Here is a 57,671-nt window from a genome sequence, read left to right on the forward strand (position 1 = left end):
ATCGGCGTGGAAACCGGCGGCTCTAACGTGCAGTTCTCGGTTAACCCGAAAACCGGCCGCCTGATCGTCATCGAAATGAACCCGCGTGTGTCCCGTTCTTCGGCGCTGGCATCGAAAGCCACCGGCTTCCCGATTGCCAAAATCGCCGCCAAACTGGCGGTGGGCTATACCCTCGACGAACTGATGAACGACATCACCGGTGGCCGTACCCCGGCCTCGTTTGAACCGTCCATCGACTACGTGGTAACCAAAATTCCTCGTTTCAACTTCGAGAAATTTGCCGGTGCCAACGACCGTCTGACTACCCAAATGAAATCCGTCGGCGAAGTGATGGCGATTGGCCGCACCCAGCAAGAGTCGCTGCAAAAAGCGCTGCGCGGCCTGGAAGTGGGCGCGACCGGCTTTGACCCTAAAGTGAGCCTGGACGACCCGGAAGCGCTGACCAAAATCCGCCGTGAACTGAAAGATGCCGGCTCTGACCGCATCTGGTACATCGCCGACGCCTTCCGCGCCGGTCTGTCGGTGGACGGCGTATTCAACCTGACCAACGTCGACCGCTGGTTCCTGGTGCAGATTGAAGAGCTGGTGCGTCTGGAAGAGCAGGTCGCCGAAACCGGCATCAACGGTCTGACGCAAGAGTTCCTGCGTACCCTGAAGCGTAAAGGCTTCGCCGATGCGCGTCTGGCCACCCTGGCCGGCGTTGCCGAAAGCGAAATCCGCAAACTGCGCCACGGTTATGGCCTGCACCCGGTTTACAAGCGTGTGGATACTTGCGCGGCGGAATTCGCCACCGACACCGCTTACATGTACTCCACCTATGAAGAAGAGTGCGAGTCCAATCCGACCAATGACCGTCCAAAAATCATGGTACTGGGCGGCGGTCCGAACCGTATCGGCCAGGGCATTGAGTTCGACTACTGCTGCGTACACGCCTCGCTGGCGCTGCGCGAAGACGGTTACGAGACCATTATGGTCAACTGTAACCCGGAAACCGTGTCTACCGACTACGACACGTCTGACCGTCTGTACTTCGAGCCGGTCACGCTGGAAGACGTGCTGGAAATTGTGCGTATCGAGAAGCCGAAAGGCGTGATTGTACAGTACGGCGGCCAGACCCCGCTGAAGCTGGCGCGTGAGCTGGAAGCCGCAGGCGTGCCGATTATCGGGACCAGCCCGGATGCGATTGACCGCGCCGAAGACCGTGAGCGTTTCCAACAGGCGGTACAGCGTCTGGGCCTGAAACAGCCTGCTAACGCCACCGTTGCCACCATCGAACAGGCGGTAGAAAAGGCAGCCGGTATCGGCTACCCGCTGGTGGTTCGCCCTTCCTACGTACTGGGCGGCCGCGCGATGGAAATCGTCTATGACGATATCGACCTGCGCCGTTACTTCCAGAACGCGGTTAGCGTTTCTAACGACGCGCCAGTGCTGCTGGACCGCTTCCTGGATGACGCGGTAGAAGTCGACGTCGACGCGATTTGCGACGGCGAGCGGGTGCTGATTGGCGGCATCATGGAACACATCGAACAGGCGGGCGTGCACTCTGGTGACTCCGCTTGCTCACTGCCAGCCTACACCCTGAGCAAAGAGATTCAGGACGTGATGCGCCAGCAGGTTGAGAAACTGGCATTCGAGCTGCAGGTTCGTGGTCTGATGAACGTGCAGTTTGCGGTGAAGAACAACGAAGTTTACCTGATTGAAGTCAACCCACGTGCCGCGCGTACTGTGCCATTCGTCTCCAAGGCGACCGGTGTACAGCTGGCCAAGGTGGCGGCACGCGTGATGGCAGGCAAAACGCTGGCCGAGCAGGGCGTAACGGAAGAAGTTATCCCGCCTTACTACTCGGTGAAAGAAGTGGTGTTGCCGTTCAACAAGTTCCCGGGCGTCGACCCGATTTTAGGGCCGGAAATGCGCTCTACCGGGGAAGTGATGGGCGTTGGCCGCACCTTCGCGGAAGCCTTCTCCAAGGCGATGCTCGGCAGCCAGTCAGGTATGAAGAAACAGGGCCGTGCACTGCTGTCGGTGCGTGAAGGCGATAAAGCCCGGGTGGTGGATCTGGCGGCAAGCCTGCTGAAACAGGGCTTTGAACTGGATGCCACCCACGGCACTGCCGTGGTACTGGGCGAAGCGGGGATTAACCCGCGCCTGGTCAACAAGGTGCATGAGGGTCGTCCGCACATTCAGGACCGTATCAAGAATGGCGAGTACACCTACATCGTTAACACCACGGCCGGTCGTCAGGCGATTGAGGACTCCAAACTGATTCGCCGTAGCGCACTGCAGTACAAGGTGCATTACGATACTACCCTGAACGGCGGCTTCGCCACCGCGATGGCGCTGAAGGCTGACCCGACCGAACAGGTGACTTCGGTGCAGGAGATGCACGCACGCATCGCCAAGTAATTTCAGCATCACACAGTCTGAGCCCTGCATGCAGGGCTCTTTTTTTGCCTGGTAAACCCCTCCGATAAATATCGTTCTATTCCTGACTACTATTGTGTCATTGCCCGCACAGTCGATGCCGCTGGCCGGACAGCACTGGCGCAGTATGATCTCATTCCCTGCCACTGAAGCAGATAAGGAGATAAAGATGTTAACTAAAACACCCGTAGACACTCAGGTTTTTACCTGGCTGATTATTGGCTGTTTTTCCGCATGGGGAGGATTGGTGAGATACCTAATGGATACGCAGGGCCAACCGCATAAATGGAGCTGGATGGGGGTGATCAGCCAGGTCATCATCTCCAGCTTTACCGGTTTGCTCGGGGGGCTGCTCAGCTTTGAAAGCAATGCGAGCCGCTATATGACTTTTGCCATTGCCGGGTTGTTCGGCACATTGGGCTCAACGGCGTTGAGCTACCTGTGGCGGCGCTTCTTTGGGCAGAATGCCGGAGGGAATCAATGAGGGGAGGTTGAAGGGGGATCCGCCACTCCTTCAGCCAATTTGTTGTCTCGCGTTAAAAATTTCCGCTATCAATCATTCAGCAAACTGTCACTCTGTGTGATTGGTATATGCTTGATATATTGGCAAGGAACGAAGGAACGACGACAACCATGATCCTGATAATTTACGCCCATCCTTATCCCCGGCATTCCCATGCCAACCATCGTCTGTTACAGGCGGTCAAGGATCTTCCCGAGGTGGAGGTCCGTTCGCTGTATGAGCTGTATCCCGATTTCAATATTGATATCAACGCCGAGCAGCAAGCGCTGGAACGTGCCGACCTGGTGGTGCTGCAACATCCGATGCAGTGGTACAGCCAGCCGCCGTTGCTGAAACTGTGGATCGACAAGGTACTGGAGCACGGCTGGGCTTACGGCCATGAAGGCGAAGCGCTGGTGGGCAAAGATGTCTTGTGGGCGGTAACCAGCGGGGGTGACGAGCACCATTTCGAACTGGGCGATTACCCCAACTTTGCCGCGCTGGGGCAACCGCTGCAGGCCACGGCGCTGTATTGCGGGATGAACTGGCAACCCTATTTTGCCGTGCATAACACCTTTACCTGCAATGAACCGGCGCTGATTGCCGCCGGCGAGGCCTACCGGCGGCGGCTGGTGGACTACCTGATGGAACACAGTGAACCGGCGGAGCAGGGAGTCGAGCATGGATAATCACCATATGATGATTGAGGGGCTGATCTATCTGGGATCGGCCGCGCTGTTCGTGCCGATAGCGGTACGGCTTGGGTTGGGATCGGTACTGGGTTATCTGATCGCCGGCTGTATTATCGGCCCCTGGGGGTTGAAGCTGGTCTCCGATGCCGAGTCAATCCTCACCTTTGCCGAGATTGGCGTGGTGCTGATGCTGTTTATCATCGGGCTGGAGCTGGATCCGAAGCGGCTGTGGACACTGCGTGCTTCGGTATTTGGCGGCGGTATTATCCAGATGGCCGCTTGTGGGCTGGCACTCAGCGCCTTTTGTTATTTCCTTGGGCTGGACTGGAAGGTGGCGTTGCTGATTGGCCTGACGCTGGCATTGTCCTCTACGGCGATAGCCATGCAGGCCATGAGCGAACGTAACCTGACGCCGTCACCGATTGGTCGCAGCGCCTTTGCCGCCCTGTTATTCCAGGATATTGCGGCGATCCCGCTGGTCGCGATGATCCCATTGATGGCCAGCAGCGGTGCTGTCACCACCCTGGCGACCTTTGCCCTGTCGGCGGCGAAGGTGGTGGGTGCCTTGGTCACGGTGGTGTTGCTCGGCCGCTATGTGACCCGGCCGCTGCTGCACTTTGTCGCCCGCTCCGGCATGCGTGAAGTCTTTAGCGCCGTGGCGCTGTTCCTGGTGTTCGGTTTTGGCATCCTGCTGGAAATGGCCGGGCTGTCGATGGCGATGGGGGCCTTCCTTGCCGGGGTGATGTTGGCGAGTTCTGAATACCGTCATGCGTTGGAAAGTGATATTCAGCCGTTCAAGGGCCTGTTGCTCGGGCTGTTCTTTATCGGTGTGGGTATGTCGATCGACTTCGGCACCCTGTTCCACCATCCGTTGTTGATTGCCTCACTGCTGCTGGGCTTTATGCTGATCAAGGCGGCGCTATTGTGGCTGATTGCTCCCTGGCTTGGCGTGCCGAAGCGTCAGCGCGGCATGTTCGCCATTTTGTTAGGTCAGGGCAGTGAGTTTGCCTTTGTGATTTTTGGGGCCGCTCAGCTGGCCGGGGTGTTGCCGCCGGAGTGGGCAAAATCCTTGACGCTGGCGGTAGCCTTGTCGATGGCGGTGACGCCGTTGTTGCTGGTGGTGGCGGCAAGGATTGAGAAAAACGCGCCGAAAGATGAACGACCGGCGGATGAAATTGATGATGAGAATGCCAGCGTCATCATTGCCGGCTTTGGTCGCTTTGGCCAGATCGCCGGCCGTTTGCTGTTGGCCAATGGTGTCCATACCGTGGTGTTGGATCACGACCCGGACCATATTGAAACGCTGCGCAAATTCGATGCCAAGGTGTTTTATGGTGATGCCACCCGCGCCGATCTGCTTGAGGCCGCAGGCGCCCAGCATGCCAAGGTGTTGATCAATGCCATCGATGATGTAGAGGCCAATCTGCAATTGACCGAACTGGCCAAGCGGCACTTCCCGCACCTGAAGGTGGTGGCGCGAGCTCGTGACGTCGATCACTGGTATCAGTTGCGTCAATTAGGGGTGGAAAAACCGGAGCGTGAAACCTTTGAAAGCTCGTTGCGCGTTGGCCGTGAAACGCTGGAACTGTTGGGGCTGGATGCCTACGAGGCGCGCGAAAAAGCCGATACCTTCCGGCGCTACAACCTGAAAATGCTCGAGGAGACGGTGGATAATTACCAGGATACCGAATTCCGTCTGGCCAGTTTGCAACGCACTAAAGAGATGCTCAGTGCGGCTATCGAGCAGGATCAGAATCGGCTGGCACGGGTTCAGCAGAGCGGCTGGCGGGGCAGTATTGACGGCAAGGCCCCAGAGGATGAGGTAGTGGAAGCCAAGGGATAAACCCGGTGGGCGCAGCGCGGTGCTGCGCCCCACAAGGCAGAGTTAGCTCAGTGCGACCTTGATACCCAGGGCAATCAACATCCCGCCCAATAATTTATCAATTATCTTCTGGGTCTTTTCCAGCCCGCGACGTACCGGGCCACTTTGGATCAGGAACACCAGCGCTGGCCACCACAGGACGGACAGACCAAGGATAATCCCCGCGTACCACAGCTTTTCACCCAATCCAGAGTCGATCTGCAATACCTGAGTGAATACCGCCAGGAAGAACAGCGTGGCCTTCGGATTGAGCAGATTACACAGATAGCCCTGCACAAAGGCACTTCTCAGGCTCACCTGCTGCTGCGGTAAATTGCTGACGTTCATTTTGCCGCCGCCGCGTGACAACAGCGCCTGAATACCAATCCAGACCAGATAGGCCGCACCGGCGTATTTCAGCACGTTGAACAGCCATGGCGTGGTGGTGATCACCACCGCCAGCCCGGCAACGCAGTAAGACATATGGGTCGCGACGCCGCAGATCACGCCGAAAGCGGTCATCATGGCAGCCAACCGCGGATAACGGGCGGCATTCTTGATCACCATGAAAAAATCCGGGCCGGGCGACAGCATCCCCAGGGTGGCAATACCGGCAACGAACAGCGAAGTTTCAAGCATGATTTGACTCTCTGCACAAAAGGCCTCATTGCGCTGATAATAACGCCGCTTCTCCTGATGCGCATCAACCAAATGAGGTAATGTTTGGCAATAAGATAAACGTTATTTTGTTGAGCCAGAGGCCCCCATGCAGCAGCCGACCACCACGGACCTGCCGCCGCCGCAGCGGCAACAGCGTGAAATCACCCGCCTGTGTATTCAATGCGCCTTGCTGTTGTTACAGCACGGGGCGGAAAGCATGGTGGTGGAGCAGTTGTCGACCCGGCTGGGGCTGGCGTTAGGCATGGACAGCGTGGAAAGTTCGATATCGGCCAACGCGGTGGTGTTGACTACCCTCAGTCACGGTGAATGCCTGACCACCACGCGCAAGAACGTCGATCGCGGCATCAATATGCAGATGGTGACCGAGGTGCAGCATATCGTTATTTTGGCGGAACACCGGTTGGCGGACGCACACGACGTGGCCCGTCGCCTGCAGAAAATCCGGCCGTTACGCTATCCACGCTGGCTGGTGGTGCTGATGGTCGCGCTGTCCTGCGGCTGTTTCAGCGTGCTCAACGGTGGCGATCAAAAAGCGTTCGCCGTAACCTTTATCGCCAGCGGCCTGGCCATGTCGGTGCGTCAAATGCTGACCGCCCGTCACATGAATCCGCTGATCAATTTTTGCCTGACGGCGTTTGTCGCCACCTCGGTTTCCGGTCTGTTGCTACGGCTGCCGGTGTTCAGCCAAACCTCCACGGTGGCGATGGCGGCCAGCGTGTTGCTGCTGGTGCCGGGGTTCCCGCTGATTAACGCAGTGGCGGACATGTTCAAAGGTCACATTAATACCGGGCTGGCGCGTTGGGCGATGGCCAGTCTGCTGACGCTGGCGACCTGCATTGGCGTGGTGATGGCAATGTCGCTGTGGGATCTGCGGGGCTGGTCATGAATCTGCTTTGGACTTTGCTACAGGACATGCTGCTGGCGGCGGTACCGGCGCTGGGTTTTGCCATGGTATTCAACGTGCCGGTGCGCGCACTGCGCTATTGTGCGCTGCTTGGCGCAATAGGCCACGGTTCACGCATGCTGCTGATGCACGCAGGAATGAACATCGAATGGGCCACGTTCTTGGCGGCGATTTTGATCGGCATGATCGGCATTTACTGGTCGCGCTGGCTGCTGGCACACCCGAAGGTGTTTACCGTGGCGGCGGTGATCCCGATGTTCCCAGGGATCCCGGCCTATACTGCGATGATCTCGGTGGTGGAAATCTCGCATTTGGGGTACAGCGAGGCGCTGATGGCCACCCTGATGAGCAACTTCCTCAAGGCCTGTTTTATCGTCGGCGCGTTATCGATCGGGTTGTCGTTACCCGGGCTGTGGCTGTACCGGAAACGCCCTGGCGTTTAAGCGTGACCCGCCGGCAAAATTGAGTATTAGATATACTGATAAGAGCTATCTTATATATTCATATTGCTTGATTAGCCTATCGACGGCAGTTGGGGCTTTACGTATAGTGTGAGCAATTTTGCTGCCTACACAGGGTTTAACAATGATTATCAGCCTGATCGCTGCCTTGGCGGCGGATCGCGTTATTGGCATGGAAAACGCCATGCCGTGGCACCTGCCGGCGGACTTAGCGTGGTTTAAACGTAACACGCTGAATAAACCGGTGATTATGGGCCGTAAAACTTTCGAGTCCATTGGTCGTCCGTTGCCGGGCCGTCATAACATCGTTTTAAGCAGCCGCGCCGGCACCGATGCCGGGGTGACCTGGGCCACGTCAATCGACGAAGCGCTGGCCGCTGCTGGTGATGTGGAAGAAGTGATGGTGATTGGTGGTGGGCGTATCTACAGCCAGTTCCTGGCGCGCGCCAATCGCATGTATCTGACGCATATCGATGCCGAAGTTGGTGGCGACGCCCATTTCCCGGACTATGAACCGGATGAATGGGAAACTTCGTTCAGCGAGTTCCACGATGCTGACGAAGTGAATTCTCACAGCTATTGCTTCGAGATTTTAGAACACCGCTGATTGCCGGGTGTTAGTTGTATCTTACTGAGGGCGCAAGAGATTGCGCCCTTTGTTGTTTCTGCGGTAAACCTCCGTCCGCTTCTAATTGTAACATTTTCGTCACACTTCCTGATTAGTATGAAGCCCAACTCTGAGCGCCCGGCAACTCTGGTGAATCTTGACTGCGGCGCCATTTAAAAAAGGAAGCAAAGCAATGACGAGCAAAATTGAGCAATTAGATGCCGACCGCCTGACCGATCCCACCCGTCGTAAACTGCTGCTGGGCAGTGCCGGAGCCGTAGGCCTGGCCGGTTTCCTCGGCGGTGGCATCTGGACGGTTTCCGCTGAAGCACTGGCTGAGGATTTACCGCCGAACAAGCTGCTGGGTTTCAAAGGCATTGTGGCCTCAACGGCCGATGAGGTGGTGATTGCACCGGGGTACCGCGCCGAGGTGTTGATCTCCTGGGGCGAGCCGCTGGTAGAGGGCGCAGCCGCTTTTGACCCGCAGGGCAACAACAGTGCCGCCGACCAGGAAAAGCAGTTCGGCGACAATAACGATGGCATGAGCTTCTTCCCGATTGATGATAATCACGGTGTGATGGCCATCAACAATGAATATGTTAACGAGCAGTATCTGTTTGCCCATGGCGGCAGCAAAGCCACCAGTCTGGAAGATGTGCGTAAATCGCAGGCCGCGCACGGTGTTTCTATCGTGGCAGTGAAGCGCGCCGGTGACAGCCAGCGATGGGAAGTAGAGCGTCCTTCGCGCTATAACCGCCGTATCACGGCCAACACCGAGATGCAGTTTAGCGGCCCGGCCGCCGGTCATGCATTGCTGCAAACGGCTGCCGACCCTACCGGGCGCAAGGTGTTGGGCACCTTCGGCAACTGTGCCAACGGTAAAACCCCCTGGGGCACTTACCTGACCTGCGAAGAGAACTTCGATACCTACTTCGGCACCCATCAGGCCGACTATAAGACCACGGCGGAGCAAAAGCGCTATACGCTGAAAGTCAGCGAGCCGGAGCGTAACTGGCCGGATTACGACGAGCGTTTTGACGTAGCGAAGAACCCGAATGAATTTAACCGCCACGGCTGGATTGTTGAAATTGACCCAATGAATCCGACCTCGACGCCAATCAAACACACGGCGCTGGGTCGTTTCAAACATGAAAATGCCGCGGTAACCGTTGCCAAGGATGGTCGCCTGGTGGTTTACATGGGTGACGATGAGCGCGGTGAACACATCTACAAGTACGTTTCCAAAGGCGTGGTGGACGTGGCGAACCCGGCCAATAACCGCAGTCTGCTGGACGAAGGCACGCTGTATGTGGCGCAGTTTGACGGTGATGCCGCCGGTACGCCACTGAAGGGCACCGGGCGCTGGATTGCCCTGGAGTTTGGCAAAAATGGCCTGACGCCGGAAAACGGTTTCCGTGACGAGGCCGAAGTGCTGATCTTTGCTCGCAAAGCAGCAGCACAGGTGGGCGCCACTAAAATGGACCGTCCGGAATGGATCGCGGTCAACCCGCATGATGGCCGCGCCTACTGCACACTGACCAACAACAGCAAGCGTGGCGAAGAAGGCATGCCATTGAATGCAGCTAACCCACGCCCGAACAATGTCTACGGTCAGATTATCCGTTGGGATGAGGGCGGCGATGCTACGGCAGCGTCATTCACCTGGGATATCTATGCGCTGTGCGGCAACCCGATTGCGCATCCGGAAGGGGTGAACCGCGGTACGCCAAATATCACGGCAGACAATACCTTTAACAGCCCGGACGGGTTGGGCTTTGATAAGTCCGGTCGCCTGTGGATCCTCACCGACGGCAAATACAGCAACAAGGGCGACTACGCCGGGCAGGGGAATAACCAGATGTTGGTGGGCGATCCGCTGAGCGGGGAGATCCGTCGCTTTATGGTGGGGCCAAAGTCGTGTGAACTGACCGGTATTACTTTCACTCCGGATTACAAGACGATGTTCGTCAACGTGCAGCACCCGGGGGAAGAAGGGGATTCCCATTTCCCGAACAATAGTCCTCGTCCGCGCTCGTCAGTATTGATGATTACGCGTGAAGACGGTGGCGTTATCGGGGCTTAAAACGAAAACAGCGGGGCGGTGTTAACCGCCCCGGCTTGATTATGACGCCACCTGTTGGTGCACGCCATCCGGCAGATCTTGGCGATTGGCCGGTTGGGTAAAGTACTGCTTGTCTTCCCAGCGCAACATGGTCAGGTCACCTCCCCAGCAACAACCGGTATCAAGGCCAATAACGCCTGCCGGTGTGCCTTTGCCTTCCAGCGATGCCCAGTGACCAAAGATAATGGTGTAATCGGCATCGACCAATCGTGGCAACTCAAACCAGGGTTTCAGCGGGGCAGGCGCCGTGCCTGGCGCATCTTTGCAGATCATGTCGAGCTGGCCGTTCGGGAAGCAGTAACGCATGCGCGTCAGAGCATTGGTGCTGAAGCGCAACCGCGACAGGCCGCTCAATTCCGGGCTCCAGTTGTTCGGCATATCGCCGTACATGGCGTCCAGGAACAGCGGGTAGCTGTCACTGCTCAGAACCGCTTCCACCTCACGGGCGCAAATTTTTGCGGTTTCAATGTCCCACTGCGGCGTGATACCGGCATGTGCCATCACCAGTTTGAGTTGTTCATCGACCTGCAGTACCGGTTGACGACGCAGCCAGTTGATCAGCTCGTCAGCATCCGGGGCTTCCAGCAGTGGGGTAATGCGGTCTTTGGGTTTGTTGCGGCTGATGCCGGCATACACCGCCAGCAGGTGCAGATCGTGGTTGCCCAGCACCATGCGTACCGCCGGCCCGAGTGAACGAACGTAGCGCAGTACATCCAGCGAGCCGGGGCCGCGGGCGACCAGATCGCCGGTCAGCCACAACTGGTCATGCTGAGGATCGAAAGCGACCTGAGCCAATAGCGATTTGAGTTCATCAAAACAGCCATGAACGTCGCCGATAAGATATGTCGACATAATTAGTGAATCAGCGTTGGGATAGCTAAGCGGAACACCGGAATAGCGGTCTGGAACGGCTGACCCTGATGATCAACCATTTCGTAATGGCCTTCCATGGTACCCAAGGGGGTTTCAAGAATGGCACCGCTGGTGTATTGGAATTCCCCACCGGGCGGAATGAGCGGCTGTTCGCCGACGACACCTTCGCCCTGAACTTCGGTCTGACGGCCATTGCTGTTGGTGATCAGCCAGTAGCGGCCCAGCAGTTGCACGTTGAAACGCCCCAAATTGCGGATGGTGATGGTATAAGCGAAGACGTAACGTTCTTCCTCAGGTATCGACTGTGATTCCACATAGACACTTTGTACCTGAATACATACGCGGGGCGAATCAATCATGACCTCTACTCCTTATTGCTGCGGCGCGGGATTGGCTGAAAGCCAGTTGGCCAGCTTACAGTATTGCGCCACAGAAATGTTCTCAGCTCTCAGTATCGGATCGATACCCAACTCCGTCAGTTGCTCTGGGGTGAACAGGTCGCCCAGGCTGTTACGAACGGTTTTCCGGCGTTGGTTGAACGCCTGAGTGGTAATACGGCTCAGCATGCGCACGTCGCCCACCGGATTCGGGTTCACCAGGTGTGGCACCAGACGCACCACGGCGGAATCCACTTTCGGTGCCGGGGTGAACGAAGTCGGTGGCACTTCCAGCACCGGAATAACGTTGCAGTAGTACTGCGCCATTACGGTCAAACGCCCGTAGGCCTTGCTGTTCGGGCCGGCAACCAGGCGGTTAACCACTTCTTTCTGCAACATAAAGTGCATGTCGCGAATGGCCTGAGTATAGCTGAAAAGGTGGAACATCAGCGGCGTCGAAATGTTATACGGCAGGTTACCAAACACGCGCAGCGGCTGGCCAGCCTGCTCGGCCATTTCGGCAAAGTTCACCGTCATGGCATCTTGCTGGTGAATGGTCAGTTTGTCTTTCAGCTGCGGGTGGTTTGCCAGGCGGGCCGCCAGATCGCGGTCCAGCTCAATCACCGTCATGCGATCCATGCGTGCGCCGACCGGCTCGGTCAGTGCGCCCAGGCCGGGGCCGATTTCAACCACGGCCTCACCCGGCATCGGGTGAATGGCCGAGACAATGCTATCGATGACAAACTGATCGGTTAAAAAGTTCTGTCCAAAGCGTTTGCGGGCAAAGTGCCCTTGGTGGACTTTATTATTCATTACAATTAATTATCATTTTAATGGCGAGATTCAAGGCCGTTTTGAAGCTGCCTGCATCGGCGGTGCCGGTGCCGGCCAGTTCCAAAGCGGTACCGTGGTCGACCGAGGTACGGATAAAAGGCAAACCGAGGGTAATATTTACCGCCCGGCCGAACCCTTGGTATTTTAGCACTGGCAGACCTTGATCGTGATACATCGCCAGCACCGCATCGGCATGTTGCAGATACTTGGGCTGGAACAGGGTGTCTGCCGGCAGTGGGCCGATCAGATTGATGCCTTCAGCACGCAGCGCGTCGAGCGCCGGGATGATGGTATCTATCTCTTCACGCCCCATATGGCCGCCTTCCCCGGCATGCGGGTTCAAGCCGCAGACATAGATCTGCGGTTGGGCGAGGCCAAATTTGGTTTTCAGGTCGTGGTCGAGAATACGGATGACTTCATGCAGGCTTTGCTGAGTGATAGCGCCAGGCACCGCCAATAAAGGCAGGTGGGTGGTTGCCAGTGCCACGCGCAGCTCTTCGGTCGCCAACATCATCACCACGCGATCGCAACCGCTGCGATCGGCAAAGAATTCGGTATGGCCAATGAACGGCACACCGGCGTCGTTGATCACGCCCTTGTTCACCGGGCCGGTGATCAGCGCGGCAAACTCGCCATTCAGGCAACCGTCGCAGGCGCGTGCCAGCGTTTCCACCACGTAGGCGCTGTTACCCACGTTCAACTCACCCGCCACCACCGCATGGGCGGTAGCGACCGGTAATACCGTCAAGGTACCCGCACGCTGCGGCTGAGCCGGCTGCTGTGGCTGATAGGTGCGCAGTTGCAGCGGCAGGTTCAACTGCCGGGCGCGTTCAAGCAACAAGGCCGGATCCGCGCACACCACCAGTTCAACAGGCCAATCCTGTTGCGCCAGCGCTGCCACCAAATCCGGCCCAACCCCGGCAGGCTCGCCGGGGGTGATTACGATACGATTATTGTTGTGCATTACCGTCAAGGATCTTCACGTAAGCCTGAGCACGTTGTTCCTGCATCCAGGTCTGCGCTTCTTCAGCAAACTTGCGGTTGAACAGCATGCGGTAAGCGCGATCTTTCTGCGCCGCATCGGTTTTATCTACCTGACGCGTATCCAGCAACTGAATCAGGTGCCAGCCGAAGGAAGAGTGCACTGGTTGGCTGACTTCGCCTTTGCTCAGTTTCATCAACGCGTCGCGGAAGGCCGGATCGTAGATGTCTGGAGAAGCCCAGCCCAGATCGCCGCCCTGCAATGCAGAACCCGGATCTTGAGAAAGCTGTTTGGCTTCGTCAGCAAACTTGGCGCGGCCGCTCTTGATGGCCTCGGCCACCTCTTGCAACTTGGTACGTGCCTGATCGTCGGTCAGCACCACAGAAGGTTTCAGCAGAATGTGACGAGCGTGAACCTCGGTAACGGACACCGACTGGTTGGCACCACGGATGTCATTCACTTTCAGGATGTGGAAGCCGACGCCGGAGCGGATTGGCCCAACCACGTCGCCTTTTTTGGCGTTAACCAGTCTTTCGGCGAACAGGGTCGGGATTTCCTGCAGCTTGCCCCAGCCCATGTTGCCGCCTTTCAGCGCCTGAGAGTCGGCAGAGTAGGAGATCGCCAGCTTGCCGAAGTCGGCGCCGCCGTTGATTTCACCCATCAGTTTTTTAGCCAGCGCTTCCGCGTCGTCTACCTGTGCCTGCGACGGGTTTTCCGGCAGCGGGATCAGGATGTGGCTGATGTTCATTTCGGTATCGCTGCCGTTCTGAGCGCCAACCTGAGCGGCCAGTGAGTCCACTTCCTGAGGCAGGATAGTGACGCGGCGGCGCACTTCGTTGTTACGCACTTCAGTAATCAGCATTTCCTTGCGGATCTGCGAACGGTAGGTGTTGTAGTTCAGGCCTTCATACGCCAGACGGCTGCGCATCTGATCGATGCTCATTTTGTTCTGTGCGGCGATGTTGCCGATGGCTTTGTCCAGATCGGCGTCAGAAACGTTGATCCCCATTTTCTTGGCCATCTGTAGCTGGATGTTATCCATAATCAGACGCTCAAGGATCTGGTGACGAAGCGTTTTGTCATCCGGCAATTGCTGGCCGGCCTGCTGGGCATTGAGTTTCACCGACTGCAACAGGGTGCTTACGTCGCTCTCAAGGACCACGCCGTTATCCACGACGGCGGCGACTTTATCCACTTCTTGGGGTGCTGCGAACGCGGTATTGGCACAAACCACCAATCCGAGAATAAGCGTTCTCCAGTTCTTCATACATTTCCCATTATGTAATCCGCAAATGCGGGTTAAAGTTCTCGTTTTCAAAGTGTTACAAAGCATCAAAATGCACGCTGGTAAGGCAGAATGCCGCCACGCAACATTTCTGCGGAGCCCAGACTGTGATCGCTGCTCAGGCCACGCAGTTCGACGTTGAACGAAACTTTGTTGTCATAAACGCTGGTATTGTTGCTGCCATTCCAGTCGGTGATCTTACGCTCATAGCCCAAGGTCACTGCCCAGCAGCAGGTGTTGTACTTCACACCGAGCAACTGATCGGCGGACTGCTTGGCACGGGTGTCGTAGTAATAAGCCCCAACGACGGCCCAACGATCGGCGATTGGCCAACTGCCCGTAACGCCCACCTGCGAAATACCGTCCTGATAGGCCGGGACCTGTTTGGTGTTCAGTGCCGTTTCAATATACTCCGGCGTGGCGTAACGGTAGTTCAACTGCAGGACTCGTTCGGAATCCTGGCGGTATTCCAGTACACCGTTGCCCAATGAAACGCTATTGAGGCGCGTGTCATATTGCAGGCCGCCACGCAGGCCCCAGCGATCGTCAATCTTCCAATAGGTGTCACCGGCCCAGGCCAGGCTGCCAGTATCATCATTGTTATCGTAGCCCGTGGTTTGGTCACCGGTACGGGAACGGCTGAAGTAGTAGATTTGACCCACGGAAGCGTTAAAACGTTCAATCAGCGCGTCATCATAAATTCGCGTGGTCAAACCGGTTGAAACGCGGTTCTGCGAAGCGATGCGATCCAGGCCGCTGTAAGTACGGTCACGGAACAGACCGGAATAGTCGGTCTGCAGCAGCGTGGTGTCGTAGGTGTAGATGTTGCTCTGGTCGCGATACGGCACATACAGGTACTGCATGCGCGGTTCGAGGGTCTGGGTATAACCTTCTGACCAGTCCATTGGACGATCGAACACCATCTTGCCGTCGACCTTGAACTGCGGCAGCACACGGTTCACCGAGTCTTCAAGGTTTGGTGCATCGGCCTCGGTCACTCGATTTCGCGCGGCGTAGTTGGCCTTGAAACCGTCAGGAATATCCTGCTGATAGTGGGTCGCCAGCAGCTTGGCCTCGGTGTTCAGACTGCCCCAGCCGTTGGTCAGCGGCAGGCTCAGCGTCGGTTCCATATGCAGACGGGTTGCGTCCGGGCTGTATGGGTTGACGCTGATAAACTTGGCCGCCTGGCCGTAAATGTGGAAATCGAACGGGCCGAGATCGTCTTTATAGTAGTTCAGGTCCAGCTGTGGCTGAACTTTGTAGGAATCTGACTGGCTGCGATCGGTATCGTCGTAGATCTGGAACTGCTTGGAGCTTAACGTCGCGTCCCAGTTGTCAATGGCGTAGCCGAGGCTGAATTTCTGCGTCGCATAGCCGTCGGTGGTGGAACCGTATTTGGAGTCCAGGTCGGTAAAGTATTTGGAATCGCTGACCTTGGTGTAGTCGACGTTGAAGCGCCACACCTGATCCATCACCCCGTTGTGGTTCCAGTAGAACAACCAACGTTTGCTGTCGTCAGGGTTATCCTTGCTGTATTCCTTGTCGTTCGGCAACCAGTCGAACTCCATCAGGCCCAGGCCAGGCTGCACCAGATAGCGGAATTCGTTCTGCAACTGCAGGCCGCGTCGCGACATGTAGTGCGGCGTGATGGTGGCGTCGAAGTTCGGCGCAATGTTCCAGTAATACGGCAGCATAAATTCAAAGCCATTGCTGCTGCCATATTTTGCGTTCGGGATCAGGAAGCCGGAGCGGCGTTTATCACCGACCGGCAATTGCAGGTACGGGCTGTAAAACACCGGCACGCCGCCAATTTTAAAGCGGGCGTTCCAGATTTCCGCTACCTGCTCTTCGCGGTCGTGGATCACTTCGGTACCGACCACGCTCCAGCTGTCGTCGCCCGGCAGACAGGAGGTAAAGGTGCCGTTTTCCAAAATGGTGTAACGGTTGGCGCCGCGCATCTTCATTTTGTCGGCATCGCCACGCCCCTGACGGCCTACCATCTGGTAGTCACCCTCATAGACGTCGGTATCTTTGTTGTTCAGGTTCGACCAGGCTTTCGGGCCTTTCAGTTTGATCTGATTGTCGCTGTAGTGCACGTCACCGGTAGCGGTCACGGTGCGCACCGGATCGGTCTGCCCCGGATTTTGCGTCTGGTTCAGCTCTACCTGTTTGGCGGTCAGGGTGCTGTTGCCTTGTTCAATATTCACGTTACCGGTGAACAGCGCGCTTTTCGGATAGTCCGCGCGGGAGTCATCGGCGTGAATGGTGACAGGCAGGCTGTTGGGATCGCCGCTGACCAGCGGTTTATCATAAACAGGAACGCCAAGCATGCATTGCTCAGCAAGGTCAGCCAGAGCGTGCTGGCTGTAGAGTGCCGTCCAAATCAGTGTGGCCAGCAGTGTTGGGAAACTTTTTTTCATACGCGGTTTTGGTGTTCCGTCATCAGAGGCGTCATGTCCGGCAAACGGTCAGAGACTATATTACTCATCTGCGTTGCGCTAGTGTTAAATCCGGCCGTTTACTTGCGTCGTCGATAGGCGCAAAGATAAATGACAGGTATGATAATCCAAATCCTGAGAAAAATCGCCTTAACCCTTACCTAAGACGGAAGGGAGCAGTCGGCTTTCGGCATGATAATTGAGGAGTATATGCAGTATTGGGGAAAACTGCTCGGGGTCATCGTGGCCGTTTGGGCTGGCGCGGGATTCTGGGGTGTAGTTTTGGGGCTGATTGTCGGTCATATGATCGATACTGCGCGCAGTAATAAGCGTAGCCGGGGCTTTTTCGCCGGCCAGCAAACGCGGCAAACGCTGTTTTTCCGCACCACTTTTCAGGTGATGGGTCACCTGACCAAATCAAAAGGACGTGTTACCGAGGCGGATATTCAGATCGCCAGCCTGTTTATGGATCGTCTGCAACTGCACGGAGAAGCTCGTACCGCGGCGCAGCAGGCATTTCGTGAAGGCAAGCAGAGCCAGTTTCCGCTGAGAGAAACGCTGCAGCAGTTCCGCAGCATTTGTTTCGGCCGTTTTGACCTGATTCGGATGTTTCTGGAAATTCAAATCCAGGCGGCATTCGCCGACGGTTCGCTGCATCCCAACGAGCGGCAGGTGCTGTATGTGATTGCTGAAGAGCTGGGCATTTCGCGTGCGCAGTTCGATCAATTCCTCAGCATGATGGAAGGCGGGCGCCAGTTTGGTGGCGGTCAGCAGGGCGGTTACTCGCACGGTGGTTTCCAGCAGGCGCAACGTGGGCCGACGCTGGAGGATGCTTGCAAAGTGCTGGGTGTCAGCAGCAGCGACGATGCCACCACCATCAAGCGCGCTTACCGCAAGCTGATGAGCGAGCACCATCCGGATAAGTTGGTGGCAAAAGGCTTGCCGCCGCAAATGATGGAAATGGCCAAGCAGAAAGCACAGGAAATTCAGGCAGCGTACGACCTGATCAAGCGTGAGAAAGGCTTCAAGTAAGTCTGGGTTCTGAATGCCCGATAGGGGCCCAGCATGCTGGGCCCGTTTTCAGAAATCCGGTTCGGCGCGAAAGTGCATAGGCGTCTGGAACGCCGGGTGGGTAATCCGCAGTTCCTGGGCATGCAGCTGTAACCTGGGCGCCATGGCTTTGACTTCCGGCGGGGCGTAGAAACCGTCACCGAGGATCGGGTGGCCCAACGCCAGCATATGCACACGTAACTGATGTGAGCGGCCGGTAATCGGCATGAGTTTTACCCGCGTGCTGCCATCGGTGTCGCGTGACAACACCAGATACTCGGTTTGTGCCGCTTTGCCCGTCTCGAAACACACCTTCTGCAACGGCCGGTTCGGCCAGTCACAAATCAGCGGTAAATCCACCAGGCCTTCATCGTGCTCCAGATGGCCCGATACGCGGGCGATATAAGACTTCTTTGGCTCGCGATCGCGGAACTGGCGCTTAAGCTCACGCTCCGCCGCCTTGTTCAGTGCCACCACAATCACACCGCTGGTCGCCATATCCAGGCGATGCACCGATTCTGCCGCCGGGTGCTCCGCCAGGATGCGCGTCATCAGGCTGTCTTTATTTTCCGGGGCGCGGCCGGGTACCGACAACAGGCCACTCGGTTTGTTGACCACCATAATGTGCTCATCCTGATACAGAATATGCATCGGGCCTTGCGGGGGATTGTAGGGTTCCATCTTGTTGGCTCCGCTGAAAGTGACGATACGGGGAACCGCAGTTCCCCGTCGCACAGATTACTGGTGGGTCACAACGACCAGACGGATCGCATCCAGACGCCATCCTGCTTCATTGAGGTTAACCAGTACCTGCTTGCGGTTGAACTCCAGCGCTTCGACTTCGTCATCACGGATGTTCGGGTTGACCGCCTTCAGGGCTTCCAGACGCGCCAGCTCGGTGCTCAGCTTGTCATCTGCTTCCTGTTTCGCCTGTTCGATCAGCGCGCGGGCCTGCTCTTCAACCAGGCTTTCCGCCTGTTGCAGCATCGTGTGCACATCCTGTTGCACCGCATTGACCAGCTTGCTGGAGGTGTGACGGTTGACCGCATTTAGTTGACGGTTGAAGCTTTCGAATTCAACCGCTGCCGCCAGATTGGTGCCTTTGCGATCCATCAGCATGCGGATTGGCGTCGGTGGCAGGAAGCGGGTCAGTTGCAGGTGCTTCGGTGCCTGCGCCTCAACCACGTAGACCAGTTCGACCAGCAGGGTACCGACCGGCAGCGCTTTGTTTTTCAACAGGGAAACTGCACAGCTACCGGTATCGCCGGACAGGATCAGATCCAGGCCGTTGCGAATAATCGGGTGTTCCCAACTGACGAACTGCGCATCTTCACGCGACAGCGCCTGCTCGCGATCGAAGGTCACGGTACAACCGTCCTGCGGCAGGCCCGGGAAGTCCGGCACCAGCATGTGGTCGGATGGCGTCAGGACTATCAGGTTGTCGCTGCGATCGTCCTGGTTGATGCCGACGATATCGAACAGGTTAAGCGCAAAGCCCACCAGATTGACGTCGTTGTCCTGATTGGCGATGGCCTCTGCCAGCGCCTGCGCTTTCTCGCCGCCGTTGGAGTGCATTTCCAGCAGGCGGTCACGGCCCTGCTCCAGTTGCACTTTCAGGTGGTCGTGCTGCTGACGGCAGTGGTGAATGAATTCATCCAGCCCTTCCTGCTCGGTCGGTGCTGCCAGGAAGCCAATCAGTTGCTCGTAGCCGCTGTCATAAATGGTACGGCCGGTCGGGCAGGTATGCTCGAAGGCATCCAGCCCTTCGTGGAACCAACGGCCCAGCACCGCCTGAGCGGTGTTTTCCAGATAAGGAACCATGATTTGAATGTCATGCATCTGGCCGATACGGTCCAGACGGCCGATACGCTGTTCCAGCAGATCCGGGTTGAACGGCAGATCGAACATCACCAGGTGGCTGGCGAACTGGAAGTTGCGGCCTTCTGAGCCGATCTCCGAGCACAGCAGCACCTGGGCGCCATCTTCTTCAGAGGCGAAGTAGGCGGCGGCACGGTCGCGTTCGATAATCGACAGGCCTTCGTGGAATACGGCGGCGCGGATCGCTTCACGTTCACGCAGCACTTGTTCAAGCTGCAGCGCGGTGGCGGCGTGGGCGCAGATCACCAGTACTTTCTCGTGGCGGTTGGCCACCAGGTAATTCAGCAGCCACTCAACGCGCGGATCGAAGTTCCACCAGGTAGCGTTCTCGCCTTCGAATTCCTGATAGATTTGCTCCGGGTACAGCATATCGCGCGCGCGCGCCTCAACGGTTTTCTTCGCGCCCATGATGCCGGACACTTTAATCGCGGTCTGGTACTGGGTCGGCAACGGCAGTTTGATCTGGTGCAGGAAACGGTGCGGGAAGCCTTTGACGCCGTTACGGGTGTTACGGAACAGCACGCGGCTGGTGCCGTGGCGGTCCATCAGCATGGTGACCAGTTCCTGACGCGCCTGCTCACTGTTGTCGCCGTCGCTGTTGGCGGCTTTCAGCAGCGGTTCGATGTCCTGCTCGTCGATCAACTCGCCCAGCAGGTTCAGCTTGTCATCGGCCAGGCGTTCACCGCTCAGCAGCAGGGTGACGGCATCGGCCACCGGGCGATATTTCTGCTGTTCGGCGACAAAGTCCTGGTAGTCGTGGAAACGGTTCGGATCCAGCAGGCGCAAGCGGGCGAAGTGGCTTTGTTGGCCGAGCTGTTCCGGGGTGGCGGTCAGCAGCAGCACGCCGGGAATGTGCTCAGCCAGTTGCTCGATGACCTGGTACTCGCGGCTGGGTGCCTCTTCGCTCCAGGCCAGGTGGTGGGCTTCATCGACCACCAGCAGGTCCCACTGGGCATCGGCCAGTTCTTCCAGACGCAGCTTGTTGCGACGGACGAAGTCCAGCGAGCAGATCACCAACTGTTCGGTTTCAAACGGGTTGCTGCTGTCGAGTTTGGCCTCGGAGTAACGGCTGTCGTCGAACAGCGAGAAATACAGGTTGAAGCGGCGCATCATTTCGACCAGCCACTGGTGCTGCAGGGTTTCCGGCACCACGATCAGGACGCGCTCGGCGCGGCCTGCCAGCAATTGCTGGTGAATGATCATCCCGGCTTCGATGGTTTTACCCAAACCCACCTCATCTGCCAACAGTACGCGTGGCGCATGGCGCTGGCCGACTTCATAGGCGATGTGTAACTGATGCGGGATCAGGCTGGCGCGCATGCCGCGCAGGCCGGCAAACGGCAGACGATACTGCTCGCTCTGGTATTTACGCGCACGGAAACGCAGGGCGAAACGGTCCATACGGTCGATCTGGCCGGCAAACAGACGGTCCTGCGGCTTGCTGAAGGTCAGTTTGCTGTCCAGCAGCACTTCACGCATGGCCACACCGCTTTCCTGAGTATCCAGGCGGGTGCCGATATAGGTCAGCAGGCCGTTTTCCTCTTTGACCTCTTCCACCTGCAGCTCCCAGCCTTCGTGGTTGCTGATGGTGTCACCCGGGTTGAACATCACGCGGGTGATTGGCGAGTCATTTCTGGCATACAGGCGGTTTTCGCCGGTGGCGGGGAAAAGCAGGGTAATCATGCGCGTATCCAGCGCTACGACGGTTCCCAATCCTAATTCGCTTTCCGTGTCGCTGATCCAGCGTTGACCAAGTGTAAAAGGCATATATTGTCGGCTCGATTCTTTAAGTAAGTCTTGTTACCGGGCGAGAGGGCCGCGGCACCCGTATCAAACGTCTGCTAATCCCGATTTATTTTAATATGGCGGGCAATAGCTATTCATCCCATGCATACATCGTGAGACGGCATGGGTGGAGTGTGGTCCAGAATTTGGGAAGGGCGCTATGGTAATGGAAGGCGGCGCGTTCGTCACCTGCAAAACCCGATGAATTTTCTTAACCCTTCGCCAACGCCCGCAGGGCGGGCTGAATGCTAAAACAGGCCCATCTGCCCGGTCACCAGCGTAGTAAAATCGTCATGCAAAAATGGCAGTATGGCGTCAGCCACCGGTTCCAACTGGCGCTCCAGATAATGGGGATAATCAATCGCCGACTGCTGGGTTTCCAGCGGCTCCGGCCCGGCCACGGTCATCACATAGCTGATCCAGCCGCCGTTCTGGTATTGCAGCGGTCGCCCCTGCTGACGATTATAGTCGTCGGCGATGCGGGCTGCGCGGACATGTGGCGGGACGTTACGTTGATATTCGTCCAGCTTTCTGCGCAGGCGCTTGCGATAGACCAGCCGATCGTCGAAATCGCCGTTAAGCGTTTGGCTAACGTATTCACGCACAAAATCTTGATACGGCTGGCGTTTGAAAATGCGTTGGTAGAGCTGTTGCTGGAACTGCTGCGCCAGCGGTGTCCAGTCGGTACGCACCGTTTCCAGCCCCTTGTACACCATCTCTTCACTGCCGTCCGATCTTGCGATCAGCCCGGCATAACGTTTTTTACTGCCCTGTTCGGCACCGCGAATGGTGGGCATCAGGAAACGTGAGTAATGGGTTTCGAACTCCAGTTCCAGCGCATTTTCAAGCCCGTACTGTTGCTGTAAATGCTGTTGCCACCATTGGTTCACCTGTTCGACCAATTTCCGGCCTATTTGCGCCGCCTGCTGCTCGTTATGCGGCTGTTTGAGCCAGACGAAGGTGGAGTCGGTATCGCCGTAGATCACCTGATAACCCTGAGCCTCAATCAGTTCGCGCGTCTGACGCATGATCTCATGACCACGCAGGGTGATCGACGAGGCCAGCCGGGGATCGAAAAAGCGGCAGCCGCTCGATCCCAATACGCCGTACAGCGCGTTCATGATGATCTTCAAGGCCTGGGATAAGGCTTTGTTTTGCTGTCGTTTAGCCGCTTCGCGGCCCTGCCAGATCTGCTCGACGATCGCCGGCAGGCAGTGTTTGTTGCGTGAGAAACGGGCATTACGGAAACCTGGCACCGAATCGGCATCGCCGGGGTGTTGCATGCCTTCCACCAGCCCGACCGGGTCGATCAGGAAGGTCCGGATGATCGACGGGTACAGGCTCTTGTAATCGAGCACCAGTACCGAGTCATACAGGCCGGGCTGTGAATCCATCACAAAGCCGCCGGGGCTGTGTTCTTCCGGCTGCTCGCCAAGGTTGGGCGCGACAAAACCCAGTCGGTGCATACGCGGCATATACAGATTGCTGAAAGCGGCCACCGAACCGCCGCTGCGATCGGCCGCCAGCCCGGTCACCGTGGCGCGTTCGAGCAGGAAGGTCAGCAGATCGGTCTTGGCAAAGATTCGGGTTACCAGCTCACAGTCCTTCAGGTTGTAACGCGCCAGCGCCGGTTTATCTTCGGCAAAGCGCCGATCGATTTCCGCCATGCGTTGGTAGGGATTGTCGATCGACTTGCCTTCTCCCAACAGCGTCTGCGACACATGCTCGAGGCTGAAAGAAGGGAAGTTCCAGGTGGCGGATTTGAGCGCCTCGATACCGTCGATAATCAACCGCCCGGCAGCGGAGGCGAAAAAGTGATTCTGCTTGAAACCGTGTTCACGCCATTCGAGCAGATTGCCACCGCGACCCAGTTTTAGCGGAATTTGGTAACGTTCAGCGTGTTTTTGCAGTACCCGTAAATCGAACTGCACCAGATTCCAGCCAATGATGGCGTCGGGATCGTGCCGCTCCAGCCACTGATTCAGCCGTTCCAGCATTTGCGGGCGGCTGACGCAGTACTCCAGGTCAAAATCCAGCGGTTCATTGCCACCGTTGGCCGGCCCGAGCATATAGACCTGGCGCTGACCGCAACCTTCCAGTGCAATTGAGTACAGCTCGCCGTGGGCGGTGGTTTCAATGTCCAGCGAGACCAGTTTCAAGGTTGGGCGGTATTCCGGTGCCGGTTTCATCTGGCCGTTGATCAACGGGCCATTGCCGTTGGCCTGGCCGCTGAACCACACCGGTGCGGTGATAAAGCGCTCCATCAGGTAGCGTTCCGGCGGGCGGATATCGGCCTCGTAGAGATTGACGCCACCGTCTTTCAATAGCCTTTCCAGTTTGATCAACTGACGGTGCTGGCGGCAATACAGCCCCAGCACCGGGCGATGATGAAAATCGGTCAGCGGTAGCGGTTTAAGCTCCCATTGCCGCTCTTCCCGCAGCAACAGCTCGGCGCGTTGGCGCTGTTCGGCCGGGATAAAGGCGACCGAAGTCTGCGGTGCCAGGCGAAGTTGCTGCGGGCCGTTCTCGGTCGCCAGCCAAAACTCTACTTCGGTGCCGGCGGGCGTATCACGCCAGTGGCGGGTGAGCAAGAAACCCTGTTGGAGTGACATCACGCAGTTCCTGACAAGCTAAGCTAAAGGGGGGAATAGATAAATTATAGTATGGGTTTTTATACAGTGATTGTCCATTGCCGCACAGTTCTGCCAAAAACGCATACAATTCACCGGTTGACTCGTTCCCGGTCGCACCTGACAATCCCACGCCCACGCGCTTTGGATAACCAACAGAGGTTTAATGGAAGCCTATTTACAGCATTTGATTACCCAGTCTTTGGCTTTCACTCTGATGGTCGTCATGTTCGTCGCGTTTCTGGAATCACTGGCGCTGGTAGGGCTGTTGCTGCCCGGTACGGTGATGATGGCCAGCATCGGCGCGCTGATCGGCAGTGGTCAGGTCGACTTCTATTACGCCTGGGCGGCGGGCATCGTCGGTTGCCTGCTGGGGGACTGGATCTCCTACTTTATCGGTCGCGCATTCAAGGGGCCGTTGCACCGCTGGTCGTTCCTGAAAAAGAACAAGGCGATGCTCGACAAGACCGAGCATGCGCTCCATCAGCACAGTATGGCGACCATTCTGATTGGTCGGTTTATCGGCCCGACGCGCCCGCTGGTGCCAATGGTGGCCGGGATGCTGGACTTACCGCCGTACAAATTCGCATTGCCGAACATTATCGGCTGTATTACCTGGCCACCGGTCTATTTCTTCCCGGGCATTCTAGCCGGCGTGGCCATCGACATTCCTGCCAGCGCCAACAGCGCCTTATTCAAATGGCTGTTGTTTGCGGTGGCGATGCTGATTTGGCTGGCCGCTTGGCTGAGCTGGCGCTGGTGGCGTGAAGGTAAACGCAGCAATGACCGCTTGAGCAACTTGTTGTCGCCGCTGCGGCTGCGGATAGCCTGCGTGCTGAGCTGGTTCCTGGCGATCGGCACCTTTTATTACCTGTCCCAACAGCCGCTGATGCCGGTTTACCGGCATTTACTTTGGAAGGTGCTGGCAGGGCAGTAACAAGGGGGCGTAACGCCCCTCTGTGCATTACTGGAAGAAGGCCTCCAACTGTTCGAACACCCGCACGTCCTCGCTGTGGCGTTTTACCTGCAGTACATCTTCGAGTTTTTCTACCTGGCTAATCATCTGCATCAGCCGTTGATCGTCCGCCACCAATAGCCAGATACGGCTCTGTTTGCCGTCTTTCAGCGGCAGACACAAAATACCCTCTACGTTGAAGGCACGGCGGGCAAACAGACCGCACACGTGCGACATCACGCCGGGATGGTTACGTACCGTCAGTTCCAGGATCACCTGTGGATTATTGTGTTGTTCTGACATGGCTTATTCTCCAATCATGTCGATGTTGGCGGCACCCGGCGGCACCATTGGGAAGACTTTTTCATTGATATCAATCAGCGCGTGGATCAGACAAGGACCAGGCCGTTGGATCGCCTCGGCCAGCGCGGCTTGCGGATCTTCTGCGGCGTTCAAATCACAGGTGTCCAGCCCGAAACCGGCGGCAATCTTGATAAAGTCGGTGCGCTTGGGATAGGCGGCGGCAAAGATGCGCTGCTGGTAGAACAGCGTTTGCTGCTGATGCACCAGCCCCAACGCCTGGTTATTCATCAGGATGATTTTCACGTCCAGATCATGCTCGACGGCGGTGGCCATTTCCTGAATGTTCATCATCAGGCTGCCGTCACCGGAAAAACACAGCACCTTGCGCTGTGGTTCGGCCAGGGCTGCACCTATCGCCGCCGGCAGACCGAAGCCCATGGTGCCCAATCCACCGGAGGTCAGCCATTGACGCGGACGGCTCAGCGGATAGGCCTGCGCCACCCACATCTGATGCTGGCCCACGTCGGTGGTGATGATGGCGTTTTCATCCACGCAGCGCGCAGCAGCCAGCACCAACCCGTAATGACTCAGCGGATCTTCGGCATCCGGCATGTTGAACGGGAACTCGCGCTTCAGGCCGTTGACGGTGTCCAGCCACTCGCTGCGCGGCTGTGCCTCAATCTGTGGTAACAACTGCTGTAATACCTGGCCAACGTCGGCGTGAATGGCAATGTTGGCCTGTTTCACCTTGCCCAGTTCGGCACGGTCGATATCCACGTGGATGATGGCGGCGTTCGGGCAGAACTGTTCGGTTTTGCCAATCGCCCTGTCGTCAAAGCGGGCGCCCAGGACGATCAGCAGATCGGCCTCTTGCAGAATAAAGTTGGTGCTGCGTGCCGCATGCATTCCCAGCATACCCAGTGACAGCGGATGCTGCACCGGCATCGCACCCAACGCCATCAGCGTCATGGTGGTTGGCAGGTTGGCGCGTTCCGCCAGCTCAATCGCCTGTTGGTAAGCATTGGCGCAGATGATGCCGCCACCCAGATACAGCACCGGGCGTTTGGCCTGGTTGATCATCGCGGCGGCCTGGGTTACGGCCGAGGCTTCAAAGGCCGGTGCTGCGTCGGGAATGGCGATCGGCGGCAGCTCATCCAGAGTGATCACCGCGGTTTGCACGTCTTTTGGCACGTCGATCCACACTGGGCCAGGGCGGCCGGATTCGGCGATACGGAAGGCGTCGCAGATCACCTGCGGCAGTTCACGGATGTCGCGTACCAAATGGTTGTGCTTGGTGATGGGAATCGAGATGCCGTAGGTGTCGACTTCCTGGAAGGCGTCGGTACCAATCATTGAAGAGGGCACCTGGCCGGTGATACACACCAGCGGGATGGAATCGAGCTTGGCGTCGGCGATGGCGGTGACCAGGTTGGTGGCACCCGGCCCGCTGGAGGCGATGCACACCGCCGCCTTGCCATTGGCGCGTGCCATACCCTGCGCCATAAAGCCCGCGCCCTGTTCGTGGCGTGCCAGTACGTGATGAATGCGGGTGCTTTGGCTCAGTGCGTCATACAGCGGCAGCGCAGCGCCGCCGGGAATGCCGGCAACGGTGGTGATGCCCTGACGTTCTAACAGGTGGACGATCAACTGTGCGCCGGTGAAGCTGTTGCCTTGCTGTGGCGTGCCCGAAATTGCCATGTTCCTATCCTTTCTCAAGGCCGGTTCGCTTTTCTGGGCAGGGGGCTGAAACTAAAAACCCCGCCCGGTTTGCGCCGGCGGGGTTTGGGAATCGATGCGTTGATTCGGACCCTACGGCGCATTGCCGACGACCACCACCACACGCACGACGACCATCACCGCGGCTGGTAGCGCGGTAACTAGTAGGGTCGAAGTCAGCGAGGATGCGATCACAGGGAACCTTATCATCAGTAAAAAAGTCAGGATTTTATAAAACCACAGGCGCAAAATTCGCACAACAGGTTTATTTGCGCAGCATAAAAAACGCGCTGCAGATCACGCTTTGTGTGAAATGCCGAGCACTCTGGCTTCCGGTGCGCTGCCGTCCAGCAGCGCCTGCGTTGGACCATCGTAAAAGATGCGCCCATCGACCACCAGCAGGGTACGTGGGGCGATACGCGCGGCGTCATCCAGATTGTGCGATACCATCAGCAGCGTCAGGTTACGTTGGTCGCACACCTCCTGCAGCAGTTGCAGCATCTCATTGCGTAATGCCGGATCGAGCGCCGAAAAAGGTTCGTCGAGCAGCAGGATCGGCCGCTGGCGGATCAGACAGCGCGCCAGCGCGGCACGCTGGCGCTGGCCACCAGAGAGCTGAGACGGCAGACGCGGCAGATGCTCTTCCAACCCCACCTGGCGGGCAATCTGCGCCAACTGCAGCTTTTGCTGCTCATTGAGCCGCAGCCCCGGATCCAGACCCAGCCCGATATTCTGTTCTACCGTCAGGTGAGCAAACAGGTTGTTTTCCTGAAACAGCATCGAGACCGGACGTTTGGCCGGTGGCGTGGCGGTGTGGTCACTGCCGTCGAGCCGCAACCTGCCGCTGGCAGCCGGCAGGAACCCGGCAATCAGGCTGAGCAGCGTGCTTTTGCCCGCACCGCTGGGGCCAAGCACCGCGACACGTTCGCCCGGCGCAATGCGCAGGTCAAAGCGCATCGGCAGGTGTTCATACAGGTAGGTCAGTTTTTCAAGCTCTATCATGGCGGCCCGGTAAGCGTTCGATCAGGGTAAACAGCAGGAAACACAACAGTAGCAACAACAGGGCGGTGACCGCGCCATCATTGCTGCGATAGGCACCGATCTGTTGATACAGGTAGTAAGGCAGAGTGCGGAAGTGTTCGTTGCCAAACAGGGCGACGACGCCGAAATCGCCAATCGACAGCACGCAGGCGAAGGCCAGCGCCTGGGCCAGTGGGCGGCGCAATGCTTTCAGTTCGATCAGCCGCAGTCGCTGCCAGCCGTGGATATCCAGCGACAGGCACAGTGGGTTGTAGCGTTCGGCCAGGTCGCGCATCGGGTTTTCCAGCACTTTCAGCGCGTAGGGCACCGCCATCAGTGCATTGGTGAGGATCACCAGCGCATACGGCGACTGCGGCAGCCCGACGGTGTCGCTCAACAGCAGGAAAAAACCGGTCGCCAGCACGATGCCCGGCATCGCCAGGATCACCATGCCGCTCAGCTCAAGTCGCTGGCCCCAGCGCAGCCGCTGTTGCAACTTCAGCTCACGGCTGCTCCACAACAGCATCATGGTCAGTATTACGCACAGAACACCGGCCCCGAGGGCAATACGCAATGAAGTGAATAACGCCTGCCACAGCACCGGCTGTTGCAGCACGCTGACCAGGGCCTGGTTGGCTCCGTCGGCAATCACCGCCAACAGTGGAGGCAGCAGCAGTAACAGGGCGGCAGCGATCAGCAAAAAATCGCTGATGCGGCGCCACAGGCTGTCTTCCGGATTGCGCCAGATGTGGGCGTGGGTGTTGCCGACCGGTAACGCCTGGCTTAACCGCTGGCTTAGCACCACCAGCCCCAGACAGCAGGCCAGTTGGATCAGTGCCAGCAGCGCGGCGCGGCTGAGATCGTAGTCATAGCTGAGCGCCTGGTAGATCGCCAGTTCGATGGTGGTGGCCTGCGGCCCGCCGCCCAGCGACAACACGGTGGCGAAGCTGGCAAAGCACAGCATAAAGATCAGCGCGCCGCTCGGCAGGATCTGGCGGCGTAGTGCCGGCCACTCGACAAAGCGGAACTGCTGCCGCCCGTTCATACCAAGCTGCGCCGCCAGTTGGCGTTGTTCGACCGGGATATTTTCCAGCGCCTGTAACAGCAGGCGGGTCGCCAGCGGCAGGTTGAAGAACATGTGAGCCAGCAGAATGCCCTGCAGGCCATAGGGGGAGAAACTGTAGTTAATGCCGAGCCAACCGCATATTGCGGCCAGCCAGCCCTGTCGGCCATAAACGCTGAGCAGGCCGAACACCGCCACCAGCACCGGCAGCACCAGCGTCATGGCGCACAGCCGCAGCAGTAACTGGCGGCCAGGGAAACGGCGGCGGAACAGCGATCGTGCCAGCAGGATAGCGGGCAGCACCGAGATCAGTGCCGACAGCAACGCCTGCCAGAAGGTGAAACGCACCACATGCCACAGGTAGCTGTCCTGCCACAGACCCTGCCAGTCGCTTTCGGGCGCGTGCCGCCACAGCGAACCCATCGCCAGTACGGCGATGGTCAGGATCAGACCGGAAGCCAGCAGCCCCGGCCATAGCCAGCGTGGGATCAGTGGCTGACGGCGGTTTGCCATGCCCGGATCCAGTTGCCGCGTTGTTTGGCCACGTCTTCAGCGCTGTATTGCAACGCGGTCTGCGGTACGGTCATTTGCTCAAACCCGGCCGGCAGCTGGGTTTTGATCACCGGATACATCCAGTTGCCGGTGGGAATGCTGTTCTGGAACGCCGGGGTCACCATAAATTGCATAAAGCGCTCCGCCAACGCCGGCTGTTTGCTGGCCTTGAGTTTACCGGCTACCTCGACCTGCAGGTAGTGGCCTTCACTGAAGTTGGCGGCGGCGTAGCTGTCTTTCTTTTCTTCAATCAGATGGTAGGCCGGAGAGGTGGTGTAGCTGAGTACCAGATCGCCTTCGCCTTTCAGGAACAGGCCGTAAGCTTCGCTCCAGCCCTTGGTCACGGTGACGGTTTTCTTTGCCAGCTTTTGCCAGGCTTCGGGAGCCTTGTCGCCATAGACTTTCTGCATCCACAACAGCAGGCCGAGGCCCGGCGTGCTGGTACGCGGATCTTCATAAATCACCTTCCAGTTCTGGTCGCTGTCGACCAGTTCCTGCAGGCTTTTGGGCGGGTTCTTCAGCTTTTCTTTGTTGTAAACGAAGGCAAAATAGCCGTAGTCATAAGGCACGAAGGTTTTATCCTGCCAGCCACCGGGGACGCTGAGCTTGGTGCTGTCGACGTCGCTTGGTGCGAATAAACCGGTCTGTTGCGCGGCCTGCAGCAGGTTGTTGTCCAGCCCCAGCACCACGTCAGCGGCGCTGTTTTTCCCTTCCATACGCAGGCGGTTAAGCAGCGAAACGCCGTCTTCCAGCGCGACAAACTTCAGCTCACAGTCGCACTGGGCTTCAAAGGCTTTTTTGACCGCCGGGCCGGGGCCCCAGTCGGCAGCGAAGGAATCATAGGTGTAGACCGTCAGCAGTGGCTTGGCGAACACCGGTGCAGCGCACAACAACAGTAATAAGGGCAGGCTTTTCTTAACCACTTTGCACTCCTGAAAATTTAGGGGGGCAAGGGTATCTGAGGGGGCGAGCGGCGGCTGCCGGTTCGCTGGGCTCAAATCCCTCCGCCGGTATTGACCGGATCAGGTTCGACGGGTTTGTTCTCAGCAAAATCGGCACGCCGCATTTTGCACCCCGTTGAGACGGCGCCATTGTAAAGACTAACGGGCGTCGGTGAAAGGCGCTTATGCTTCCGGCGGCGCAAACCAGGCGGATTTAAAATCAAACCAGCCGAGGGTATTCATCCGCACGCCGCGCATGCTGCGCTGACCATGCAGTTGCAACCAGTGGTGGAACAGCGGGTGTAACTGATGATGGCTGACCAGGCGTTGGCAAAAATCGGCCAGCGGCAGGCTATTGGCACGCCACTGCGCGGCATCTTCAGCGAGATCTTCATTCATGCAGTGCTGCATTAGCGGCAATTCGTACAATGTAGCGAACAGCGAGAATTCCAGCGGCAGATAGAAGTTGGCGCTGCCGAGCCACAAATCACTGCTGGCCTCGCCCTTATGCCAGGTGTCGTAATCTACGACTTGGATCTTCAGCTTGATCCCCTGCTGCGCCAGCAGGGGTTCGATCGCCAACTGAATGGCGTGGAACTCCGAGTGCTCGCTGTAGTAAGTCAACGTCAGTTCGGTCAGCCCGTCCGGTTTGGGTAGTTGCGCCAGGGCGCGGTTGTGATGCCAGCGCGGCAGAAGGCCGTAGGCCGGTGACCAGTAGCGTTGATAAACCGGCCCGGCATTGCTCAGCAGCGCAATGGGGTTGATCAACTCGCACAGCCAACTGCGAATGGCCGGATCGGCCGCCACTGGCGAACGCTGATCGAACAGCAGAAAATAACAGCCTTCTTCCAGTCGGCTTTCCAGTTCGTTTTTACCGGTGTCGTCGGCCTGTAGTTGGACGCCGGAGTGCACCAGTTCTTCGGTCACTTCCGGCAGTACCCAGATATTCACCTCATCGATCAGCGCGCGGTAGCCAAAGTAATCGTCAAAGGCGTGGATTTTCATCTGGCTGCGGTGGTTGCGTACCACGCTATACGGCCCGGTACCCACCGGGTGGCGCGAAAACTCCGGCAGGCTCTGCCATTCGCGCGGCAGGATCATCGCGGGCACGCTGCCCAGCAGCCACGGCAGCCAGTAATCGGGACTGTGCAGATGCACATCGATCACGTAAGGCGTCGGTGAGGTCACGCGTTCAATATGGGAAAACAACGGCTGCGGCATCAAACGGCTAAGCGAACTGATGACATCCTCCATTTCCAGTTCGCGCCCATGGTGAAAATGAATTGCCGGACGTAGATAAAAACGCCAGTGCAGCGGGGTTAAAGCTTGCCAGTGATGTGAAAGGTCGGACTCCAGTTCCCCGTTTTCCTCATTTATGCGCGTCAGGCCGCTGAAAATCTGCCGTGCCAGATGGGTTTCCGAGCGTCGTAGTGCCGAACCGGGCAGCAGGTTATACAACTGGCGATAGTAGAGTACCCGCAGGATGTGTTTCCCCTGACGGAAGCTGCGTCCCAGTTGGGACAGCAACATCTGGCGCACGACGTTTTTATCGCCGACCAGTTGCACCAGTTGATCGATGCGGTCTTGCTCCAGCAACTCCTCCGCTCGTTGCTGTTGCAGTGCCAGACCGGTGTAGTGAAAGGTGAGACGCGAACGCTTGCCGCGCCCGGACTCGGCCTGCCAGGTCAGCCAGCCCTGGTGCTGCATGGCACCAAGTAGCGAACGCACATGGCGGCGCGAACAGCTGAGCACTTCGGCCAGCTCCTGCAGGGTGGTTTCGGTCGGCTCGCCGTGGCAGCGCTGCCACAGGCGAATGAACTGCTGTTGCAATCTGGAGGTGGACATAAAAGAGGAACGCTCCGGCATCAACCCATCAATTTATCTTTCCCTATATTACGCCGATAATTTTCCTCAATGAAAGGGGGAGGGCGACGGATGAAAGTTTTCTTGTCAAAACAGTTCTATCAGCGCTATTTCAGCGCGGTACGTCGCCAGCGGGCCGATTGGTTGGAGCTGGTGCCTGAACAGGCGCGGTTGGAGATGCTGGCCCATCTGACCCAGTGGGACATCCACTCCATGACGGATAAGCAATACCGTGAGCACCTGTGAGGCTCGGGTAGAAAAGGTTTCTGAGTAATGGTGTTGTTCACCAGCCAGTGGGGTCATACCCACTGGTTTTTTTATTCTCGGCCGCGGGGATGTTCTTGCAATTTTGTCACCGTAGCCTAAGGTTCTGTCTTCCGCTTTAGGGTCAGGAACGAACAGATGAAACGTCAGCGCTGGCTGCCACGCCGCTTTAATCCAGTCTTTGCCGCATTCCTGCTGATTGCCTTTCTTTCCGGCATTGCCGGCGCACTTTTGGCGCCGACGCTGAGCCTGTTCCTGACCACCGAGGTTAAGGTGCGGCCGCTGTGGGTTGGCCTGTTTTATACCGTTAACGCCATCGTCGGCATTGCGGTCAGTTTCCTGTTGGCCAAGCGTTCGGATACGCGCGGCGATCGACGTAAATTGATTTTGCTGTGCTGCCTGATGGCGGTCGGTAACTGCCTGCTGTTTGCCTTTAACCGTGACTACCTGACGCTGATCACCGCCGGGGTCTTGTTGTCGGCGATTGCCAATACCGCCATGCCGCAGATTTTTGCGCTGGCGCGGGAATATGCCGACAGCTCGGCGCGCGAAGTGGTGATGTTCAGCTCGGTGATGCGAGCGCAACTGTCGCTGGCCTGGGTGATTGGTCCGCCGCTGTCGTTTACGCTGGCGCTGAACTACGGATTTACCGTGATGTTCGTGATTGCCGCTGTGACCTTCGCGATTTGTGCATTGTTGGTGTGGTTCACCCTGCCTTCTGTGCCCCGTGCGGAGCTGAGTGGTACGGCGCTGAACGCCACGGCTTCGGCCCCGATAGCCCCTGTCAGCGCCTGGCGCAACCGCGATGTACGACGCTTGTTTATTGCCTCGATGCTGATGTGGACCTGCAATACCATGTATATCATCGATATGCCGCTGTATATCACTGCCGATCTGGGCCTGCCGGAAAACCTCGCCGGACTGCTGATGGGCACCGCCGCCGGGCTGGAGATCCCGGCGATGTTGCTGGCGGGTTACTACGTCAAAAGGTTCGGCAAGCGCAATATGATGCTGTTCGCCGTGGTAGCAGGCATCCTGTTTTATGCCGGATTGGTGGTGTTTAAATTCAAATTGGCGCTGATGGTGCTACAGCTGTTCAACGCCATATTTATCGGCATCATCGCCGGTATCGGCATGCTCTATTTCCAGGATCTGATGCCGGGCCGACCGGGCGCGGCGACCACCTTGTTTACCAACAGTATTTCCACCGGGGTGATCCTGGCCGGGGTGCTGCAGGGGGCGCTGGTGGAAAACCTGGGGCACTATGCGGTTTACTGGTTGGCGACTCTGCTGGCGGTAGCGGCGCTGTGGATGAGCGCCCGCGTGCGGGAAGTGTGAGCTTAAACGTCACCATCCTTGACGCATGTCATTGAGAACATTACGCCAACCCCCCAAGCTGAACGGACCCGGAGCGCGATGAGCGCGTTCCCGCCCATCTTGTTGCCAAGATGCCGATCCGTTTAGAAAAGTGGGTATGTTATGGATAAACTAACACCGCTCAAACCTGTCCCTTCTTTGTGTGCCATCGTTGCTGCTCTGCTTATCTGGTTTGTGATCCCCGTGCCTGAAGGCGTGGAACCCAATGCCTGGCATTTGCTGGCGCTGTTTATCGGCACCATCATCGCCATCATCGGCAAAGCCATGCCTATCGGTGCCGTTTCGGTGGTGGCGATTGCGCTGGTGGCGGTCACCGGGGTTACCAACCCTGGCAAACCCGGCGCCGCGCTCAATGATGCGCTCAGCGGATTTTCCAATCAGTTGATCTGGCTGATTGGCTTTTCGATCATGATCTCCCTCAGTCTGAACAAAACCGGGCTGGGGGCGCGTATCGGTTATTACTTTATCTCGCTGTTCGGTAAAAAGACGCTGGGGATCGCCTATGCATTGACGCTGGCGGAAACCACTCTGGCACCGGTGACCCCAAGTAACACCGCCCGTGGCGGCGGGATTATCCATCCGATCATGAAGTCGATTGCCGACAGCTTCGGCTCCAAACCCGAGCTCAATACCTCCGGCAAGATTGGCCGCTATCTGTCGCTGGTCAATTACAATATCAACCCGATCACTTCGGCGATGTTTATCACCGCCACCGCGCCGAACCCGTTAATCGTCAGCCTGATTGCCAAGGGCACCCATGGCAACTTCGAACTGTCCTGGTCAATGTGGGCGGTGGCGGCACTGGTACCGGGATTGTGCTCGCTGATTGTCATGCCATTGGTGATTTATCTGCTCTATCCGCCGGAGGTGAAAAGCACCCCGGACGCGCCGCATTTCGCCCGTGAAAAGCTGCAGGCCCTGGGGCCGGTAACGCTGCCGGAGAAAATCACGCTGGCGGTGTTTGCCCTGCTGTTAGTGCTGTGGGCCGGTATTCCGGCGATGTTCTTCGGCCCGGCGCTGGCGGTTAACCCAACCACGGCGGCGTTGATTGGTCTGGCGGTGCTGCTGGCGACCGGGGTGTTGAGCTGGGAAGATGTGCTCAAGCACAAGGGAGCCTGGGACACGGTGGTGTGGTTCTCCGCGCTGGTGATGATGGCCAGCTTCCTCGGCAAGTTGGGGTTGATCGGCTGGCTGTCACAAACCGTGGGCAGCGGGATTGATCATATGGGGATGAGCTGGGTTGGCGGCACCATCCTGCTGACCCTCATCTATCTGTATTCGCATTACTTCTTTGCCAGTACTACCGCGCACGTCACCGCGATGTTCGCCGCGTTCTTTGCCGCAGGGATTGCACTCGGTGCGCCGCCCGCGCTGCTGGGCTTGATTCTGGCGTTTTCTTCTTCACTGATGATGTCGCTGACTCATTATGGTACCGGCACGGCACCGATTGTCTTTGGCTCCGGTTATGCGACGTTGGGGGAGTGGTGGAAAGCCGGTTTTGTAATGAGCGTAGTCAACCTGTTGATTTGGATATTGATTGGCGGGGCGTGGTGGAAGTGGTTGGGATACTGGTAATAGAAAACACCCGCCAGACGGCGGGTGAGTGAATATCAGTTCAGGAAGGCCGGTTGCTGCGCCTCGTAGCGGGAAATATCCGCTTCGTGCTGCAGCGTCAGGCCGATACTGTCCAGCCCGTTAATCATGCAGTGTCGGCGGAAGCTGTCGATCTCGAACGGATAGCTTTTGCCACCGGCCTTGACCGTTTGGTTTTCCAAATCAACTTCAAATTCAATGCCTTCGCTGGCAGCCACCAGTTGGAACAGCGTTTCCACGTCCTGCTCGCTCAGCTTAACCGGCAGCAGCTGGTTGTTGAGCGAGTTGCCGTAGAAGATATCGGCAAAACTGGGGGCAATCACCACTCTAAAACCATAGTCGGTCAGCGCCCAGGGCGCATGCTCGCGTGATGAGCCGCAGCCGAAGTTTTCACGGGCCAGCAAAATGCTGGCACCTTTGTAGCGCGGTTTGTTCAGTACAAACTCCGGGTTTGGCTGCTGGCCGGCATCGTCCAGAAAACGCCAGTCGTTAAACAGATGCTGACCAAAACCGGTGCGCGTCACTTTCTGCAAAAACTGTTTTGGAATAATGGCATCGGTATCGACGTTCGCCGCATCCAAAGGCACCACTAAACCGGTATGTTGAGTAAATTTAGCCACGGTAGCCTTCCTTAGTGAATATCACGGATATCGGCGAAATGACCGGCAATCGCGGCCGCAGCGGCCATTGCAGGACTGACCAGGTGAGTACGCCCACCGCGGCCCTGACGCCCTTCAAAGTTACGGTTGCTGGTGGAGGCACAGCGTTCGCCGGGGTTCAGGCGGTCGTTGTTCATCGCCAGACACATCGAGCAGCCCGGCAGGCGCCATTCAAAACCGGCATCGATAAAGATTTTATCCAGGCCTTCGGCTTCTGCCTGCGCTTTTACCGGGCCGGAACCCGGCACCACGATGGCCTGAACCCCGCTGGCAACCTTGCGGCCCTTGGCGATGGCCGCCGCTGCACGCAAGTCTTCAATGCGTGAGTTGGTGCAGGAACCGATGAAGACCTTGTCGATCGGCACTTCTGTCAGTTTGATGCCCGGCTTCAGATCCATATAGGCCAGGGCTTTTTCGGCCGAGGCGCGCTCACCCGGATCGCTGAACGACTCAGGGGCCGGGATGGTCTGGTTGACGGCGATAACCTGCCCAGGGTTGGTACCCCAGGTCACCTGTGGCGCGATGTCTTCCGCGCGCAGGGTGACGACGGTATCGAATTTGGCATCGTCATCGGATTTCAGCGTGCGCCAGTAGGCAACGGCCTGTTCCCAGTTGTCGCCGGTTGGCGCAAACTGGCGGCCCTTCAGGTAATCAAAGGTGGTGTCGTCCGGCGCAACCAGCCCGGCTTTGGCACCCATTTCGATCGCCATGTTGCACAGCGTCATGCGGCCTTCCATGCTCAGCGCCTGAATGGCCTTGCCACAGAATTCCACTACGTGGCCGGTGCCGCCGGCGCTGCCGGTTTTGCCAATCACCGCCAGCACGATGTCTTTGGCGGTGATGCCCTCGGCGGCGTCACCGGTGACTTCAATTTTCATGGTCTTGGCGCGGCCCTGTTTCAGGGTTTGGGTCGCCAGCACGTGCTCCACTTCGGAGGTGCCGATACCAAACGCCAGCGAACCGAAAGCGCCGTGAGTCGCGGTGTGGGAGTCGCCACAGACGATGGTCATACCCGGCAGCGTCATGCCCTGCTCTGGGCCGATCACGTGTACGATGCCCTGATACGGGTGGTTCAGGTCATACAGCAATACGCCAAACTCTTCGCAGTTCTTGATCAGTTCCTGCATCTGAATGCGAGCCATCTCGCCGCTGGCGTTGATGTCTTTGGTTTGGGTAGACACGTTGTGGTCCATGGTGGCAAAAGTCTTGCCTGGCTGACGCACTTTTCGGCCCATGGCGCGCAGGCCATCGAATGCCTGCGGTGAAGTCACTTCGTGTACCAGGTGGCGATCGATATACAACAACGGGGTTTCTTCCGGCGCTGAGTAGACCACGTGGGCATCGTATAATTTCTGATATAAAGTTTTAGACATGTTATGCCCCCTGGGCGATAAAGCGGGCGATGATGTCGCCCATTTCATCGGTGCTGATGGCCTGACCCTCACCGGCCAGATCGGCGGTGCGGTAACCTTGTTCCAGTGCCTGATTGATGGCGCGCTCAACGGCGTCGGCCGCCTCCGTGGCGCCCAGGCTGTAACGCAGCAACAGGGTGGCAGACAGGATTTGGGCGATCGGGTTGGCAATGCCAAAACCTGCGATATCCGGCGCCGAGCCACCGGCCGGCTCATACAGACCAAAGCCCTGTTCGTTCAGGCTGGCGGAAGGCAGCATGCCCATCGAACCGGTGATCATCGCGCATTCGTCGGACAGAATGTCGCCGAACAGGTTGGAACACAGCAGCACGTCGAACTGGGACGGGTCTTTGATCAACTGCATGGTGGCGTTGTCGATGTACATGTGCGACAGCGACACGTCCGGGTAATCCTGGGCGACCTGATTAACCACTTCGCGCCACAAAATGGAGCTTTGCAGTACGTTGGCCTTATCAATCGAGGTTACTTTATTGCGACGCTTGCGGGCAGACTCGAAGGCGATGCGGGCAATGCGCTCGATCTCGAAGCGGTGATACACCTCGGTATCGAAGGCGCGTTCCTGCTGGCCCTGGCCTTCGCGGCCTTTCGGCTGGCCAAAGTAGATGCCGCCGGTCAGTTCACGTACGCACAGAATATCGAAACCGCGGGCGGCGATATCGGCGCGCAGTGGGCAGAACTCTTCCAGACCCTGATACAAACGGGCAGGGCGCAGGTTGCTGAACAGTTTGAAGTGTTTACGCAACGGCAGCAAAGCGCCACGCTCAGGCTGCTCCGCCGGCGGCAGGTGTTCCCACTTCGGGCCACCGACCGAGCCGAACAAGATAGCGTCGGCCTGCTCGCAACCGGCGAGGGTGGCTGGTGGCAGCGGGCTGCCATGGCGATCGATGGCGATGCCACCGACGTCATACTCTGCTTCGGTGATGCGGATATCAAAGCGCTGACGCACTGCGTTCAACACTTTACGCGCCTGGGCCATTACTTCCGGGCCGATTCCGTCTCCGGGCAAGACGGCAATGTGGTAAGTCTTCGTCATGTTCACACCGTTTCCTGATTATTTTGATGTTTGCTTTGCTGCAGACGCTGTTTTTCTTTTTCTACCTGCTGGGAGCGCCAAATGTTGTTCAATACGTGCACCATCGCCTTGGCGGAGGATTCCACGATGTCGGTCGCCAGACCCACGCCGTGGAAGCGGCGGCCGTTATAGGACACCACGATATCTACCTGGCCCAGTGCGTCACGGCCCTGGCCTTTGGCGGTTAACTGGTACTTCACCAGTTCGATGGGATAACCGGTAATGCGGTTGATGGCCTGATAAACCGCGTCAACCGGCCCATTACCGGTGGCCGCTTCGGCCTTTTCTTCTTCGCCACAGATCAATTTCACCGATGCGGTGGCCATGATGCTGCTGCCTGATTGCACGCTGAAGTAGTCCAGGCTGAAATGCTCGGGTTCTTCCTGCTGCTTGTTAATGAAGGCCAGAGCTTCCAGATCGTAATCGAATACCTGACCTTTCTTATCGGCCAGCTTCAGGAAGGCGGCATACAGATTGTCCAGGTTGTAGTCCTGCTCTTTGTAGCCCATCTCTTCCATACGGTGTTTCACCGCGGCGCGGCCGGAACGAGAGGTCAGGTTCAACTGCACATCTTTCAGACCTATGGTCTGTGGTGACATGATTTCGTAGTTTTCACGATTTTTCAGCACGCCGTCCTGATGAATGCCAGAAGAGTGGGCGAAGGCATTGGAACCCACGATAGCCTTGTTAGCCGGGATCGGCATGTTGCACAGCTGGCTGACGATTTGGCTGGTGCGGAAAATTTCCTGATGGTTGATGTTGGTATGCACGTTCATGATGTCCTGACGGACTTTGATCGCCATGATCACTTCTTCCAGCGAGGTGTTGCCTGCGCGTTCACCAATGCCGTTCATGGTACCTTCTACCTGGCGGGCACCCGCCTGCACTGCGGCGATGGAGTTGCCGACCGCCATGCCCAGGTCGTCGTGACAGTGCACAGAGATAATGGCCTTATCGATATTCGGTACGCGGTCATACAGGGTGGTGATAATGCCCCCAAACTGGTTCGGCGTGGTGTAGCCCACGGTATCCGGAATGTTAATGGTGGTGGCACCGGCGTTGATGGCGGCTTCTACCACGCGGCACAGGTTATCGATTGGCGTCCGGCCTGCGTCTTCACAGGAGAATTCTACGTCGTCGGTGTAATTACGGGCGCGTTTCACCGAGCGAACTGCCATCTCCAGCACTTCGTCGAACGAGCGCTTCAGTTTTGATTCAATATGCAGGGTCGAGGTGGCCAGGAATACGTGAATACGAAAGGCTTCGGCTACGCGCAATGCTTCGGCGGCGACGTCGATATCTTTATCCACGCAACGGGCCAGACCACATACGCGGCTGTTTTTGATCTGGCGGGCGATGGTTTGCACGGATTCGAAATCACCCGGTGAGGATACCGGGAAGCCGACCTCCATGACATCGACCCCCATTCTTTCCAGCGCCATCGCTATCTGAATCTTCTCTTTCACGCTCAGGCTGGCTTGCAGCGCTTGTTCACCATCACGCAGCGTTGTATCGAAAATAATGACTTGTTGGCTCATCAGGGTGGTTCCTTATCGTGTTTATTTCACGCTAAGCGGGTAAAAAAAAACCCGCGCAGTAGCGCGGGTTTGTTATGAGGTGGGCTGAATCAGCTCTGAACTGCGTCCACCGGCATACCGCGCAAACAAGATGCGTTAAGTAGTAGGCCTAGTAGACGGAAGGTAGAGTTCATGGCGGTTCAGCTCTCTAAAATAGTTTCGTTGCCTAATTTGATACGTTATTGGCTTGGTGATGTCAACACCTGATTGAAAATGAGGGTACTGCTTTACCTCCAGATTAACGGACTTGTGCCAGCAGAGGATAGTTCGGTAAAAAATGGTATTGTCAGATAAAAAGTAAGGAGGGATTTGCGAGCCTGTTAGCATAAATTAAATCAATATATATCGCCGCAATTGCTTCTGATGTTGATTGGGTTAAAATTAAAGATGCAAAACTGCTGAAGGCGTGCTAGCCAAAATTAAAAACGTGGGTTTTGTATTCTTGATGTCAATGTGTTGACAGTCAATTATGTTTTTTATGAATTGTTTATAAGGCAGGCTGGTATTGGAAAACTATGGAACGTTAATGAATAGAGGGCGGTTATGCATACTGTATTTAGCCTTGTGATTAAATATAACCGGTAAGTAATAAATGATAGAGTGGTGATGGGCTATTGCAATGGGGCTGTTTTGATAGTGTGCGAGATTACTCTCTGTTAGAAAAATAAACTCAATGTGTATTAGAACAAAATCTTAACCATGTTTTTATATAGGATGATGCTTGAGCTCGTTTTTAAATGAATGGAGCGAGAGATAACTAATTCTACCGTATGAAATTCAGATGGCGTTGTTTTGTCATTTTTTGTTACGCGCGGGGAATTATCTACACAGGACTTAGTGGAGTGGGATATGTCGGAATGTAATTCAGGAGTTGTCATTGATAAAGAAACCAGCGAACTGCATTTACGCGGCGTCGATCTGAATTTGCTCACCGTGTTTGATGCCGTTATGCAGATGCAGAATATTACCCGGGCAGCGAGCTTTTTGGGGATGTCGCAGCCGGCAGTGAGCAATGCCGTTGCGCGTTTGAAACTGATGTTTAATGACGAGCTGTTTGTCCGCTGTGGGCGTGGGATCCAGCCCACGGCACGGGCCAAGCAATTGTTTGGACCGGTTCGGCAGGCGTTACAGCTGGTGCAAAATGAGTTGCCCGGCGCGGAGTTTGAACCCTTTAACAGTGAACGAGTCTTCTCCATCGCCATTTGCAGTCCACTTGATTTGCGTTTAGGGGCTACTATAATCAATCACATGAGGGAAATAGCGCCTCATACCCATTTGAAAATAAAATCATATATAACCAATAACATCGATAACCAATTGCGCTACCAGGAGGTTGAGTTCGTTGTCGGCTATGCCAGCTTTGAATCTTCAGAGTTTAAAAGTATGGCACTTTTTGATGATGAGTTGGTGTTGGTGGTTTCCAGGAAACATCCGAGGATAGATAAATCCATCACGCCGGAGCAAATTCTGTCGGAGCAACATGCGGTAGTTTCGCTTGAGAGTTTTTATTCTTTCAGCAAGCCCTACTATATAGAAGAAGCCATGCAACGAGTCGTGGCTCAACAGTGTACTGATTTATACAGCGTACTGAATATAGTATCCAGTACTGACATGATTGCCATTGTTCCGGCCTGGTTGGCTCGACAGCAGGCTGAATCCTTGAAGCTGCGTTTTATTCCTTTACCCTGGAATGAAAACAAGGTGACCTGTTATCTGTCATGGCATGAGTCGGCTGAACGGGATAAGGGACATCAATGGATGAAAGTGATGCTTGGCCAGTCTGAGTTGGCTGAATAAATCAACCTATTATTACCCCCGAGGTGGTAGTTTTCCATTGGGGGAATAATTCGTGCCATCTTCTGGTTAAGAATTATCTTGGATTTATCTAAGATATATCTTGGCTTACCTGTGCTAAATTAAGCGCTTCCGAAAGATTTCGATAGTTTCATTAAAAATTATCATTATAAAATTATGTGCTGATATATTTATTCCATATGGTATTTTTATCTGTTTCCCGTGCTGCCTGTCGAACACCCATTTTGTGAGCTAAATAAAACCTTTTCATCACCCTTCTGTCCAACTGGAGGATGCGGTGAAATTAACCTGAGTTTTAGCTCACACTTCTACGCTGAAATCTCTTTTCCCGCTGCCAGAGAGTAGGTAGACTGCGCGAAAAAAAGTAAACACGTGTAAGCTGAGATGCAGGGCCAGATGTCCTGTTCAACGCTAACTGTTTGATCCATTTCAGGCTCAGGGTGCTATGATCAATAATCTGCTGCAATACCATTTAACTCACCGTATACAGCACCAAATTTCCCAGCGTGCCGATTGCACAGCTTTTCGCCAATGGTCTCCCAGTGGCGAGAGCCAACTGACCTGGCGGCAGGTCGATACGCATATCAGCCGCATCGCCAGTGCGCTGCTGGCGCTGGGTACCGAGGTACAGGAACGTATCGCGATCTTTGCCAATAACTGCATGGCCTGGTCGCTGGCGGATTTGGCGATCCTGCGCCTGCGTGGTGTCAGCGTACCGCTGTATGCCACCAATACGCCAGCCCAGGCGGCTTTTATCATTAATGACGCCGATATCCGCATCCTGTTCGTTGGCGAACAGGCCCAGTTTGATGCTGCCATTGCGCTGCGCGGTGTTTGCCCGCAGCTAAGCCACATTATTGTGTTTGATGACGGCGTTGACCTGCGCGGCTGTGAGATTGCTCAGCACCTGAGTGCCTTTGAGCGCGAAGCCGACCCTGCAGCGTTTGAATCGCAATTGCAGCAGCGCATCGCCGATTGCTGCCTGCATGATCTGTTCACACTGATCTATACCTCGGGTACCACCGGTGAACCCAAAGGGGTAATGCTGGATTACCGTAATCTGGCGGCACAGCTTTATCTGCACGATGAGCGGCTGACGGTAAATGAAGAAGATGTCTCTCTCAGTTTCCTACCGATGTCGCATGTGTTTGAACGTGCCTGGAGCTTCTTCATTATGCATTCCGGCGCGCAAAACGTGTTTTTACCGAATACCGACTGGGTGCGCGAAGCCATGACGGCGGTACGTCCGACGCTGATGTGCGCGGTACCGCGTTTCTACGAAAAAATCTTCAGTGCGGTGCACGAGAAAGTTGCGCGTGCCCCCTGGTTGCGTCGTGCTCTGTTCCATTGGGCGATTGTCTGTGGTGAACGCAAGTTTCTGCAGGAACGTGCTGGTAAACCCTTGGGCAAGCTGTTTGATCTTTCCCACCGCTGGGCCGACAAACTGGTGCTGAGCAAACTGCGCGGGATCCTCGGTGGGCGGGTGCGCTTCTTGCCGGCCGCCGGTGCCAAACTGGACGACAACGTCATTCTGTTTTTCCAGGCAATGGGTATTAACATCAAATATGGCTATGGCATGACCGAAACCTGCGCCACCGTTTCCTGCTGGGAAGAGGGCAATTTCCGCTTTGGCTCGATTGGCAAGCCGCTGCCGGGGGTTGAAGTACGTATTGGCGAGGAAAATGAAATTCAGGTGCGTGGCCCGGTAGTAATGCGCGGTTATTTCAATAAGCCGCTGGAAACCGCCGCCTCCTTTACTGCAGATGGCTGGTTGAAGACCGGCGACGCCGGCGCCATAGATGAAGGGGGAAATCTGTTTATCACCGAGCGTCTTAAGGATCTGATGAAAACCTCTGGCGGCAAGTACATTGCCCCGCAGATGCTTGAAGGCACGCTGGCGCAAGATCGCTTTATCGAACAGGTGGCGATCATCGCCGATGCCCGCAAATTTGTCTCAGCCTTGATTGTGCCCAGTTTTGAGTCGCTGGAAGAATATGCCAAGTCCATCAACCTGAAATACCAGGATCGGCTTGAACTGCTGCGTCATAGCCATATTCTGGAAATGTTCGAAAGCCGTCTGCGCGAAATGCAGAAAGAGTTGGCGCGGTTCGAACAGGTGAAGAAGTTTACCCTGCTGCCGGCGGCCTTTTCGATGGAGTTGGGGGAACTGACACCAACGCTAAAGTTGCGTCGTAAGGTGATTTTGCAGCGCTACCAGAGTGAAATTGACTCGATGTATCAGGATAAGACTTAATCCTGTTGCCGGGGCAGATTATCCGGTTAAAAAAACAGCATCATTCTTGCCTGATATAGTTCTGTAATTGTCCACCTGACTGAAACAATGCCTAGCCTGATTTGCCGGCGGCTAGTGCATTGTTTCTGTAAATCCCCGATCCCCAGCCCGTTACCAGTAACCTTGCTGTTGTTGTGCCATTTTGCCGTTTGCCTGCCTTATCTTCTGACGTTATGTTAATGGGTTATAGTCAATCCATAAAAATTTTGGGGTATTGCCCCACAACAGGTGCCACGTTCCGGTGCCAGATAAGAATAAGTTAGCCTGGAGGCAAACCCATGGAGATGTTGTCAGGAGCCGAGATGGTCGTCCGATCGTTGATCGATCAAGGCGTTAAGCATGTATTCGGTTATCCGGGCGGGGCGGTACTCGATATTTACGACGCCCTGCATACGGTCGGAGGTATCGATCACATATTGGTTCGCCATGAGCAAGGCGCGGTGCATATGGCCGATGGCTATGCGCGTGCGACCGGTGAAGTGGGGGTGGTGCTGGTGACCTCTGGCCCTGGCGCGACCAATGCGATCACCGGTATTGCAACCGCCTATATGGACTCCATTCCGATGGTGGTGCTTTCCGGTCAGGTTCCCAGCTCGCTGATTGGCTATGATGCCTTCCAGGAGTGCGACATGGTCGGGATTTCGCGCCCGGTAGTGAAGCACAGCTTCCTGGTCAAACGCACCGAAGATATTCCCGGCATACTGAAAAAGGCTTTTTACCTGGCCTCAACCGGCCGCCCCGGACCGGTGGTGATCGATCTGCCGAAAGACATCGTGGGCCCGGCAGTGAGAATGCCTTACGCCTATCCGCAGGAAGTGAGCATGCGTTCCTATAACCCGACGGTGCAAGGGCATCGCGGGCAGATCAAGCGGGCATTGCACACCATTCTGACGGCTAAAAAACCCGTTATGTACGTCGGTGGCGGGGCGATCAACTCGGCCTGTGACGCAGAGCTGCTGGAACTGGCGGAGAAGCTGAATCTGCCGGTCACCTGTACCCTGATGGGGTTGGGGGCCTTCCCCGGCACGCATCGTCAGAGCGTTGGCATGCTCGGCATGCATGGGACTTATGAAGCCAACAAAACCATGCATAATTCTGACGTGATCTTTGCCGTCGGCGTGCGTTTTGACGATCGTACCACCAACAACCTGGCCAAATACTGTCCGAATGCCACCGTGCTGCATATCGACATTGACCCTACTTCAATTTCCAAGACGGTAGACGCCGATATTCCCATTGTCGGCGACGCCAAACAGGTGTTGAGCCAAATGCTGGAGCTGCTGGCGCAGGAAGATAAAGCGCAGGATCACGACGCATTGCGCGACTGGTGGCAGTCTATTGAGCAGTGGCGTGCGCGCGACTGTCTGGGCTACGACAAAAACAGCGGTACTATCAAGCCACAGGCAGTGATCGAAACTCTGCATCGGCTGACCAAAGGGGACGCTTATGTCACCTCCGATGTTGGCCAGCACCAGATGTTTGCCGCACTCTACTATCCGTTCGACAAACCACGCCGTTGGATCAACTCCGGCGGATTGGGCACCATGGGCTTTGGTCTGCCGGCGGCGCTGGGCGTAAAACTGGCGTTGCCTGATGAAACCGTCGTCTGCGTGACGGGGGATGGCAGCATCCAGATGAACATTCAGGAGCTGTCCACTGCGCTGCAATACAACCTGCCGGTGATCGTGGTGAATCTTAACAACCGTTACCTGGGGATGGTGAAGCAGTGGCAGGACATGATTTATTCCGGCCGTCACTCCCAGTCTTATATGGATTCCCTGCCTGACTTCGTCAAACTGGCGGAGGCTTATGGCCACGTGGGCATTGCCATTCGCACGCCGGATGAGCTGGAAAGCAAGCTGGCGCAGGCGCTGGCCGAGAAAGAGCGCCTGGTATTTGTCGACGTGACCGTCGATGAGACCGAACATGTTTACCCAATGCAGATTCGTGGTGGAAGCATGGACGAAATGTGGTTAAGCAAAACGGAGAGGACCTGATCATGCGCCGTATTTTATCTGTATTGCTGGAAAATGAATCCGGTGCGTTATCGCGTGTGGTGGGTTTGTTCTCTCAGCGCGGTTACAACATTGAAAGCCTGACGGTAGCACCGACCGACGATCCGACTTTGTCACGCATGACGATTCAAACCGTCGGCGATGAGAAAGTGCTGGAGCAGATTGAAAAACAGCTGCATAAGCTGGTAGACGTGCTGCGCGTTAGCGAACTGGTGCAGGGTGCTCACGTTGAGCGTGAAATCATGCTGGTGAAGCTGCAAGCCAGCGGGTATGGCCGGGAAGAGGTGAAACGTTGCGCCGACATTTTCCGCGGTCAAATTGTTGACGTCACGGCGACGCTGTACACCGTTCAGCTGGCGGGTACCAGCGACAAGCTGGATGCGTTCCTGAGTGCGGTGCGTGAAGTGGCCGAAATTGTCGAAGTGGCACGTTCCGGTGTGGTCGGCGTGTCGCGTGGCGATAAAATCATGCGCTAAGGCGCGATGCCGGCATAATCCAAGGGCGTGGCCAGGCTGCGCCCTTTGTTTTTCGGTGTTTTTTGCCCGTTTGCTGGCACCTTTCGGCAAAAGCGGTTGCTCGGCAGTGTTTTCTGCTGTTAGATCGCAGAGGACGGATTGAATAACCGCACAGGATGCGATGGTTAATCCGAGCATGGCTTTCACTTCTATTTTCAGCGTCATTAAGGGGTTTACGTGAAACTGGATGAAATCGCGCGTCTCGCAGGCGTTTCGCGCACCACGGCCAGTTATGTCATCAACGGCAAGGCGAAGCAGTATCGTGTCAGCGATAAAACCGTCGAAAAAGTGATGGCCGTGGTCAGGGAGCACAACTATCACCCGAATGCCGTCGCGGCAGGGCTGCGCGCCGGGCGAACTCGTTCTATCGGCCTGGTGATACCGGATCTGGAAAATACCAGCTATACCCGCATCGCCAATTATCTGGAGCGTCAGGCCCGTCAGCGCGGTTACCAACTGTTGATTGCCTGTTCGGAAGATCAGCCGGATAACGAAATGCGCTGTATTGAGCATCTGCTGCAACGCCAGGTCGACGCGTTGATCGTTTCCACCGCCTTGCCACCAGAGCACCCGTTCTATCAGCGCTGGGCCAATGATCCGCTGCCAATTATCGCTTTGGATCGGGCGCTGGATCGCGAGCATTTCATCAGCGTGGTCGGGGCTGACCAAGAGGACTCCTTCGCACTGGCGCAAGAACTTCGCACCTTCCCGGCAGAATCGGTACTGTATCTGGGAGCATTGCCGGAGCTTTCCGTCAGCTTCCTGCGTGAGCAGGGCTTCCGTGAAGCCTGGCAGGATGACGAACGGCATGTCGATTATCTGTATGCCAACAGTTATGAACGTGAGGCCGCCGGTGTGCTGTTTGCCGAATGGCTGAAAACGCACCCAATGCCACAGGCATTGTTCACCACCTCATTTTCTTTGCTGCAAGGGGTGATGGACGTGACGCTGAAGCAACGTGGCCGTTTGCCGACCGATCTGGCCATCGCCACCTTCGGCGATCACGAGCTGTTGGACTTCCTTGAGTGTCCGGTTCTGGCGGTCGCGCAGCGCCACCGTGATGTGGCTGAACGCGTACTGGAATTGGTGCTGGCCAGCCTGGATGAGCCGCGCAAGCCCAAACCGGGCCTGACGCGTATTCGCCGCAATTTATTCCGCCGCGGCAGCCTGAGCCGGAAATAAACCTAAGCAGGAGCGCTTCGCAGCGCTCCTGTTTCACACGTAGCCCGCCACCCTGAACAACCTTCTGCAGTATTCGAGAAAATAGCCATACACCACGCCCATTGCCATCGATACCACCGCGTTGCTGGTCACCGCCGTCATGATTTGTTGCCCATCGGCGCCGACGCTCCACAAGATTGCGGCATAGACCGGCGATTGGAAACTGACATAGGCCAACAGATCTGCCAGGTTGCGCAGTAAAAAGGGTTGACGGTGACAGCGCTTGGCGACACGGATAAACAGATCGCGATAGCGCCCATAGGGCCAGGCGATCAGGATATTCACCGGGATCGACAGCAAACGGGACGAAAGCGACTGTTGAAAGCTCATGCCGGACACCAGAATTTCTATCGCCATACCGGCGATGAAGCAGTACACCACCAGTGCAAAGGTATCGGCAGCGGCGCTGCGCCAGTGAGGGGCAGGCGAAAGCATGATGCAATCTCCGTTGTTATTGGTTAATGTTCTGTTAAATTATTCTGTTTTGGTTGTTAATTCTGTTATTAAACGACAAGTGTAGTTTACATGCCTGCTTTAAATTGGCTAAGTAGCTGAATATTTTTATTTAACGCTGTTGCGTGTTTTTTGTGCTGAGCTCAGGCAAGGGAATATGGCGCGAAGGGATTAAAAATGGGGTGCGTTTAACTATTCAATAAAAAACAATGGGTTGCATAATTTGTTGTGACGAGCGGATTTTTCACAGTAAAAATTGTGGGAATAAATGATGTAAGGAAATGAAACCATAATTGTAAACAGGTATTTTGAGAATAATCTTACTAAATTGATTTAAATCGAAATTAACTCCCTTCGTAATATCCGAGTCATTTATTTTTTCAGCTGGCTTATCACTGAGGCTTTAATTGAAGTAAAATAGCGGCCGGTTCCAGGCGTAATAAGCGTTGAGCGTTATTAACTCAATGGCTTATGTCTTATTTCGCCTACCGGCACAGTTTGCGCCAAGCCTTGCCCGCTGCGGGCCGGGCAGGGTTACAGCGATGTGATTGCCGAGCTGAAAAATGAGACATCGATTGCAGAAGGAAGTATTGAGTTAATTAATCGCCAATTTGTCAGGTTTTTAATCACGCTCTTTCCGCTTAGAAATTTCTCCCCGTTTATCATGATGTTAATTTTTAATCATCTAATAAATAGCGTTCCTTTCGCGAGCCAGCTCCCAAAATGGCCGAAGAAATATTGCCAAAGCGCTGGCGCTCTGGCTTGACAAGGTTTTCATACCCTCCGTAAACTCCATTATGTGGGAATTTGTGGGGTAAAGTGGTGAAAACGGTCGTGGAGGGGTAGCTCAGGCATGTTCCGTGGAGCAACGATGGTTAATCTCGACAGCAAAGGGCGGCTTGCCGTACCCACCCGTTACCGGGAATTGCTGAACGAGCAATCGCTAGGTCAAATGGTTTGTACCATTGACCTCCATCAGCCCTGCCTACTGCTTTACCCACTGCCCGAATGGGAAATTATTGAGCAGAAGTTATCCCGTCTGTCGAGTATGAATCCCGCCGAGCGCCGCGTTCAGCGTTTGCTGTTGGGACATGCCAGTGAGTGTCAGATGGATAGCGCCGGTCGGTTGTTGTTAGCGACAACGCTACGCCAACACGCCGGGCTTACCAAAGAAGTGATGCTGGTCGGGCAGTTCAACAAGTTTGAACTGTGGGATGAACAGACCTGGTATCAACAAGTCAAGGATGATATTGACGCAGAACAGTCGACTCAGGAACCGTTGTCTGAGCGGCTACAGGACTTGTCGCTATAAGCATGTTGGAAAATTATAAACACACCACCGTACTGTTGGATGAGGCGGTTAACGGCCTTAATATTCGCAGTAACGGCATATATATCGACGGTACTTTTGGCCGCGGTGGCCATTCGCGTCTGATTCTGTCCCAATTGGGGCCGGAAGGGCGTTTGCTGGCAATTGACCGCGACCCACAGGCGATTGCAGCCGCCAAGTCTATTGAAGATCCTCGTTTTAGCATCGTACACGGCCCTTTTTCTGATTTGTCACACTATGTGCGGGAACGCGAACTGGTGGGGCAGATTGACGGCATTTTACTCGATCTGGGCGTTTCTTCGCCGCAGCTGGATGACGCGGAACGCGGTTTCTCCTTCATGCGTGACGGGCCGCTGGATATGCGTATGGACTCCTCAAGCGGTCAGTCCGCCTCCGAGTGGCTGATGAAAGCGGAAGCCGACGACATTGCCTGGGTGCTGAAAACCTTTGGTGAAGAGCGTTTTGCCAAGCGTATCGCTCGCGCCATTGTAGAAAGAAACCAGGTCGACCCGATGACTCGCACCAAACAGCTGGCTGATTTGATCGCCAACGCCAGCCCGTTCCGGGACAAGCACAAACACCCGGCAACCCGCAGTTTCCAGGCGATCCGTATCTACATCAACAGTGAGTTGGAAGAAATCGAGCGTGCGCTGGACGGCGCGCTGGAAGTGCTGGCTCCACAGGGGCGCCTGTCGGTGATCAGCTTTCACTCGCTGGAAGACCGTATCGTTAAGCGCTTTATGCGCCATCACAGCCGCGGTGCTCAGGTACCGGCCGGTATTCCGCTGACCGAAGCGCAATTGCGCAGTATGGGCGGACGGACGCTGAAAGCGCTGGGCAAGATGATGCCTGGAGATGCCGAAGTGGCGGAAAACCCGCGCGCACGTAGCTCGGTGCTGCGTATTGCCGAGAGGATGCCCGCGTGATTGGTAACGAGCGCCATGGTCTGGTCGGGGTGATTGGCGGCGATCTGCTGCGTAACGCCAAGATCCCGCTGATTTTGCTGATTGCCTCGCTGGTGTCAGCAGTGTTTGTGGTGACTACCGCGCACCGCACCCGTTTGCTGACCGCCGAGCGCGAGCAGCTGGTTTTAGAGCGAGATGCTCTGGACATTGAGTGGCGCAACCTGATTCTGGAAGAGAATGCTCTTGGGGATCACAGTCGGGTAGAGCGCATCGCTACTGAAAAACTGCAGATGCAACATGTTGATCCATCGCAGGAAAATATCATCGTTAAACAATGAATGGTTTAACTGAAATCACTACACGGAGTAGAAAGGGAACGCATGAAAGCAGCACGGCCCGGTAAGTTGAAACGCCAGGAAGATCAGGCCAGCTTTGTAAGCTGGCGTTTTGCGTTGCTGTGCGGCTGTATTTTGCTGGCGTTGGTTGGGTTGATGCTGCGTGTGGCTTATCTGCAGGTGATTAATCCGGACCGCCTGGTGAAAGAAGGCGACATGCGTTCACTGCGCGTGCAGGAAGTGCCCACTTCGCGCGGCATGATCAGCGATCGCTCAGGGCGGCCGCTGGCGGTGAGCGTGCCGGTGAACGCCATTTGGGCCGATCCGAAAGAGCTCAATGAGCGCGGTGGCATAACGCTGGACAGCCGCTGGAAGGCACTGTCCGATGCGCTGAATATCCCGCTGGATCAGCTTTCTACCCGCATTAATGCCAACCCGAAAGGGCGCTTCGTCTACCTGGCGCGCCAGGTTAACCCGGCGATTGGCGACTACATCCACAAGCTGAAACTGCCGGGGATTTACCTGCGTCAGGAGTCTCGCCGTTACTATCCATCCGGCCAGGTGACCTCGCATATCATCGGCGTGACCAATATCGACGGTCAGGGGATTGAAGGCGTAGAGAAGAGCTTCGACCGCTGGCTGACCGGGCAACCGGGCGAAAGAACCGTACGTAAAGACCGTTTTGGCAGGGTGATCGAGGACATCTCTTCGGTCGACAGCCAGGCGGCGCATAACCTGGTGCTGAGCGTCGACGAACGTCTGCAGGCGCTGGTTTATCGTGAACTGAATAACGCCGTGGCGTTCAACAAGGCTGAATCCGGTACTGCGGTACTGGTGGACGTGAACACCGGCGAAGTGTTGGCGATGGCCAACAGCCCGTCATACAACCCGAACAATATGGCCGGTACGCCGAAAGAAACCATGCGTAACCGTGCTATCACCGATATTTTTGAACCCGGCTCCACCGTAAAACCTATGGTGGTCATGACGGCATTGCAGCACGGCATTGTGAAAGAAAACAGCGTGCTCAATACCGTCCCTTACCGTATCAACGGCAAGGAAATCAGGGATGTTGCGCGTTACGCGGAACTCTCCCTGACCGGGATCTTGCAGAAGTCGAGTAACGTCGGTGTTTCACGACTGGCGTTATCGATGCCGTCCTCAGCGTTAGTAGATACTTACTCTCGTTTTGGATTGGGAAAAGCGACCAATTTGGGGCTGGTCGGAGAAAGCAGTGGCATATATCCAAAAAAACAACGGTGGTCTGACATAGAGAGGGCCACCTTCTCTTTCGGCTATGGGCTAATGGTAACCCCGTTACAGTTAGCGCGAGTCTATGCAACGATCGGCAGTCTGGGCGTTTATCGTCCGCTGTCGATTACCAAGGTTGACCCACCGGTTGCCGGTGAGCGCGTGTTCCCTGAACCTCTGGTGCGCACCGTGGTGCACATGATGGAAAGCGTTGCCCTGCCGGGCGGCGGTGGGGTGAAAGCCGCGATCAAGGGCTACCGAATTGCCATCAAAACCGGTACCGCCAAAAAGGTGGGGCCGGACGGCAAATACGTCAACCGATACATCGCTTATACCGCCGGCGTTGCGCCGGCGAGTAACCCCCGTTTTGCTCTGGTGGTGGTCATCAATGACCCGCAGGGTGGGAAATACTACGGTGGTGCGATCTCCGCACCGGTATTTGGCGCCATCATGGGCGGCGTGTTGCGCACCATGAACGTCGAGCCGGACGCGTTGCCTACCGGTGAGAAAAGCGATTTTGTAATTAACAGAAAAGAGGGTTCAGGTGGCCGATCGTAATTTGCGCGACTTACTCGCTCCGTGGGTGCCAACGGCGCCCGGGCGCGCGCTGCGGGAAATGACATTAGACAGCCGTATTGCGGCTGCCGGGGATCTGTTTGTCGCCGTTGTTGGCCATCAGGCAGATGGACGCCGCTATATTCCGCAGGCTATCGCGCAGGGTGTTGCCGCTGTGATTGCCGAAGCTGAAGGTCAGGCTGAAGACGGTGCTATCGCCGAAATGCACGGCGTGCCGGTAATTTATCTGAGCCAGCTCAATCAGCGCCTTTCCGCATTGGCCGGTCGTTTTTACCATGAGCCAGCGGAGCGTCTGCGCCTGATCGGTGTCACCGGAACCAACGGCAAGACCACCACCACTCAACTGCTGGCACAGTGGGGCCAACTGCTCGGTGAAACCAGCGCAGTGATGGGCACCGTGGGCAACGGTCTGCTGGGTCAGGTATGCCCAACGGAGAACACCACCGGTTCTGCGGTGGATATTCAGCACGTATTAAACGAACTGGTTGATCAGGGCGCGACCCTTGCCGCGATGGAAGTCTCTTCCCACGGCCTGGTGCAACACCGTGTGGCGGCGTTGCCGTTTGCCGCTGCGGTGTTCACCAACCTGAGCCGCGATCATCTTGATTACCACGGTGACATGGCCAATTACGAAGCGGCCAAGTGGTCGTTGTTCGCCGGTCACGAAGTGGGCCAGGCGATTATCAATGCCGATGATGAAGTCGGTCAGCGCTGGTTAAGCCAATTGCCGGATGCGGTGGCCGTCACCATGCAGGATAACCTGCAACCAGGCTGCCATGGTCGCTGGCTAAAGACTACCGCGGTCAACTATCACGATAACGGCGCGACTATCCACTTCAGTTCAAGCTGGGGCGATGGCGAGATTGAAAGCCGTCTGATGGGGGCGTTCAACGTCAGCAATCTGCTACTGGCACTGGCGACGCTGCTGTCGTTGGGTTATCCGCTGGCCAAATTGGTTGCCACCGGCAATCAGCTGCAGCCGGTCTGTGGCCGTATGGAAGTGTTCAACGCGCCGGGTAAACCGACGGTAGTGGTCGATTACGCCCACACCCCGGACGCGCTGGAAAAAGCATTGGAAGCCGCGCGCCTACACTGCCAGGGGCAGTTGTGGTGCGTGTTTGGCTGCGGCGGCGATCGTGATAAAGGCAAACGTCCGTTGATGGGCGGTATCGCCGAACAGTTCGCCGATCGCGTGGTCGTGACCGATGATAACCCGCGTACCGAAGAGCCGCAGGCGATTATCGCCGATATCCTTACCGGCCTGCTGGACGCCGGACGCGCTCTGGTGATCCACGGTCGTGCGGAAGCGGTAACCAGCGCCATCATGCAAGCCAAAGAACAAGACGTGGTACTGGTGGCGGGTAAAGGCCACGAGGACTACCAACTGGTGGGGAATCGCCGTCTGGATTACTCCGATCGCACCACCGTCGCGCGTCTGCTGGGGGTAGTGGCATGATTCCTGTCTCTCTACGGACACTGGCCGATGTATTGGACGCTGAGTTAATCGGCGCCGATTGCCAAATCGTTGAGGTGACGACAGATACCCGTCAGGTAACCGCAGGTTGCCTGTTTGTGGCATTGAAAGGCGAGCGTTTCGACGCTCACGATTTTGCGATTGATGCGGTAGCCGCTGGTGCCGGAGCACTGCTGGTAAGTAAGCGCTTATTGGTGGAGGTTCCGCAACTGGTGGTGAAAGACACCCGTTTGGCGCTGGGACAGCTTGCTGCCTGGGTTCGCCAGCAGGTTCCAACTCGCGTAGTGGCGTTAACCGGTTCATCGGGCAAGACCTCGGTGAAGGAAATGGCCGCGGCCATTCTGCGTGAATGCGGTGAAGTGCTGTATACCGCCGGTAACTTCAACAACGATATCGGCGTGCCGCTGACGTTGTTGCGTTTGCAGCCGCAGCATGACTTTGCCGTGATTGAGCTGGGTGCCAACCATATTGGCGAGATTGCATATACCACCGCATTAACCCGTCCGCAGACCGCCCTGGTGAATAACCTGGCGGCTGCCCACCTGGAAGGCTTTGGCTCTTTGGCCGGTGTCGCTCAGGCGAAAGGCGAAATTTTTGCCGGTTTACCGGCTGATGGCGTGGCGATCATCAACGCCGACAATAACGACTGGCCGCACTGGCAGAGCATGCTGGACGGCAAAACCGTCTGGCGCTTCTCGCCGCAGGCAGCGGAAGGCGTTGATTTCTTTGCCAGCGATGTGCAGGTGAACGCCAAGGGCACGCAGTTTAGGCTGCACAGCCCGTTCGGCACCGCAGAGATTGCACTGCCGTTGCCGGGACGCCATAACGTCGCCAATGCGTTGGCCGCTGCGGCGCTGGCCATGTCGGCCGGAGCATCGCTGGAGGCCGTGCGTCAGGGGCTCAAGCAATTACAGGCAGTGCCGGGGCGTTTGTTCCCGATTGCACTTTCTGACCATCAACTGCTGCTGGATGACAGCTATAACGCCAACGTCGGTTCAATGACCGCCGCTGCACAGGTACTGGCGGAAATGCCTGGCTACCGCGTGATGGTGGTGGGTGACATGGCCGAGTTGGGGGCAGAAGCCGAAGAGTGTCACCGTCAGGTGGGCGAAGCCGCCCGATTGGCCGGGGTCGACAAAGTATTGGGCGTCGGCCCGTTAAGCCAGGTGCTGGTTGAAGCATCGGGCAATGGCGAACATTTTCAGGATAAGGCAGCAGTGATCGCGCGCGTGGCGGAATTACTGTCAGAACATGCGGTAATTACCGTGTTAATCAAGGGTTCACGTAGTGCCGCAATGGAGCAGGTAGTACGCGCGTTACAGGAGAAAGCACCATGTTAGTTTGGCTGGCCGAGCATTTGGTCAAATATTATTCCGGCTTCAACGTCTTTTCCTACCTGACGTTCCGAGCCATTGTCAGCCTGCTGACCGCGCTGTTCCTCTCCTTGTGGATGGGGCCGCGGGTGATTAAACGCCTGCAGGAGATGTCCTTCGGCCAGGTAGTGCGTAACGACGGTCCAGAGTCGCATTTCAGCAAGCGCGGCACGCCGACCATGGGCGGCATCATGATCCTGACCTCCATCACCGTTTCGGTGCTGATGTGGGCCTATCCGTCCAACCCTTACGTGTGGTGCGTCCTGTTCGTCCTGGTGGGCTACGGCATCGTCGGTTTCGTTGATGACTATCGCAAGGTGGTTCGCAAAGACACCAAAGGGCTGATTGCCCGCTGGAAATACTTCTGGCAGTCGGTGATTGCGCTGGTGGTTGCCTTCGCCATGTATGCCGTAGGAAAAGACACGCCAGCCACCGAGCTGGTTGTGCCGTTCTTTAAGGACATCATGCCGCAGCTCGGCTTGTTATATGTGCTGTTGGCGTACTTTGTGATTGTCGGCACCAGCAACGCGGTCAACCTGACCGACGGGCTGGATGGCCTGGCGATTATGCCAACGGTGTTCGTGGCCGCGGGCTTTGCACTGGTGGCCTGGGCGACCGGTAACATGAACTTCGCCAACTACTTGCACATTCCGTATCTGCGCCATGCGGGTGAACTGGTGATTGTCTGTACCGCCATTGTGGGTGCCGGTCTGGGCTTCTTGTGGTTCAACACCTACCCGGCTCAGGTCTTCATGGGCGATGTTGGCTCACTGGCACTGGGCGGCGCATTGGGCACCATCGCGGTGTTGCTGCGCCAAGAGTTTTTACTGTTGATTATGGGCGGCGTGTTCGTGGTTGAAACGCTGTCGGTGATTTTGCAGGTGGGGTCGTTCAAGCTGCGCGGGCAACGCATTTTCCGCATGGCACCGATTCACCACCACTATGAATTGAAAGGCTGGCCAGAGCCGCGCGTGATCGTGCGCTTCTGGATTATTTCGCTGATGCTGGTGCTGATTGGCCTGGCGACGCTGAAGGTGCGGTAATTATGGCGGATTATCAGGGTAAAAAAGTCGTCATCATCGGGCTGGGCCTTACCGGCCTGTCCTGTGTTGATTTCTTTATGGCGCGCGGCGTGACACCACGCGTTATGGATACCCGTGTTTCACCGCCAGGTTTGGATAAGTTGCCTGAAAGCGTTGAGCGTCATTTGGGCGATTTGAATCTGGACTGGTTGTTGGCGGCGGACTTAATCGTTGCCAGCCCGGGCATGGCGTTGGCCACCCCGGCATTAAGCGCCGCTGCGGACGCGGGCGTGGAAATCGTCGGCGACGTCGAGCTGTTCTG

48 protein-coding genes and 1 riboswitch (2 of these 49 cut by a window edge) are annotated in these 57,671 nt (G+C 56.5%); of the genes, 26 read left to right on the top strand and 22 right to left on the bottom strand.

Annotated features, from left to right (window positions below; translation table 11 throughout):
* The 4 genes from carB to kefC all read left to right on the top strand — a co-directional run.
* Positions 1-2,403 carry the 3' portion of a carbamoyl-phosphate synthase large subunit gene (gene carB, locus E5C26_RS03450; RefSeq protein WP_135315069.1) on the top strand. Its footprint begins 822 nt before the window's first position, so only the last 2,403 of its 3,225 coding nucleotides appear in the window; the start codon falls outside the window, past its left edge; the stop codon is at positions 2,401-2,403.
* A gap of 187 nt (positions 2,404-2,590) precedes the next feature.
* Complete coding sequence (locus tag E5C26_RS03455) at positions 2,591-2,905, top strand: phage holin family protein (protein ID WP_135315070.1); 315 nt, start codon at positions 2,591-2,593, stop codon at positions 2,903-2,905.
* A 149-nt stretch (positions 2,906-3,054) separates the two neighbouring features.
* A complete protein-coding gene (kefF, locus tag E5C26_RS03460; RefSeq protein WP_135315071.1) occupies positions 3,055-3,612 on the top strand; it encodes a glutathione-regulated potassium-efflux system oxidoreductase KefF in 558 nt (185 codons plus the stop codon).
* On the top strand, positions 3,605-5,458 hold the full coding sequence (gene kefC / locus E5C26_RS03465) for a glutathione-regulated potassium-efflux system protein KefC (RefSeq protein WP_135315072.1): 1,854 nt from the start codon (positions 3,605-3,607) through the stop codon (positions 5,456-5,458). Before kefF ends, kefC begins: the two co-directional genes overlap by 8 nt.
* 42 nt (positions 5,459-5,500) lie before the next feature.
* On the opposite strand, the gene E5C26_RS03470 is transcribed toward kefC, so the two are convergent.
* The gene (locus tag E5C26_RS03470; RefSeq protein ID WP_135315073.1) at positions 5,501-6,115 is read right to left on the bottom strand and encodes a LysE family translocator; all 615 of its coding nucleotides are present in this window, start codon (positions 6,113-6,115) and stop codon (positions 5,501-5,503) included.
* 127 nt (positions 6,116-6,242) lie between these two features.
* On the opposite strand from E5C26_RS03470, the gene E5C26_RS03475 reads away from it, so the two are divergent.
* From E5C26_RS03475 to E5C26_RS03490, 4 genes are all read left to right on the top strand, one after another.
* Positions 6,243-7,043 (top strand): threonine/serine ThrE exporter family protein, encoded by an 801-nt coding sequence (locus E5C26_RS03475; protein WP_135315074.1) that lies wholly within the window; start codon positions 6,243-6,245, stop codon positions 7,041-7,043.
* Positions 7,040-7,504 (top strand): threonine/serine exporter, encoded by a 465-nt coding sequence (locus tag E5C26_RS03480; protein ID WP_167796602.1) that lies wholly within the window; start codon positions 7,040-7,042, stop codon positions 7,502-7,504. Before E5C26_RS03475 ends, E5C26_RS03480 begins: the two co-directional genes overlap by 4 nt.
* A 142-nt stretch (positions 7,505-7,646) precedes the next feature.
* Entirely contained in the window at positions 7,647-8,129 is a 483-nt protein-coding gene (folA, locus tag E5C26_RS03485) for a type 3 dihydrofolate reductase (RefSeq protein WP_012005171.1), read from the top strand.
* 193 nt (positions 8,130-8,322) lie between these two features.
* Entirely contained in the window at positions 8,323-10,212 is a 1,890-nt protein-coding gene (locus tag E5C26_RS03490) for a PhoX family protein (RefSeq protein WP_135315075.1), read from the top strand.
* Positions 10,213-10,251: 39 nt separating this feature from the next.
* On the opposite strand, the gene apaH is transcribed toward E5C26_RS03490, so the two are convergent.
* The 6 genes from apaH to lptD all read right to left on the bottom strand — a co-directional run bounded on the left by apaH (position 10,252) and on the right by lptD (position 17,022).
* Complete coding sequence (gene apaH, locus E5C26_RS03495; RefSeq protein ID WP_135315076.1) at positions 10,252-11,103, bottom strand: bis(5'-nucleosyl)-tetraphosphatase (symmetrical) ApaH; 852 nt, start codon at positions 11,101-11,103, stop codon at positions 10,252-10,254.
* A 2-nt stretch (positions 11,104-11,105) separates the two neighbouring features.
* Positions 11,106-11,483: a Co2+/Mg2+ efflux protein ApaG gene (gene apaG, locus E5C26_RS03500; protein WP_012005174.1), complete on the bottom strand. Its 378-nt coding sequence runs from the start codon at positions 11,481-11,483 to the stop codon at positions 11,106-11,108.
* A gap of 12 nt (positions 11,484-11,495) precedes the next feature.
* Entirely contained in the window at positions 11,496-12,314 is an 819-nt protein-coding gene (gene rsmA, locus E5C26_RS03505; protein ID WP_012005175.1) for a 16S rRNA (adenine(1518)-N(6)/adenine(1519)-N(6))-dimethyltransferase RsmA, read from the bottom strand.
* On the bottom strand, positions 12,307-13,299 hold the full coding sequence (gene pdxA, locus E5C26_RS03510) for a 4-hydroxythreonine-4-phosphate dehydrogenase PdxA (RefSeq protein ID WP_135315077.1): 993 nt from the start codon (positions 13,297-13,299) through the stop codon (positions 12,307-12,309). The genes rsmA and pdxA overlap by 8 nt, the downstream gene beginning before the upstream one ends.
* Positions 13,286-14,584: a peptidylprolyl isomerase SurA gene (gene surA, locus E5C26_RS03515; protein ID WP_135315078.1), complete on the bottom strand. Its 1,299-nt coding sequence runs from the start codon at positions 14,582-14,584 to the stop codon at positions 13,286-13,288. Before surA ends, pdxA begins: the two co-directional genes overlap by 14 nt.
* Positions 14,585-14,649: 65 nt before the next feature.
* The gene (gene lptD / locus E5C26_RS03520; RefSeq protein ID WP_135315079.1) at positions 14,650-17,022 is read right to left on the bottom strand and encodes an LPS assembly protein LptD; all 2,373 of its coding nucleotides are present in this window, start codon (positions 17,020-17,022) and stop codon (positions 14,650-14,652) included.
* 228 nt (positions 17,023-17,250) lie between these two features.
* Between lptD and djlA the strand changes: the two genes are divergently transcribed.
* Positions 17,251-18,072, top strand: coding sequence for a co-chaperone DjlA (gene djlA, locus E5C26_RS03525; protein ID WP_135315080.1), 822 nt, complete (start codon positions 17,251-17,253; stop codon positions 18,070-18,072).
* A gap of 48 nt (positions 18,073-18,120) precedes the next feature.
* Here the strand turns inward: djlA and rluA are convergent, their stop codons facing one another.
* The 3 genes from rluA to E5C26_RS03540 all read right to left on the bottom strand — a co-directional run bounded on the left by rluA (position 18,121) and on the right by E5C26_RS03540 (position 24,365).
* Positions 18,121-18,771 carry a bifunctional tRNA pseudouridine(32) synthase/23S rRNA pseudouridine(746) synthase RluA gene (gene rluA / locus E5C26_RS03530; protein ID WP_135315081.1) on the bottom strand — a complete coding sequence of 217 codons (651 nt, stop codon included), beginning with the start codon at positions 18,769-18,771 and terminating at the stop codon, positions 18,121-18,123.
* 57 nt (positions 18,772-18,828) lie between these two features.
* Positions 18,829-21,735 (bottom strand): RNA polymerase-associated protein RapA, encoded by a 2,907-nt coding sequence (gene rapA / locus E5C26_RS03535; RefSeq protein ID WP_135315082.1) that lies wholly within the window; start codon positions 21,733-21,735, stop codon positions 18,829-18,831.
* Positions 21,736-22,001: 266 nt separating this feature from the next.
* Positions 22,002-24,365 carry a DNA polymerase II gene (locus E5C26_RS03540; protein WP_167796603.1) on the bottom strand — a complete coding sequence of 788 codons (2,364 nt, stop codon included), beginning with the start codon at positions 24,363-24,365 and terminating at the stop codon, positions 22,002-22,004.
* 184 nt (positions 24,366-24,549) lie between these two features.
* Between E5C26_RS03540 and E5C26_RS03545 the strand changes: the two genes are divergently transcribed.
* Entirely contained in the window at positions 24,550-25,320 is a 771-nt protein-coding gene (locus E5C26_RS03545; RefSeq protein ID WP_135315084.1) for a DedA family protein, read from the top strand.
* A 27-nt stretch (positions 25,321-25,347) separates the two neighbouring features.
* On the opposite strand, the gene ilvN (E5C26_RS03550) is transcribed toward E5C26_RS03545, so the two are convergent.
* The 7 genes from ilvN (E5C26_RS03550) to sgrR form a co-directional block, all read right to left on the bottom strand.
* On the bottom strand, positions 25,348-25,641 hold the full coding sequence (ilvN, locus tag E5C26_RS03550; RefSeq protein ID WP_099063098.1) for an acetolactate synthase small subunit: 294 nt from the start codon (positions 25,639-25,641) through the stop codon (positions 25,348-25,350).
* Positions 25,642-25,644: 3 nt separating this feature from the next.
* The gene (gene ilvB, locus E5C26_RS03555) at positions 25,645-27,339 is read right to left on the bottom strand and encodes an acetolactate synthase large subunit (protein ID WP_135315085.1); all 1,695 of its coding nucleotides are present in this window, start codon (positions 27,337-27,339) and stop codon (positions 25,645-25,647) included.
* A gap of 111 nt (positions 27,340-27,450) precedes the next feature.
* On the bottom strand, positions 27,451-27,567 hold the full coding sequence (gene ivbL / locus E5C26_RS03560) for an ilvB operon leader peptide IvbL (protein ID WP_208295193.1): 117 nt from the start codon (positions 27,565-27,567) through the stop codon (positions 27,451-27,453).
* Between the two features lie 87 nt (positions 27,568-27,654).
* A complete protein-coding gene (thiQ, locus tag E5C26_RS03565) occupies positions 27,655-28,359 on the bottom strand; it encodes a thiamine ABC transporter ATP-binding protein ThiQ (RefSeq protein WP_135315086.1) in 705 nt (234 codons plus the stop codon).
* On the bottom strand, positions 28,346-29,953 hold the full coding sequence (thiP, locus tag E5C26_RS03570) for a thiamine/thiamine pyrophosphate ABC transporter permease ThiP (RefSeq protein WP_135315087.1): 1,608 nt from the start codon (positions 29,951-29,953) through the stop codon (positions 28,346-28,348). The genes thiQ and thiP overlap by 14 nt, the downstream gene beginning before the upstream one ends.
* On the bottom strand, positions 29,929-30,915 hold the full coding sequence (thiB, locus tag E5C26_RS03575) for a thiamine ABC transporter substrate binding subunit (protein WP_135315088.1): 987 nt from the start codon (positions 30,913-30,915) through the stop codon (positions 29,929-29,931). The genes thiP and thiB overlap by 25 nt, the downstream gene beginning before the upstream one ends.
* A 58-nt stretch (positions 30,916-30,973) precedes the next feature.
* Positions 30,974-31,079, bottom strand: a riboswitch (TPP riboswitch).
* Positions 31,080-31,116: 37 nt separating this feature from the next.
* On the bottom strand, positions 31,117-32,778 hold the full coding sequence (gene sgrR, locus E5C26_RS03580; RefSeq protein WP_135315089.1) for an HTH-type transcriptional regulator SgrR: 1,662 nt from the start codon (positions 32,776-32,778) through the stop codon (positions 31,117-31,119).
* A gap of 90 nt (positions 32,779-32,868) precedes the next feature.
* On the opposite strand from sgrR, the gene sgrT reads away from it, so the two are divergent.
* The 3 genes from sgrT (at position 32,869) to E5C26_RS03595 (ending at position 36,012) form a co-directional block, all read left to right on the top strand.
* Positions 32,869-33,042, top strand: coding sequence for a glucose uptake inhibitor SgrT (gene sgrT / locus E5C26_RS03585; protein WP_135315090.1), 174 nt, complete (start codon positions 32,869-32,871; stop codon positions 33,040-33,042).
* Positions 33,043-33,198: 156 nt separating this feature from the next.
* Positions 33,199-34,398, top strand: a complete 1,200-nt coding sequence (locus E5C26_RS03590) for a sugar efflux transporter (protein WP_135315091.1) — start codon at positions 33,199-33,201, stop codon at positions 34,396-34,398.
* A 141-nt stretch (positions 34,399-34,539) separates the two neighbouring features.
* A complete protein-coding gene (locus E5C26_RS03595; RefSeq protein ID WP_135315092.1) occupies positions 34,540-36,012 on the top strand; it encodes a DASS family sodium-coupled anion symporter in 1,473 nt (490 codons plus the stop codon).
* A gap of 35 nt (positions 36,013-36,047) precedes the next feature.
* Here E5C26_RS03595 and leuD read toward each other — a convergent pair whose 3' ends face one another.
* The 4 genes from leuD to leuA are packed head-to-tail and all read right to left on the bottom strand — an operon-like array spanning position 36,048 to position 40,732.
* Complete coding sequence (gene leuD / locus E5C26_RS03600; RefSeq protein ID WP_135315093.1) at positions 36,048-36,650, bottom strand: 3-isopropylmalate dehydratase small subunit; 603 nt, start codon at positions 36,648-36,650, stop codon at positions 36,048-36,050.
* 11 nt (positions 36,651-36,661) lie between these two features.
* Positions 36,662-38,062 carry a 3-isopropylmalate dehydratase large subunit gene (leuC, locus tag E5C26_RS03605; protein ID WP_135315094.1) on the bottom strand — a complete coding sequence of 467 codons (1,401 nt, stop codon included), beginning with the start codon at positions 38,060-38,062 and terminating at the stop codon, positions 36,662-36,664.
* A 1-nt stretch (position 38,063) separates the two neighbouring features.
* Positions 38,064-39,155, bottom strand: a complete 1,092-nt coding sequence (gene leuB, locus E5C26_RS03610) for a 3-isopropylmalate dehydrogenase (RefSeq protein ID WP_135315095.1) — start codon at positions 39,153-39,155, stop codon at positions 38,064-38,066.
* Positions 39,156-39,157: 2 nt separating this feature from the next.
* A complete protein-coding gene (gene leuA / locus E5C26_RS03615) occupies positions 39,158-40,732 on the bottom strand; it encodes a 2-isopropylmalate synthase (RefSeq protein WP_135315096.1) in 1,575 nt (524 codons plus the stop codon).
* 888 nt (positions 40,733-41,620) lie between these two features.
* On the opposite strand from leuA, the gene leuO reads away from it, so the two are divergent.
* From leuO to cra, 5 genes are all read left to right on the top strand, one after another.
* Positions 41,621-42,568, top strand: a complete 948-nt coding sequence (leuO, locus tag E5C26_RS03625; protein ID WP_135315097.1) for a transcriptional regulator LeuO — start codon at positions 41,621-41,623, stop codon at positions 42,566-42,568.
* Positions 42,569-43,031: 463 nt separating this feature from the next.
* The gene (locus E5C26_RS03630; RefSeq protein WP_135315098.1) at positions 43,032-44,840 is read left to right on the top strand and encodes an AMP-dependent synthetase/ligase; all 1,809 of its coding nucleotides are present in this window, start codon (positions 43,032-43,034) and stop codon (positions 44,838-44,840) included.
* A gap of 317 nt (positions 44,841-45,157) precedes the next feature.
* Positions 45,158-46,876 (top strand): acetolactate synthase 3 large subunit, encoded by a 1,719-nt coding sequence (gene ilvI / locus E5C26_RS03635; RefSeq protein WP_135315099.1) that lies wholly within the window; start codon positions 45,158-45,160, stop codon positions 46,874-46,876.
* Between the two features lie 2 nt (positions 46,877-46,878).
* Positions 46,879-47,370 carry an acetolactate synthase small subunit gene (gene ilvN, locus E5C26_RS03640; RefSeq protein ID WP_004932806.1) on the top strand — a complete coding sequence of 164 codons (492 nt, stop codon included), beginning with the start codon at positions 46,879-46,881 and terminating at the stop codon, positions 47,368-47,370.
* A 216-nt stretch (positions 47,371-47,586) separates the two neighbouring features.
* Positions 47,587-48,591 carry a catabolite repressor/activator gene (cra, locus tag E5C26_RS03645; protein ID WP_085120221.1) on the top strand — a complete coding sequence of 335 codons (1,005 nt, stop codon included), beginning with the start codon at positions 47,587-47,589 and terminating at the stop codon, positions 48,589-48,591.
* Between the two features lie 33 nt (positions 48,592-48,624).
* Here the strand turns inward: cra and E5C26_RS03650 are convergent, their stop codons facing one another.
* Positions 48,625-49,065 (bottom strand): L-alanine exporter AlaE, encoded by a 441-nt coding sequence (locus E5C26_RS03650; protein WP_135315100.1) that lies wholly within the window; start codon positions 49,063-49,065, stop codon positions 48,625-48,627.
* Between the two features lie 871 nt (positions 49,066-49,936).
* Here E5C26_RS03650 and mraZ point away from each other — a divergent pair.
* The 8 genes in view from mraZ to murD are tightly spaced (at most 42 nt apart) and all read left to right on the top strand, a layout consistent with a single transcriptional unit that may run on beyond the window.
* Positions 49,937-50,395, top strand: a complete 459-nt coding sequence (gene mraZ, locus E5C26_RS03655; RefSeq protein WP_135315101.1) for a division/cell wall cluster transcriptional repressor MraZ — start codon at positions 49,937-49,939, stop codon at positions 50,393-50,395.
* A gap of 2 nt (positions 50,396-50,397) precedes the next feature.
* On the top strand, positions 50,398-51,339 hold the full coding sequence (rsmH, locus tag E5C26_RS03660) for a 16S rRNA (cytosine(1402)-N(4))-methyltransferase RsmH (RefSeq protein WP_135315102.1): 942 nt from the start codon (positions 50,398-50,400) through the stop codon (positions 51,337-51,339).
* Positions 51,336-51,656: a cell division protein FtsL gene (ftsL, locus tag E5C26_RS03665; RefSeq protein WP_012005204.1), complete on the top strand. Its 321-nt coding sequence runs from the start codon at positions 51,336-51,338 to the stop codon at positions 51,654-51,656. Before rsmH ends, ftsL begins: the two co-directional genes overlap by 4 nt.
* Before the next feature lie 42 nt (positions 51,657-51,698).
* Entirely contained in the window at positions 51,699-53,462 is a 1,764-nt protein-coding gene (locus E5C26_RS03670) for a peptidoglycan glycosyltransferase FtsI (protein ID WP_012005205.1), read from the top strand.
* Positions 53,449-54,936 carry a UDP-N-acetylmuramoyl-L-alanyl-D-glutamate--2,6-diaminopimelate ligase gene (gene murE, locus E5C26_RS03675; protein WP_135315103.1) on the top strand — a complete coding sequence of 496 codons (1,488 nt, stop codon included), beginning with the start codon at positions 53,449-53,451 and terminating at the stop codon, positions 54,934-54,936. The genes E5C26_RS03670 and murE overlap by 14 nt, the downstream gene beginning before the upstream one ends.
* Positions 54,933-56,294: a UDP-N-acetylmuramoyl-tripeptide--D-alanyl-D-alanine ligase gene (gene murF / locus E5C26_RS03680; protein WP_135315104.1), complete on the top strand. Its 1,362-nt coding sequence runs from the start codon at positions 54,933-54,935 to the stop codon at positions 56,292-56,294. Before murE ends, murF begins: the two co-directional genes overlap by 4 nt.
* A complete protein-coding gene (mraY, locus tag E5C26_RS03685; protein WP_012005208.1) occupies positions 56,288-57,370 on the top strand; it encodes a phospho-N-acetylmuramoyl-pentapeptide-transferase in 1,083 nt (360 codons plus the stop codon). Before murF ends, mraY begins: the two co-directional genes overlap by 7 nt.
* Before the next feature lie 2 nt (positions 57,371-57,372).
* A protein-coding gene (gene murD, locus E5C26_RS03690) for a UDP-N-acetylmuramoyl-L-alanine--D-glutamate ligase (protein WP_135315105.1) crosses the window boundary here: on the top strand, positions 57,373-57,671 show its 5' end (the start). Its footprint extends 1,021 nt past the window's final position; the window shows 299 of its 1,320 coding nt (coding positions 1-299); the start codon lies at positions 57,373-57,375; its stop codon lies off the right edge, out of view.

This window comes from Serratia proteamaculans (genome assembly GCF_004684015.1).
Classification (GTDB): domain Bacteria; phylum Pseudomonadota; class Gammaproteobacteria; order Enterobacterales; family Enterobacteriaceae; genus Serratia; species Serratia proteamaculans_F.

Excerpts from the sequence above, each read along its gene's own strand:
- E5C26_RS03590 (WP_135315091.1), top strand. The coding sequence starts at position 33,199 with ATGAAACGTCAGCGCTGGCTGCCACGCCGCTTTAATCCAGTCTTTGCC.
- E5C26_RS03540 (WP_167796603.1), bottom strand. The coding sequence starts at position 24,365 with ATGTCACTCCAACAGGGTTTCTTGCTCACCCGCCACTGGCGTGATACG.
- E5C26_RS03545 (WP_135315084.1), top strand. The coding sequence starts at position 24,550 with ATGGAAGCCTATTTACAGCATTTGATTACCCAGTCTTTGGCTTTCACT.
- leuC (WP_135315094.1), bottom strand. The coding sequence starts at position 38,062 with ATGTCTAAAACTTTATATCAGAAATTATACGATGCCCACGTGGTCTAC.
- ivbL (WP_208295193.1), bottom strand. The coding sequence starts at position 27,567 with ATGATAAGGTTCCCTGTGATCGCATCCTCGCTGACTTCGACCCTACTA.
- rsmH (WP_135315102.1), top strand. The coding sequence starts at position 50,398 with ATGTTGGAAAATTATAAACACACCACCGTACTGTTGGATGAGGCGGTT.
- E5C26_RS03480 (WP_167796602.1), top strand. The coding sequence starts at position 7,040 with ATGAATCTGCTTTGGACTTTGCTACAGGACATGCTGCTGGCGGCGGTA.
- E5C26_RS03670 (WP_012005205.1), top strand. The coding sequence starts at position 51,699 with ATGAAAGCAGCACGGCCCGGTAAGTTGAAACGCCAGGAAGATCAGGCC.
- mraZ (WP_135315101.1), top strand. The coding sequence starts at position 49,937 with ATGTTCCGTGGAGCAACGATGGTTAATCTCGACAGCAAAGGGCGGCTT.
- kefC (WP_135315072.1), top strand. The coding sequence starts at position 3,605 with ATGGATAATCACCATATGATGATTGAGGGGCTGATCTATCTGGGATCG.
- pdxA (WP_135315077.1), bottom strand. The coding sequence starts at position 13,299 with ATGCACAACAATAATCGTATCGTAATCACCCCCGGCGAGCCTGCCGGG.
- ilvI (WP_135315099.1), top strand. The coding sequence starts at position 45,158 with ATGGAGATGTTGTCAGGAGCCGAGATGGTCGTCCGATCGTTGATCGAT.
- E5C26_RS03490 (WP_135315075.1), top strand. The coding sequence starts at position 8,323 with ATGACGAGCAAAATTGAGCAATTAGATGCCGACCGCCTGACCGATCCC.
- ilvN (WP_099063098.1), bottom strand. The coding sequence starts at position 25,641 with ATGTCAGAACAACACAATAATCCACAGGTGATCCTGGAACTGACGGTA.
- leuO (WP_135315097.1), top strand. The coding sequence starts at position 41,621 with ATGTCGGAATGTAATTCAGGAGTTGTCATTGATAAAGAAACCAGCGAA.
- E5C26_RS03650 (WP_135315100.1), bottom strand. The coding sequence starts at position 49,065 with ATGCTTTCGCCTGCCCCTCACTGGCGCAGCGCCGCTGCCGATACCTTT.
- murF (WP_135315104.1), top strand. The coding sequence starts at position 54,933 with ATGATTCCTGTCTCTCTACGGACACTGGCCGATGTATTGGACGCTGAG.
- rsmA (WP_012005175.1), bottom strand. The coding sequence starts at position 12,314 with ATGAATAATAAAGTCCACCAAGGGCACTTTGCCCGCAAACGCTTTGGA.
- E5C26_RS03595 (WP_135315092.1), top strand. The coding sequence starts at position 34,540 with ATGGATAAACTAACACCGCTCAAACCTGTCCCTTCTTTGTGTGCCATC.
- E5C26_RS03475 (WP_135315074.1), top strand. The coding sequence starts at position 6,243 with ATGCAGCAGCCGACCACCACGGACCTGCCGCCGCCGCAGCGGCAACAG.
- kefF (WP_135315071.1), top strand. The coding sequence starts at position 3,055 with ATGATCCTGATAATTTACGCCCATCCTTATCCCCGGCATTCCCATGCC.
- apaH (WP_135315076.1), bottom strand. The coding sequence starts at position 11,103 with ATGTCGACATATCTTATCGGCGACGTTCATGGCTGTTTTGATGAACTC.
- leuA (WP_135315096.1), bottom strand. The coding sequence starts at position 40,732 with ATGAGCCAACAAGTCATTATTTTCGATACAACGCTGCGTGATGGTGAA.
- E5C26_RS03470 (WP_135315073.1), bottom strand. The coding sequence starts at position 6,115 with ATGCTTGAAACTTCGCTGTTCGTTGCCGGTATTGCCACCCTGGGGATG.
- mraY (WP_012005208.1), top strand. The coding sequence starts at position 56,288 with ATGTTAGTTTGGCTGGCCGAGCATTTGGTCAAATATTATTCCGGCTTC.
- ilvN (WP_004932806.1), top strand. The coding sequence starts at position 46,879 with ATGCGCCGTATTTTATCTGTATTGCTGGAAAATGAATCCGGTGCGTTA.
- thiP (WP_135315087.1), bottom strand. The coding sequence starts at position 29,953 with ATGGCAAACCGCCGTCAGCCACTGATCCCACGCTGGCTATGGCCGGGG.
- lptD (WP_135315079.1), bottom strand. The coding sequence starts at position 17,022 with ATGAAAAAAAGTTTCCCAACACTGCTGGCCACACTGATTTGGACGGCA.
- surA (WP_135315078.1), bottom strand. The coding sequence starts at position 14,584 with ATGAAGAACTGGAGAACGCTTATTCTCGGATTGGTGGTTTGTGCCAAT.
- E5C26_RS03455 (WP_135315070.1), top strand. The coding sequence starts at position 2,591 with ATGTTAACTAAAACACCCGTAGACACTCAGGTTTTTACCTGGCTGATT.
- rluA (WP_135315081.1), bottom strand. The coding sequence starts at position 18,771 with ATGGAACCCTACAATCCCCCGCAAGGCCCGATGCATATTCTGTATCAG.
- leuB (WP_135315095.1), bottom strand. The coding sequence starts at position 39,155 with ATGACGAAGACTTACCACATTGCCGTCTTGCCCGGAGACGGAATCGGC.
- rapA (WP_135315082.1), bottom strand. The coding sequence starts at position 21,735 with ATGCCTTTTACACTTGGTCAACGCTGGATCAGCGACACGGAAAGCGAA.
- djlA (WP_135315080.1), top strand. The coding sequence starts at position 17,251 with ATGCAGTATTGGGGAAAACTGCTCGGGGTCATCGTGGCCGTTTGGGCT.
- sgrR (WP_135315089.1), bottom strand. The coding sequence starts at position 32,778 with ATGTCCACCTCCAGATTGCAACAGCAGTTCATTCGCCTGTGGCAGCGC.
- E5C26_RS03630 (WP_135315098.1), top strand. The coding sequence starts at position 43,032 with ATGATCAATAATCTGCTGCAATACCATTTAACTCACCGTATACAGCAC.
- folA (WP_012005171.1), top strand. The coding sequence starts at position 7,647 with ATGATTATCAGCCTGATCGCTGCCTTGGCGGCGGATCGCGTTATTGGC.
- ilvB (WP_135315085.1), bottom strand. The coding sequence starts at position 27,339 with ATGGCAATTTCGGGCACGCCACAGCAAGGCAACAGCTTCACCGGCGCA.
- thiQ (WP_135315086.1), bottom strand. The coding sequence starts at position 28,359 with ATGATAGAGCTTGAAAAACTGACCTACCTGTATGAACACCTGCCGATG.
- apaG (WP_012005174.1), bottom strand. The coding sequence starts at position 11,483 with ATGATTGATTCGCCCCGCGTATGTATTCAGGTACAAAGTGTCTATGTG.
- sgrT (WP_135315090.1), top strand. The coding sequence starts at position 32,869 with ATGAAAGTTTTCTTGTCAAAACAGTTCTATCAGCGCTATTTCAGCGCG.